Below are 57,671 nucleotides of genomic sequence, written 5' to 3' on the forward strand. Positions count from 1 at the left end.
CGTATTTGGCGATAGCCTTTCTGACGGTAAAAACATGGGTGAAAAGTTTTCTTTTCTGGGATCCTTAGTAAATGGCCTCTGGAAAAAAACATTAACATTAGATAAGTCCCCCAAAGAGCGTTTTACCAATGGTTATACTTGGGCAGATGTGCTACGAGCGACCCTCATTAGCAAGTTTATTAATGAGGACAAAATAAAGAAAGACACTGAACATCGCTTTGGAAAATATAACCTGAATAATGCAGATATCAGTGATGATATTCTTAATCAATCACCCTATCAGAGAAAGAGATACACTTCCGATGAGGTTCAGGCTGAATTAAATGAAGTGGAACGTAAAAAACATACAGAAGATAGGGAAGAAGCTCATCTATTCGCAGCAAAACGAGATAACACTCCAGAAATCACAGAAAAACCAAGGTTTGCACTTGATAATGCTGACTTAGCTGATGCCGCAATCACCCGTCGATACAAAAAAAATGGCCAACCTCCTCTGCAAGAAAAGCGAAGCTCAAAAGCGTCTCTTCGAGAGTCTTCTGATGATATTTCAGACAAATTAATATCGGACCCTCGTTATAGACAATATGTGCAAGAATATTATTCTCTCGATAATGGTCGAACTGCACAATATAATGGCCGAAATTTCTTTGCAAACTACAGCCAAGGCGGTGCAACGTCTTATAATTACAAATGGAGCTTTGATTTTCTTTCCTTTTTTTCCCCGCTTACAGCGATAAAACTTTTTTTCACCCGCTTACTTGTATCCAATTTATCGGAGCAGGTAAAACAATTCTTAGAAGATAATGAGAAACAGGAAATTACTGATGGGCAAAAAGAAAAAACCCTTATTACCGTATTTTCAGGGGCAAATGATTTAATTACGGCTAATTCGGATCTAACGGAAGAAGCAGCTGAACGTGCTGCTCAAAGTAATATTGAGAATATTGAGAAATTAATTAAACAAGGTTATACCAATTTTGTTTTATGTAATTTACCTGATTTATCATTAACTCCGCGTTTTCAGAAAAAAACACCTACTGAGCGTGAGCATGCGAGCAAAATATCGAAGCATTTTAATACGCAACTAAAAGAAAAGTATGAGGCGCTACAAAAAGAGCATCCTGAATGTTCCATAGATCTTTTTAATATTAATGAAGTCTTTGGTACTGTTTATGAGGATGTCCGTCAAAACGGTGAAAATTCAAAATACCATGAATATTTTGATCAAACGAAACTAACAGAGCCGTATATAGATTCACCAGAATATAAATTGAACCCCAATGGAACTTCTCCTGGGGCAAAGCACATGTTCTGGGATGATGTTCATCCCACTGCGACAATGCATGCTTTATTGATGTCCGAATATTACAAGAGTAAGGAAGGTTTGGGTAAATATAAACTCTCAGCACCTCGTGAACAAACCGCAGCCCAATTATGCAAACAATTTAACCAAAAATATCATGAAAAATTGGATCATGGCTGGTTTAGCTTCTTGAATTCCAATGCGAGACTTCGCATTGATTATAAAAACCCAGAAAAAGCGCTTATCACTATATTACGCTATGCCCTTGATGAGCAAAATGAAGACGCAGATTTCGTTCGAGAAGCCATGAGCGATTTAGGGTGGTGGGTAAATGATGAGCCCAACATGTGCATCCCAGCCCTATCGGATGCTATGTGGATTGTAGATCCTAAATATGCGCGTGAATTAGAAAAACAGTTAGATCCTCATCTGGCTAAACTTGATTCATCTGGAGTGATGCTCAGTGCAATGAAGACTCAAGAAGTGGAAGAGCAGTTAAACCCTCAGCTCGCTAAACGTGATTCTTCTGGAGTAAAACCCCGCGCATTACAGGCTCCTGAAGATGATAAAAAACCTCAACCGAGAAGACTACCCCCTGAACTGACTTTTACTCCAGACGTAAAAGAACGATTGAAAAAGCTGCAAGATCGATGGGATAAGGAGAAAGAGGTTGCTCAATCAAAACAAGAGTCTTTAACAATTCCCACTCTTTAAGAAATAACAACCTAACTGGAAGTGCTCACTAGGATACGTCATGCCAGATAGTGTACGTCATCCCGATTATACGTCTGTCCCGTAACGTAGTACGGGATCTCCAACAGCGGGTACAGATATAATACTTAAGCTCAGGAGATCCTTCGTCCTAAACTCCACTGGATAACGTGAGCAAAATGTAGCCCGGGTGGAGCTAAGCGAAACACGGGTTCCGGAAAATCTGCACCCGGCTACAAACTAAGAATATTTTAACCTGTTAACTTATCCTTATTCATATTGAGCTCGGTCGGTTGATTTTTTGAAAATAATTGTTGGGTAACATAACAAAAACCCTCACGACCGTCTTTAGAAAACCCTGCAACAGCATGTGATGATGGATCATTAGCCTTCAACGTATTGATCAATTTTAAACTCAATTTGGGTAAACCTATATTCAGCATACACAGATCATTATCTAAAGGTTTTATTGAAACAAATTGTGACATTTTTACTTTATTGCCAAGCGGATCAAGCCAACCTGCTACAGCGGCACTGGTTGCATCTTTTTCCTTAAGATTTGCAGAGTAAAATCCATTATCATCATTTAAACGACAGAACGTTGTACTGATCTCATGAGTGTCTTTTTGATCGTTGTTTAATACTAATTTTCCAAACCAGGCTTTATTCCCAGTAACAAACTGCTCTTTATCATCGATCCGTAAGTGTCCATTAAGCTGACTTGTCTGCAGCACTTGAAATCTTACTCCCGGACGCAACATCAAGGATTCATTCACATTATTCACTTGCTTTAACATATCTACTTTGAAATTAAAACCTTTTTTATCTCCTGCTTTAACCCCAAAGATCCAGCTGTCATTAATGGGATTGTAACTAATAAAGGAATAACCAACATGCCAATCAAGTGGCGTTGATTGTTCTATTTTTTCTTTATCTTCATAAAAAAATACCAGTTGATTTGTTTGTCCATCGATTAAAGCTGCTTTGGTATGAAACTCTGAACCCTGTCGCTGCATTTCAAAAAAATAGCCGTATTTATCCCCACTTTCATTTTTTACCATACCAGAAAAAGTCCAACTACCTGTTGTTGGATCGAGAGATTGTACAAGTTGCGGCACAGGTTCAATTTCAGTCGCAAATAATCCTGTACTTACATGGAACATGATTAAAAATAAAAAACAGCGAATCCAAGCAAACATAATCAGTAATAACCTTTTAACTGTTGATGTAACCACAATGCGTCCCAAAATGCATCATCCAATACAGCCTCTACGGGTAAATAATGCATGTTATCCGAGCTGAATGCTCGACACTTCACTGCATCTTTTTCCGTCATAATAATAAGTGCTTTCGAATAATTCAAATCATCTGGCTTAAACTGATAATGATCAGGATAAGAACAGGTATCGAATTCTATCCCTAATTGCAACAAAGTGGAATAAAAACGTTGGGGATTACCAATTGCAGCAATCGCTTCCCATTTTTCATTTAATTTCTGTGGTTCGATTTCTTCATCTGTACTCAATTTTTTAATTTTTCCAGGCCTTAATACCATTGGATATGCATTAGACCGCTTTTGAAATACTACCGTGGATTGTTTCGTCGATGAGGTATCCGAATCCTTATGCCACTTACCTTCATTCACCACAATAAAATCAACCTGTTCTAAGCGTGCAGCAGATTCTCTTAATGGGCCTGCTGGCAAACAAAGACCATTACCTAATCCTCGCGTACCATCAATAACAGCAATTTCAATAGCTCGTCCCATACGGTAATGTTGTAATCCATCATCACTAATAATGATTTGGCTTTGATGTTTTTCTAAAAGATAGCGAACAGCTTCTGTTCGTTTAGGTGCAATCACCACTGGGCATTGGGTTTTTTGTGCCAACAATAAAGGCTCATCACCAACTTTTAGAGCCGAATCATTAACATGCACTTCATAGGGAAAATGTTTCGTTGCTGCGCCATAACCACGACTAACGATCCCCACCCGCAATCCTTTCTGTTGTATTCTCTTGGTCAACTCAATAACTAAAGGAGTCTTACCCACTCCTCCAACCGATATATTACCAACAACAATCAGAGGAACGGGACAGCTTACTTGACTAAAACGCTCCAAAAAATAGCGCCTAGCTGAAACTACAGCGGAATACCCCCACGACAATGGACGTAACAGCCATTGGAGTGGGTGATTCTCTCCATACCATAATTTATCAAGGAAAGCATACATCAGGCTACAACATCCTCACGAATCACATCGATGTGCTGCATCCCTTGAAGTTGTGCATAATATCCTTGCAAATCAAGTAGCTCCTGATGATTACCTTGTTCTACAATACGTCCATGTTGCATTACTATAATTTTATCTGCATGTTTAATCGTCGATAATCGATGCGCAATGACGAGAGTAGTACGATTTTTCATCACTTCATCCAAAGCGATTTGAATGTAGCGCTCTGACTCACTATCCAAAGCAGATGTTGCTTCATCAAGAATCAAAATCGGTGCATCTTTTAAAATAGCACGCGCGATCGCTATCCTTTGTCGCTGACCACCAGAGAGTAAGACACCATTCTCGCCGATACGCGTATCATAACCTTCTGGAAAACGACTAATAAATTCGTCAGCGAAAGCCATTTTGGCAGCTTGAATAATTTCTTGACGGCTTACATCTGAACGACCATAAGCTATGTTATTTGCTAAAGTGTCATTAAATAATGTCACATTTTGACTCACTAAAGCCATTTGCTCACGCAAACTAGGCAAGCTTATTTGATTAATCGGTGTATTATCCAGAGTAATAACACCTTGAGTCACTTCGTAAAAACGAGGTAATAAACTGGCGATTGTTGTTTTACCGCTTCCAGAATGACCTACCAATGCAACCGTTTTACCTGCTTCAACAGTAAAACTTACATCATGTAATATTTGTTCTCCTTGTCTATAAGCATAAGATACATGCTTAAATTCAAGAGCCCCCTGTGCTCTTCGCGACAAAACTATACCTTGTTCTTGTTCAATAGGAAGATCCAGCATAGTGAATACACTTTCTGCACCTGCTAAACCTTTTTGTATTACAGCATTCAATGTGGTTAGAGTTTTCATCGGTTTAATTAACTGTATCATTGCAGCAATAATTGCTAAAAAAGAACCTGCGGAAATAATAACTACGGTAGAGAGTTGAATTGCAGCTGCAATGATTGCTGCGATACCTATCGCAATGACAATTTGCACCCCAGACACATTAAGTGCTTTACTTGCAGCGACTTTCATATCGTTTTGGCGTGAATGCTCTATGGCTTTACAAAATTTTCCAGACTCATAAGTAGCCCCTCCGAAGATACGCACTACTTTATAGCCCTCAATTGCTTCACTGGCAATTTCAGTAACCTCTCCCATGGTTTTTTGTACTTTATGACTTATTCGTCGCACACGTTTATTCGTGTAATTCACAATAATGCCTACAAAGGGAATAGTTAACAAAAACATGAGGGATAATTGCCAGCAAATGACCATCATGACAGTGAGAAAACCTATAATTAAACAAATATTTTGAACTATATCTGTTAAAGCATCTGCGCTAACCTGCGCTACTTGTTCCACGTCATAGAGAATTTTGGAAAGCATTTGTCCTGAAGTTGCTTCGTCATAGAAATCGGCAGGTAAATGAAGAATATGATTAAAAACTTTTTCTCTTAATACTTTAACTACTGAACGGGCAACCCAAGTCATACAGTAACTACCCAATGAACTAACAAGCCCTCTCAAAGTAATCCCTATTAAAACGATGTAAGGAATTTTCTTAATAAAATCCATATCGACATTAATAAAGCTTTTATCGAAAAAAGGCCGCATCATGTATGTAAAACCAGCGTCAATCAGGGAATACAAAATGTTGGCAAATATACCTAATGCCAGTATGGGCCAAAACGGTTTCACATAAGCTAGTAAACGTTTATATAAAATACTGGTTTTAACAGTAAGTTTCTTTTTCATAACTCAAGTAACTCAATCGAAACATGGGTTATTGTAACTGTTATTACAGGGAAGTGCTAATATTCCTTAAAATACAAAAATGTTACCTAAGTTAAGCGGTACCGAATCCCGATTATAAATGAGTTATTTCTATCCGAAATTCTACGAAGTTGGACTCGTGCTTCACAATTGAATGCAATGTAAATGTCATTCCAAGGTCATTTTGATACGTGTATAAGCACAATGGAAACCTATCTTTTGCACGTTACAATCAGAAACACTCCCCGGCTCGGTAGTAACCGTTGCCCAAGACACCCCTTGTTGTCTTGCACGATTCAATCGAGCGATAAGTAATTTCTTTTGTAAGCCTTTCTCTCGATAATCTGGCAAAGTGCTCGTCACCCCTAAATCACAAAAATCCCCATGAATAGCTATAGTAGCGCCAGCTACAATTACCTCTTTATCATAAACAGCATAAGCACTGACCCCTTTGGATTGAGCATAACGAGAAAATTGATCTGCAGCTTCAGGAGCATCAAAACCCAAAGCAACCTTTTGGGCCCATTCATTCAGTTCATGAGGTTCTATTTCTTTAATACTTAAAGGATCGGCAACACAGTCTAGAGGCTGATATATTTTTAAATCCAATATTGAGACATTGTTCAATTCACTGATGCAATAACCACGCTGGCTTAAAAATACAGTTAGTTCATTTCCCACAAAAGGACATAATTCAATATCTACACGAGTATGGTTTAATGCTTTATAAAAATGTTCTATACGCTCTATTTCAGCTCGAAAATGCATACGCTTTGTAGCAAATCCCCACCCTACTACTTGTGACAAATAAGAGTCTGTCCCTGAAAAACAAGCAGCACCCCCGTTAAGTTCCAATATTGTTCCTTCCGGGTACTGTTTGGTTACTTCTATATGGGTTTGCTTGATACAAGACTCCATTTGCCTTGCTAGATCTTTAGTAATAAATTTCATCTAAAAATTATCCTCAGCGCATCGTGGTAAAGACGAAGGAGTTCATATTTCACGTTATTACTGCTTCATTTTAAATCTTTCGCTAACTCATATACCAAACCAGGCCCTTGGTAAATCAGTCCTGTATACACCTGGATTAATGAAGCACCAGCATCCAATTTAGCCTGGGCACTGGCACAATTGTCGATGCCTCCTACTCCGATCAAACTAACATCATTACCCACATATTGTTTGAGCAAACGCAAACACTGAGTAGACAGCTCCCATAAAGGTTTACCACTTAGCCCCCCAGTTTCCTCTGCATCAGATAAATGGGTTACTCCTGTACGAGAACACGTAGTATTCGTGGCAATAATTCCTTCAATACCGTACTGTAAAATGACATCAGTCATCTGTTTTAATGTTTCTGAGTCCTCATCTGGGGATACTTTAACTACTAAAGGCACATGACGTTGAAATTTATCGGACAATTTAATTTGTTCAGCCTGAATTTGAGACAATAAATTGGCAAAATATTCTTTTTGCTGCAACTGCCGCAAATCGGGAGTATTCGGTGATGAAATATTGATAGTCACATAGGAGGCATACTCGTATACCTTACCCAAACAATGAATGTAGTCACTTGCAGCATCATCCAGCGAGGTATCTTTATTTTTGCCAATATTGATACCCAAGACTCCTTTATAACGTGCTTTTTTTACATGCCTCACCAGTGCATCAACACCCTGATTATTAAATCCCATACGATTAATAATCGCATGGGCCTCTGGCAAACGAAATAATCGTGGCTGAGGATTACCGATTTGTGGTCTTGGGGTTATCGTACCTACTTCAATAAAGGAAAAACCTAATTTAGCCAATGCGTCTAAATGCTCGCCGTTTTTATCCAATCCGGCCGCCAGACCAACCACATGTGGAAATTGTAGCCCCAGGACTTCAACAGGTTTATGCTTTATCTTTTTAAAACAAAACTTGGGTATATAATGTAAAGCAGACAAACTAAAAGTATGTGCACTTTCAGGATCCATACTAAAAAGTACAGGACGTAACATCGAATACATAAAAAAACCTTGTGGCCAGGGTGAAGCGAAGCGAAACCCGGGTTGGGTTAATTCTGAACTCCTGGGTTTCGCTTCGCTTCACCCAGGCTGCATTTCATCAAATATCACATTTTTGTGCCCAAACTCGCAGCATGGCGCTTTCAGACTTATGCAAATGATAATCAACTTCTCTAATTTCTACACCATAACCCTCTTTTTGCAGTTCCAATAATACAGGACCTAAAAACTCAGAAGTTTTTCCTTCCATATCGTTTAAGGGAAATATTCGTACTTCTTTAGCTACTCTCGCTAACTCACGAATTACATTTAAATGGAACTCAACAGTCTGATCTTCTAAATCTGCAAATAGGTAATTCGTACTTAATGCAAAATCAAAAGAGAAATCGGGGTATGGCAAATGATAATCTGCCGCACCATAATATCGTCCCTCAACCTTACCTTGCTCGTAATCAGCAAAAAATTTTTTCATTCCATTTCGTCGATGCTCGAGCAGCTGTTCTAAACTTCCGAAACGACTGAAGTCGAATTGGTCTTGGTGATTACGTACTTCATCTGCCATTTGTGCAAAAATCATAACCGCCTTGGAGGATAAGGTATCTTTATCCAAAACAAATAAGGGATCACAACTCACAGCTTGATGCGCTTCTTGAAATTGTTGAGCGTTTACTGCACTGGGACCACATCCATATTCCAATATCTTTGAATTCATATCCTCTTGAGACAAATCAAACATCTCACGATACTCATCAACAGTATGTCCCCAGAGTACTAATTTACGCATGAATGACTCTCCTAAATAGATAAAACTAAACGCTTAAACTTGGTTGTAACTACCTTAGAAAGCTCAGTAGTTTTTCCATTGGCCTAAGATTAGGCGATTTTTCAAATCAGGTAAAGGAGCATTTAAAAAACACTTCTTACTCTATAAACTGGATAATAAAATAAATAATTACTTAATCCCTACCCTTTAACTTAAATAAAGCCGTTCAATCATTTAAAAGCTCATTTCATCAAGGGTCAGTTGAATTGGTTTATCAAATCATATCTTTAACTTGTTTAATAGGAAAAAAGATCTGAGAAATTCTATTTGCATCTTCAACTTGATTGGGTATAGTCTAACACATTTATAAAAATCAACAGACTACTTACTCTGCATTAAGATACGCCAAATTTTTTGCGTTCGTTAAATCTTGTATAGTTAAGCAGTTACAACAACAGGAAGTCAGCTATGTACACAGGACCGAACTATCAACTCGGTGAAACTTATGACATGTTGCGCGACAGTGTCTACCAATTTGCTCGTGCTGAAATTGCTCCACTTGCTGCTCAAATTGACGAAAACAATACTTTTCCCAATCATTTATGGCGAAAATTAGGTGACATGGGATTATTAGGAATTACTGCCAGTGAAGAATATGGTGGTGCCAATATGGGATATCTTGCACATGTCATCGCAATGGAAGAAATTTCTAGGGCATCTGCCTCCATAGGCCTGAGTTACGGTGCCCACTCTAATTTATGCGTTAACCAAATCAATTTAAATGGTAATCATTCGCAAAAACAAAAATATCTGCCTAAACTTATTAGTGGAGAATATGTTGGTGCTCTGGCTATGAGTGAATCCAACTCAGGTTCCGATGTAGTCAGTATGCAATTACATGCTCGTCCAGCAGGCGATAGATATATTCTCAACGGCACCAAAATGTGGATCACCAATGGGCCTGACGCCGATGTTCTGGTTGTTTATGCCAAAACAGACAAGCAGGCTGCGAGCAAAGGAATCACTGCCTTTCTGATTGAAAAAGGAATGCCTGGATTTAAAACAGCTCAAAAACTCGACAAGCTAGGAATGCGCGGCTCAAATACCTGTGAATTGGTATTTGAACAATGTGAAGTCCCTGCGGAACAAGTTTTGGGTGAAGTGAATCAAGGTGTTAAAGTATTAATGAGTGGACTTGATTATGAGCGCACTATTTTGGCCGCAGGCCCAGTAGGGATCATGCAGGCCTGCATGGATGTTGTTTTACCTTATGTACATGAACGCAAACAATTTGAACAACCAATAGGTGAATTTCAATTCATCCAAGGAAAATTAGCAGATATGTACACCGACCTAGGCGCCTCAAGAGCATATTTATATGCAATTGCTCGTGCTTGTGATCAAGGTAATGTTAGTCGCAAAGATGCTGCAAGCGTGATTTTATATACGGCTGAAAAAGCAACGCAAATGGCATTACAAGCAATTCAAATCCTTGGTGGTAATGGATATATCAATGAGTATCCTACAGGACGTCTACTGCGTGATGCAAAATTGTATGAAATAGGGGCTGGTACTTCTGAAATCAGAAGAATGCTTATTGGACGAGAACTTTTTAAAGAAACAGCATAAGGAAGAATGAAAATGGAACAGAATGACATAGTAATCGTTGCAGCAAGAAGAACGCCTATGGGGGCCATGTTAGGCAATTTATCAGGTCTTTCAGCTCCAGAGTTGGGAGCAATTGCACATGTGGCAGCCCTATCTCAAGCAGGAATTAGCCCAGCTGAAATAGATGAAGTAATTAGTGGTTGTGTTTTACAAGCTGGAATTGGTCAAGCTCCCGCACGGCAAGCTGCAATTAAAGCTGGATTACCAAATTCCTCAGGAGCAACCACAATTAACAAAATGTGTGGCTCAGGAATGAAAGCAGTAATGCTCGCTCATGACTTAATCCGCGCAGGCACTGCAAATATTATTCTTGCAAGTGGTATGGAAAGTATGAGTAATGCGCCTTATCTCTTGAGTAAAGCACGTTCAGGATACAGATTAGGACATGGTGAATTAAAAGATCACATGTTCCTCGATGGATTAGAAGATGCCTATGATAGAGGAAAATTAATGGGTGTTTTTGCAGAAGCAACTGCCAGTCATTTTAATTTTAGCAGAGAGCAACAAGATGAATTTGCTACTCGCTCTATGAGTAAAGCGTTGCAGGCAATAGAAAGTGGTGCCTTTAAGGAAGAGATCGTTCCCGTAACTATTAATACTCGTAAGGGTGACATTACAGTATCTGTAGATGAAGGTCCTGATGCGACAAAAATGTCTAAGATACCTCAATTAAAACCTGCTTTTAAATCAGATGGAACCGTTACTGCAGCCAATTCAAGCTCCATTTCTGATGGTGCAGCAAGTCTAATTTTAATGAGTGCTGGACAAGCAGAAAAGCGCGGGATCAAACCCATTGCCCGCATCGTTGCGCATGCCAGCCATTCACAAGCACCTGAGTGGTTTACCACAGCTCCTGTAGATGCGATCCGCAAAGTGATGAATAAAGCGTCCTGGAAACAAAATGATGTAGATCTTTATGAAATAAATGAAGCATTTGCAGTGGTAACAATGGCAGCTATGACACAACTTGAATTAAACCCAGAACAAGTTAATATTCATGGCGGAGCTTGTGCCCTGGGCCACCCTATCGGTGCATCCGGCGCACGTATTTTAGTAACGCTAATCCACGCATTAAAGCATCAAGGAAAAAAACGTGGTGTCGCTTCATTATGTATTGGTGGTGGTGAAGCAACTGCAATGGCAATTGAATTAATTTAAAACGAAACATCCCCTATCTCTCTATGGGATGGGGGATCTTTAATAAAAAGGATGTTCATGCTACGACACAGTCTTATCTATCTGTTAATGAGTATTTTAGTAGTGCTATTCGCTAAATATGCTCACCTCATTATTGTCTATATTGATGTATTCTTTACTTATATTAATTTGAAATTAACCCCTATATTCAGCCAAACGGGCTGGGGACTGGTGATTCGCAAAATTCTCGTTCTTGTTCTATTGCCTCTAATAATTACCGCCATTCCTGCGCTTGCTTATAGGCTTATAAAAGGTGGGGATATGCCTCACTTTATTGCGATTACCTGGATTATTTGGACAATTATCGTTTTAAGCGATATTTTGGTACGATGAGGATAGGCATGGCAAAGTTAATCAGTCAAATCAATACAAGCAGTCAAGAATTCAAAGCAAATCAAGCGGCCATGCAAGCCTTAGTAGATGAGTTACACAATCGAATTCAACACATCGCTTTAGGCGGTGACGAAAAAGCACGAGCTCGCCATTTAAAACATGGTAAATTATTACCAAGAGAACGGTTACAACAACTACTTGATCCGGGAAGTCCTTTTCTTGAGCTTTCCCAGCTTGCAGCGTATCAAGTTTATGATGATGTGGTTCCCGCTGCAGGAATTATCACAGGAGTTGGCTGGGTTTCAGGCATTGAATGTGTCATTGTGGTCAATGATGCCACGGTAAAGGGCGGCACTTATTATCCATTAACAGTAAAAAAACACTTAAGAGCCCAAGAGATTGCTCTCGCAAATCATCTACCCTGCATTTACCTGGTTGATTCAGGAGGAGCTTACCTTCCCCATCAGGATGAAGTATTTCCTGATCGTGATCATTTTGGACGGATATTTTTCAATCAGGCACAAATGTCTGCGCAAAATATTCCCCAAATTGCAGTAGTAATGGGTTCTTGTACTGCGGGAGGTGCGTATGTCCCTGCTATGGCTGATGAATCGATTATGGTGAAAAATCAAGCTACGATTTTTCTGGGCGGACCACCTCTTGTCAAAGCAGCGACAGGCGAAGTTATCAGTGCTGAAGAGTTAGGTGGTGCAGAAGTCCATTGCAGGCACTCAGGCGTAGCAGATCACTATGCGGAACATGATGCTCATGCGCTTCATCTGGCACGCGTTGCTATTAGTCATTTAAACCGTAAAAAACCACAACAATTGAAGCGTATTGAAACGGTAGAACCACTTTATGACAGTAAGGAGCTTAACGGCATCATACCTACTGATCCTAGAAAACCTTTTGATATTCGTGAAATTATTGCTCGAATTATTGATGGTTCCGAGTTTGATGAATTTAAAGCGCTTTTTGGTACAACCTTAGTTTGCGGCTTCGCACATTTATATGGTTATCCTATAGGAATAATTGCGAATAACGGTATTTTATTTAGTGAAAGTGCATTGAAAGGAACTCACTTTATAGAGCTTTGTTGCCAACGTAACATTCCTTTACTCTTTCTACAAAACATTACTGGTTTTATGGTTGGCTCTAAATATGAAGCCTCGGGTATTGCAAAACATGGTGCCAAAATGGTGACTGCAGTGGCCAATGCCAATGTTCCAAAATTTACTGTAATCGTTGGCGGTAGCTTTGGAGCGGGCAATTATGCCATGTGTGGACGCGCTTATAATCCTAATTTTATGTGGTCTTGGCCTAACTCACGTATTTCAGTAATGGGTGGAGAACAAGCTGCTAATGTTTTAGCTCAAGTGAATCGCGACAAATTGGCAAAACTAGGGAGCGATTGGCCTCTAGCAGAGGAAGAGCGTTTTAAAGAAAAATTGCGTTCTCAATATGAGATGCAAGGAAATCCTTATTATGCCAGTGCCCGATTGTGGGATGATGGAGTCATTGCGCCACAAGATACACGCAAAGTATTAGGTTTAGGTTTATCAGCAGCATTAAATAATCCTATCGAGCCAACACGCTTTGGCGTATTTCGCATGTAAGGAGCATACTCGTGAGCGACTTGTTGTACGAAATTCATGAACGCTTATGTTTACTCACTCTAAATCGTGTGAGTAAACATAATGCTTTTGATAATCAACTTTTAAGTGAAATGCAACATCAACTTGATGCAGCAATTGTCAATTCTAACGTCCGAGTCATAGTCCTTAAAGCAAATGGAAAACATTTTTCTGCAGGCGCTGATTTAGGCTGGATGCAAAACATGGCACATTATAATGAAGAAGAAAATCTAAAAGACGCCATGGTACTTGGTAATCTAATGTACACTTTAAATCAAAGCCCTAAACCCACTTTAGCCATGGTCCATGGCTCAGCTTTTGGTGGTGGTGCGGGACTTGCTGCAGCATGTGACATTACTATTGCATCTCAATCAGCACGTTTTTGTTTTTCAGAAGTGAAATTGGGCCTTATACCCGCAGTGATTAGTCCTTATGTAGTTCAAGCCATTGGTGAGCGCAGCGCTAAAGCCTTGTTCATGAGCGCTGAAATTTTTGATGCAACTAAAGCCTTGTCCTTACAGTTAGTACAACATTGTGTTCCTGAGGAAAATTTGTTGGAATTCACGCTTAATTATGCAAAACAAATCAGCAATAATGCGCCTGAAGCAGTTAAAGCATCCAAACAGCTAGCAAGTTACGTATCAAATAAAAAAATAAATGAAGAACTTGTTTATTACACAGCTTCTTTAATTGCTCAAAAAAGAGTATCTACTGAGGGACAACAAGGGCTTAATGCTTTTTTAAAGAAAGAAACACCCAATTGGAGCTAGACATCTTGAGTCCTTGGTAGTTTAGTAGTGTAGCCTAGATGCAGCACCCAGGCTACAAAGCGTTCAAACTACGTTAGATAATGAATGAAAGCTTATGAAAGTTAAATTAATGAGGCACTAATGTTTAATAAAATTCTTATTGCCAACCGCGGTGAAATTGCGTGCAGAATCATCAAAACTGCACGTTCTATGGGCATCCACTCAGTGGCTATTTATTCCTCGGTTGATAAAGACAGTTTGCATGTACGCACTGCCGACAGTGCATATTTTGTGGGTGACGCGCCTGCTAAAGACAGCTATCTCAATATCGCAAATATTATTCATGTTGCCAAGGAATCTGGTGCACAAGCCATTCATCCTGGTTATGGATTTTTATCTGAAAATCCTGAGTTTGCTAAAGCATGTAAGGAAGCGGGTATTATTTTTATTGGCCCTTCTGTTGAGGCAATGGAAGCAATGGCATCCAAACAATTAGCCAAACAATTACTTGAACGAACTCAAGTCCCTTTAACCCCGGGCTATCATGGCAGCGAACAGGCTGAAGACAAATTGCTGGTTGAAGCAAAAAAAATAGGGTTTCCTGTCTTAATTAAAGCAGCAAATGGGGGTGGCGGTAAAGGAATGCGGGCTGTTCACCACGAATCAGAGTTCAGTGCTGCTTTAGCTGGAGCAAAACGAGAGTCCATGGCAAGTTTTGCCGATGACACCATGATTTTAGAAAAACTGGTACTTAATCCTCGACATGTTGAATTACAAATCATGGCCGACAATCATGGCAATGTAGTTCATATATTCGAGCGTGATTGCTCCATTCAACGTCGACACCAAAAAATTATTGAAGAAGCCCCTGCACCCAATTTGTCTGCATCATTACGTAAAAAACTTGCTGAGGCGGCTTGTGAAGTAGCGCGTTCTATTAAATACAGTGGCGCAGGTACGGTTGAATTTTTAGTAGATAGTTCAGAACAATTCTATTTTATGGAAATGAATACCCGCTTACAGGTAGAACATCCAGTAACTGAAATGATTACTGGGCTTGATTTGGTCGCCTGGCAATTAAAAATTGCTGCGAATGAACCCTTGCCTTTGTCACAAGATAAAATTCAAGCACAGGGTCATGCAATAGAATGCCGCATCTATGCCGAAGACCCTCATCACGATTTCATTCCCTCAATAGGACAAATCCACTTTTTACAAGAATCATCAGGCGATGGCATACGCATTGATACTGGAGTACAAATCTCCTCACAAATTACCATGTATTATGACCCAATGATCGCCAAGCTTATTGTGTGGGGAGCTGATCGTGATGAAGCATTATCCAGATTAGTACAGGCTCTATCTCAGTATTTTATTGGTGGAGTAAAAACGAACATTCCGTTTTTACAAGCTATTTGCCAACACCCCAAATTCAAACAGGCAGAACTTAGTACTGATTTTTTAACTAAAGAAGAAATAAAACTCCCAATACCCGACATAGAAACTGCCCTACTCATGGCTGTTAGCTTTGATTATTTGCACAATGTGAATTCGTTACAAGATCCCTTACTGCAAGAAGTCTTTTCTTGGCAATCTCAACTATCAAGTCATTGGATATGGCGCTATAAAGATAAGGGTGAGTTGATTGAAACTTTTATCACTCCAATCAATAAAAATCAGTTTAAAGTGCACTTCAAAACACAAGAGCATCTAATCCAGGCGCATTTAGTGGGCAATAAACTTCGTATTGAAACTGGAATTCAAAATATTCACGCTACAATTGAAAATAAAAAACAATCTCTAACCTTGTATACGAGTCAAGGGCAAATTACTATTGAACGGTTTAATTGGGAAACACTAGGGGCGCAAACTACTGCTCATAAAGGGCAGCTTACTGCACCCATGCCAGCTACTGTAGTCGCCATTTTAAAAAATATTGGTGAAAAAGTGAAAGCTGGTGAACGCTTGATTGTATTAGAAGCAATGAAAATGGAACATACTATTCATGCCCCCACTGATGGCATTTTACTGGATATATTCTATGCTGTAGGAGCTCAAGTGAATGAAGGAGAGGAATTACTGTCATTAAGTGAAGCAGATTCTTAAATTCGGTTTGATCATTAGTATCAAGCTGGCAGAAGCCAAAGTAACCCGGGTTCGCGTGTCATTACAGTTCCTCCGCCAGCACGTATGACCACCTTGGGAATATTAAAAGAGATAATTATGGACTATCCGCAAAATGTAACCATTATAGAAGTAGGCCCTCGAGATGGGTTGCAAAATGAATCTTCTTTTGTGTCGAGCAAACACAAAATTGAATTAATCAATTTGTTAAGTGAATCCGGCCTACAATATATCGAAGTGACCAGTTTTGTCTCTGCAAAGGCAATTCCACAGTTGGCGGACCACAATGAAGTATTCCGTGCTGTAAACAAAATTCCATCTCTGCACTATTCGGCGCTGGTTCCTAATGAACAGGGAATGCTCAAAGCACTAGAAGCAGGGGTTAAAGAAATTGCAGTATTTACCGCAGCAAGCGAACAATTTAATCAACGAAACATTAATTGTTCGATCGAAGAGAGTATTGCTCGTTTTAAACCCGTCCTCGCTTTAGCCAAGGAAAATCACATCAGAGTCCGAGGCTATATTTCCTGTGTTCTTGGTTGTCCTTATGAAGGAAGTGTAGCTCCCGAAAAAGTAGTTGAGGTAACTCAACGATTGTTAGACTTGGATGTGGATGAAATCTCATTCGGAGATACAATTGGTGTCGGAACGCCACATCAAACCCATCTCTTGCTCGAACAAGTGCTAAAACTAATACCACAGCACCAATTAGCAATGCATTTTCATGACACTTATGGGCAAGCTATAGCTAATATTTATACTTCTTTACAACATGGGGTCCACCGCTTTGATAGCTCCGTTGCTGGGCTAGGCGGTTGTCCTTATGCTCGCGGAGCAAGCGGCAATGTAGCCACGGAAGACGTTCTATACTTAATGCATGGTTTAGGAATTAACACTGGGGTGGATATATTTAAAATTGTTGCTGCTGGCGACATGATCTGTAAGATTTTAGGACGTAAAAATCAATCTAAGGTCGCAAATGCAATGTTAGCAAATCCCTGTACTTAATACATTATCCAAGTTACCACTCACTTCGCTCAGGCAAGCTAAATTATGTAAAGTTTGGTTGGTATGAGGTGAAAGAATTAACATACAATCGTTTCGATAATTAAGAGAGAATGAAACATGAATGAAGCCGTATGGAAGCCCAAGCACCCTAAAGACACTAGGATGTGGCAATTTATGGAATTCGCAGCCAAAAAAAACGCCCAGATTTTTGAAAATTATCACGATATGCATACCTGGTCCACGAAACACCCAGACTCATTTTGGCCAACACTTTGCGATTTTTTTCATGTTCAGTTTGATACGGCACCCTACCAGATCTTGAATCATAATAAGAATGATCAGATGTTGAATTCGCATTGGTTCGCTGGAGCTCAATTTAATTTTGCTGAAAAACTTTTATCACGTAATGAGAAACATCCAGCTTTAATTAGTCTTAATGAAGATAACTACAAACAAGAGATTAGCTTTGAGCAACTCAATACACTGGTTGCACAATGCGCAGCAGGTTTGAAAGCGGTTGGAGTTACAGTAGGTGATAGAGTAGCTGCTTTAATGCCCAATACTTCGCAGACAATTATTGCGATGCTTGCTACTACCTCATTAGGAGCAATCTGGTCTTCTTGCTCACCTGATTTTGGTGCACAAGCTGCAATTGATCGATTGGGTCAAATTGAGCCTAAGATATTATTTATTTGTGATGGACATCAATATCAAGGTAAAAAACACAGTGGGATGGAAAAAATCAAACAACTAAACGATGCCATTCCTTCACTCAAGCAAATCGTCATTTGCCCCAATATAAATGAACCTATAGATATTTCTGCGTTGCCCAAGGCACAATATTGGAATGATTTTCTTCGTCCAGCAAGTCGTTGTGAATTTGTTTCTTTACCTTTCGAACATCCAGTTTATATTATGTTCTCATCAGGAACGACGGGGAAACCTAAATGTATTATCCATGGAGCAGGCGGAACCTTATTGCAGCACATCAAAGAATTAGGGTTGCATACTGATTTGCGCCCTAACGACAACCTATGCTTTTATACTACTTGCGGCTGGATGATGTGGAACTGGACCGTATCTGCACTGGCCTTAGGGACAACGCTCACATTATATGAAGGCTCGCCAACCTACCCAGAAAATAATCGTTTATTTAAGCTCATTGCTGAAGAGCAAGTGACTGTTTTTGGTACCAGCGCCAAATTCATCTCTTCTGTAGAAAAAGCAGGAGTAAAACCCAAAGATGAATTTAACTTAAGCCATTTGCGCTGTATCCTCTCAACAGGATCACCGCTTCTACCCAAAAACTATGATTACGTTTATGAGCAAATTAAAAATGATGTACAGCTTTGTTCTATTTCAGGTGGCACAGATATCGTTTCTTGCTTTGCCTTAGGTAATCCAATACTCCCAATCTACAGAGGTGAATTACAATGTTTGGGGCTCGGTATGGCTGTTGAAGTTTATAATGAGCAAGGTCAGACTGTTCGAGAAGAGCGAGGGGAATTAGTTTGTACCGCACCCTTTCCATCCATGCCTGTGGGTTTTTGGAATGATCCTGACAGAACAGCTTACCAACGTGCTTACTTTGAGCGTTTTCCTGGAATATGGGCTCATGGTGATTTTGCAGAAATTACAGCTCATAATGGATTGATTATTTATGGACGATCCGATGCTGTTTTAAATCCTGGCGGAGTGCGTATTGGTACTGCTGAAATTTACCGACAAGTAGAAAAAATTGATGAAGTTATAGATAGCATTGTGATTGGTCAAGATTGGCAAGATGATGTACGTGTTGTTCTATTTGTTAAATTACGGGACAATGTGGAACTCACAGAAGAATTAATGAGTAAAATTCGTTTAACGATTCGTCAGAATGCTTCACCAAGGCACGTACCAGCAAAAATATTGCAAGTAGCAGATATCCCACGCACGATTAGCGGCAAAATTGTTGAAATAGCTGTGAGACAAGTTGTTCATGGTTTACCTGTGAATAATTTACAATCTCTGGCAAATCCGCAAGCCCTAGATTATTTTAAAAATCGCGAAGAACTACAAAAATAAAAGGTATTTTGGATGCGCTATAGCCTGGGTGCAACGCAGTGGAACCCAGGCTATTTGAATCACTTAAAATAATTCCCTAAGTCACATTAAAATCAGGAGCTCTACGTTGTTTATGCTCACAATTTGTGTATAATACCGCAATGGCGTCGATTTGAAGTTCAGCTTGCGGACGCTCAAAAAAGAGTTCTTTTTTGAAAATACGGCTAAAGCGGATATGTTTGCATCCCTCTAAGTCTTCCGCCCGCAGCATAATCTCAGGTTATAATAAATGATTGAATTAAGTGGATTATCCAAATCCTTTTCGGGTAAACCTGTCCTGCGAGACATTAATCTATTTATCCAAGAAGGTGAAATTTTCGGAATCATTGGTAAAAGTGGTGCAGGAAAATCAACCCTATTAAGATGTATTAATCTTCTAGAGCGACCAGATGAAGGTCATGTCATCCTCGATGGCCAAGATTTGACAAGTCTTTCGAGAAAGAGTTTAGCTTTAGCTCGCCACAAAATGGCCATGATTTTTCAACAATTCAATTTACTTAACTCCAAAAACGTTTATGACAATATTGCGCTTCCTATGCGCATTCAGGGCATAGACGAAGAATCCATTCGTAATAAAATTGAAGAACTACTACCAGTTGTCGAGTTAACCGATAAAAAAATGGCCTATCCCGCCCAGCTGAGTGGCGGTCAAAAGCAAAGGGTTGCTATTGCCCGTGCATTAAGTTGCTCACCCAAAATTCTGCTTTGTGACGAAGCGACCTCAGCATTGGATCCAGAAACAACAGACTCCATTTTAGCATTACTTAAAAAAATTAATGCGCTTTATGGCATCACTATAGTGCTCATTACCCATGAAATGGATGTAGTGAAACGTATTTGTAACCGTTTAGCAGTGATGGTGGATGGCGAACTGGCTGAAACTACTGCCCTAGCGAATGTATTTAATAACAAAGACAGCTTAGCACGAAGTATGCTTTACGCCCAGTTGAGTCCACAATTGCCAGAGTGTCTCACCAAAAGACTCGCAGACTATGTGACCGAGAAACCCTTACTGCGCCTATTTTTCCAAGGGGAAGAAGCAACAGTACCTTTTATTAGTCGAACAAGTCGTGAGTTAAATTTAGATATTAACATCTTACTCGCCAATATAGATCGTTATGATACAGTAACCTGTGGCGTTTTAGTTGTAGAATTAACTGCACATCAATTTTTACTGGAAGCATTCATCGAACGCTGTGAACAAGCCAAATTAACTGTGGAGGTTTTAGGTTATGTCCTTCCCAATGGCATATGATTTATTCATTGCAACAACTGAAACATTATATATGGTATCAATCAGTACCTTATTTGCTGTAGTACTCGGCTTACCTTTAGGAACCTGGCTCTACTCATCCAATCATATTAAGCCAATGCCTAAGGTGCATAAAGCATTATCAGGCCTGATTAATATGGCGCGATCTATACCATTTATTATTTTGTTGGTAGCGATCATTCCATTCACTCGCCTCATAGTAGGTACATCAATCGGAATCAATGCGGCAATAGTACCTCTTACTCTCGGTGCAACACCCTTTTTTGCAAGACTTGTAGATAATGTTTATCGAAGTTTACCCTCAGGTCTTATCGAAACAGGTTATGCAATGGGTGCAAACACCAGACAGATTATTTTGCATATATTGTTGCCAGAGGCCAAACCTGCATTAATACATGCCATTACTGTGACCGCCATTACTTTAGTTAATTATTCAGCAATGGCAGGAACCGTCGGCGCTGGAGGTTTAGGTACTTTAGCCATTAACTACGGTTATCAACGTTTTGATGCTGGAGTCATGCTCTCTACAGTAATCATTTTGATTATAATGGTCCAACTGACTCAAATGGTTGGAGATTATCTAGCGAAGCGTTTTTTACATAATTGATCTAAATCACTTTTTTGGAGTTTTTAAATGCGGATTTTAGCTTATTGCGTTTTATTATTAAGTCTTGTTGCATGCAACAAACCTTCACCCAATTCATTGGTAATAGGAACCATTGCCGGGCCCGAAACTGAACTGGTTGAAACAGCACAAGAAGTGGCAAAAAATAAGTATGGCTTAAATATAAAAATTGTAACGTTCAATGATTACAATTTACCTAATGAAGCATTACAAGACGGTAGCCTAGATGCTAACGTCTACCAACATCTGCCTTATCTTAATGCAGCAGTTAAAGCTCATGGCTATACCCTCGAAGCGATAGGTAGAACTTTTGTTTATCCAATGGGAATTTATTCTAAAAAATATAAAACATTAAGCCAATTGCCAGAGAAAGCGATCATCGCCCTACCAAATGATCCAAGCAATGAAATGCGAGCCTTACAATTATTGGAAAAAGCACAGCTAATTACATTGAAAACGACTCAGAATGCTGGCTTAAAAGATATCGCAACAAATCCACACAATCTGCAGTTCAAAGAGATGGATGCAGCACAATTACCTAGAGTTTTACCTGATGTAGACGCAGCGGTTATTAATACCACTTTTGCCTTACCTGCGGGTTTGAATCCCTCTCATGATGCTTTATTTAGTGAGGACAAGGATTCACCTTATGCCAATATAATTGTTATTCGCAATGACTCGCCCAAAAAAGCACAATTGGAGCTTTTTGTTAAAGCATTAAACTCCGAGGAAGTTAAAGAAAAAGCTAAAACTTTATTTGGAGATTCAGCGATTCCTGCTTGGTAGAATTGCTTGGTTCCATGCAGCGAAGTCCGAAAGTCTAGAAAAAATAACTCAGACCCTCGGATTTCGCGGCGCTAGACGCAGCGATGAATCTGTCGGTTTTAGCTTAAGTTTAGCATTCAAAAACCTTGACAGACCTTAATTCTATCTTAATGAAAAAGTGTTATACTTTATAAGAACTAAAGCTCTTGAGGTACACTATGCCTTCACACAGACAAGCATTTTTTAACTTGCTCAACTCTCAACATAGGAAAGTTCAGTTCACACCTGAAAAACTTGAAGAAATTTTTCAAAAGTATCGAGATGACATCCACTTAACTCAAGATCTTTCTTTTGGCTCACACGCGTTCGAGGGGCATGCCAATAAGCGAGTCAAAGATCACAAAGGTTTTAAGCTACAAATCGGCCCAGAAGAAGGAGATACGCTTGAGAAGGCACTCAAAGGAAGTGACCCCGCGGAGAAAAATGAAGTTAGAGAGGGGCTGGATAAGGCCTTTGCTCCTGAAAAGTTTTATGCACCTGCTCAAGAAAAGTATCAAGAATCAATTGAAGCATTTAAAAAACGGGTCAGTCAAGTTCCAGGATATTCTATTGAAGTGCTTCGAGGAGAACTTGAACGAATCACCAAGGATGCCAAAGACGCAATAAAGGCCCAACAGAAAATGGAACTTCAAAAACTCAAAGATACTTTTGATGAAACGAAGAATCGTGGGTTTATGGATAAATTCACAACCGCTTTAGGTAAAGACGCTGACGAAGCAGAAAAATTAAAAACTGATTTAATAACAGAATTAGAACAATCTCATGCGCAACAACTTACTGAATTTGATAATGTTACTAAAGAAAACCTAACAACACTCGATAAAGCGTCTGCCCTTGAACAAAAACAGGTACTCTTTTCTGGACAACTGGAGAGCTGGGCCAACCAACTGAGCCCAAAGCAAAGAGATCAGATGTTGCAAGAAATGGAGATGGCAAGGGAAGAAAATCGCAAACGCCGAAATTTAACTGCGCCAGAACAGATTACAACGGCTGAAATCGATGTTGATAAAAAAACAATTTCTACCATAAATCCAGAGGACTTAAATTTCATCATTTCCTTATCAGGAGCTAAGATAAAGCACAATAAGGGGAAAGATAATGAACCAGGTACTTGGAGTGTACAAATGTCACCCCGAATACTTTCTCCTTTTTACTATTTAAGTCGCCAAGAAAATCCTAAGGTAGATATGTTAACTATGGCTCAGGCAGTACGAGCATCAGGATTTGACTCAATTACCCTAAAAATTAACTTTGATGATCCGAAAACTCAAAAACAAAGAGCCAGACAAGCCTATGAAGCAGCGCTTGAAAGTGGTTTTGCTCCAGGCCCATTACCTGGAGAAGAATCAAAAGGTGACAAAGCATTAAAAGGTATTGTACTTAAAGATGGATCGGGAAATGAAATTGATCCAAAAACGCTCTACACACCCAGTGAATTACAAATACTTCATGAACATGCGCAAGCACGACGTGAAAAACTTTCGAAGTTACTCGATAGTGCTCCTAAAACTCCTGTGCCCGAAGAAACTGCAAAAAATTTTCGCTCTGAAATAAGCAAGGGTAGAAACGAAATAAGGTTAGCAAAAGGGAAAGAAGCAATTAAAGAAGATGAAGAATTAGCACACGAACAGAACGTACAAAGTATTCTGAATACTCCTTAAAAATCAACCTGGTCTTTCAGATGGCCAAAAATGAAAGTCCAGGTATACATCTTTCCAATGTTCGCAAATGATGCTCAAAAAATTCCACTGTCCCTTCACTACAATTTCTGTTATTTTAGTAAGTTCACTACGGGTTAAGCTAAGGAGATGGCTATGAATACTCGTGAATTTGATGAAGAGGTAAACGATACAGAGGAATTTAGTGTCGATACGATCCTGGCTCCTGAAGCAAGTCCTTCAACAAAATTAGAACGAAGAAGACGAATAGAGGATTTGTTTGAAGAAAAACGCCTCCGAGAAGAACTTGCGGAATTCGGTTAGATTTTCTTAGCCCTTGTAACCTGCTTAGTCGAATGGCGAACCAGAGAGTCAGGGCTATTCTCCCGGGTTTCGCTGCGCTTCCCTCAGGGTACAATTAATCATTTATTTTAGAAAAATAGATATCAAACCGAACAGTTTTTCCCTCAACTGTAGCATTTGCAGGTAATAATGGTTTTATTTTTTGTGGCCATTTTACAACCACCTTCTGTTTCGTACGCGTTATTGCCAATTGAATTAACTCCAGTGCATCCTTATCTGCGCCGATTATTTGCTGTAATGCTTGCATTTCCTTTTTTACCAATGCGGATTTACTACGTTCTGGATGCATGGGATCAATATAAATAACGTCGGGGTAAGCGTCAGTTGTTAATGAACTTAAATAGGAATAAGCATTTCCAGACTGAAGCATCAAACGCAGTTGCTGTCTATCCGACTCCGTTTGGCGTAATAAAGCATCCGATAATAAGGATGCCATAACAGGATGACGTTCAAGCATTAATACTTCCGCACCAAAACTGGCTAAAATAGCAGCATCACGCCCCCACCCAGCAGTTGCATCAATAATTTTAAGTCCAGGAGATGGCTTGCAGGCACGGACTAACCCTTGCTTTTTTCCCTCTGATTTCCTTTTGCTCCAAAATTCAGCACTGAATTCAGCAAAAATAGGAGAAAATCCCGGCATTTTTAATGAAAGTTTATCTTCAGTGACAAAAAGGCAAGAACTGGCGTTTTTGTCTAAAACAAAATTCAATTCGTCTGCAAGCGCCGTTGCTTTGTCGTATAAGTTTTCATGCTCATAACCTACTACTGAAATATTCATCATATTTGCTAACCGTAAGAATTATTTCAATTGCATCTTGATACAACCTATCAACCATTCATCTCCCTCGCTACAAATGGAACCTAATGAAGTTACGTTTCAATGTGTACCTACGCGCAGGGTTTCAATTTAGAGATGGATTCCCGCCTACGCGGGAATGACACAATTCTAGACTAAGGACAATGGTCCAAAATCACATTCAAGATAACGGATTACCCCATCTGCAACAAGGAGATATCAGCAACTCCTTGCAATAAATCCTGCAAACGTGCTAAAAGTGCCAAACGATTAGCTTTTATTGCCTGATCCTCAACCATTACCATAACTTTATCAAAGAAAAGATCTACTGGTTCTTTAAGACTAGCCAGTAACTTCAACAAGGGGCCATAATCGGCAGAACGATATAAAGGCTCTACTGCTCGTGCAACCTGATTAATGTGTATAAATAAAAACTTCTCTGGCTCTTCTGTAAAAAGTTGTTCATTCACCGCCAATAAAGTTTTTCTTCCTGCTTGCGAAAGCAAGTTGTTCACACGTTTACACGCAGCAGAAAGAGAAGCTGCTTCAGGCAGTTTTACAAATAATTGCAAAGCACTTAATCGTTTGTCCAGATCATACAGCCAATCATCCTGACGCGCTCTAACAGCATGCACTAAATCAACACTTAATCCCTGACCTTGATAATGAGATTGTAAACGCTCGAGAATGAACGATTTCAATTCATCCGATAAATTAGGTTCAACAGATATTTGAGTTCCGTAATGAATTATGGCTTGCTCAATCAGTGTGGTTAAGTTGAGTTGTGCTGATGTTGCAATGAGTAATCGGACAACAGCTAAAGCATGACGGCGTAATTTGAATGGATCTTTTACTCCAGAAGGTTTTTGCCCTATGGCAAAAATACCAACTAAAGTATCGATTCTATCTGCTAGTGATAAAGTCAAACCCAAATCAGACTCAGGTAAGCTGTCCGCAGCGAAACGAGGCATATATTGTTCATTTAAAGCCTGAGCAACACCTTGATCTTCACCATCGTTTAGTGCGTAATAATATCCCATTAGTCCCTGCAATTCAGGAAACTCGCCGACCATTCCGGTCAGCAAATCACATTTGCTCAACTGTGCTGCTCGTTGTGCCTGATGTAAACTTAAATGTAAAGCAGGGCTTAAATAAGCCATGAGTGCTTCAATTCGTAATGCTTTATCCTTTAAACTGCCTAATTTTGCTTGGAACACAACGTGCTCGGTACCCGCTATATGCTGACTTAAAGGTAATTTTTTATCTTGCCTAAAAAAGAATGCTGCGTCGCTTAAACGCGCTCGCATCACTTTTTCATTTCCTAAAATAACTTGTTTGGGATTGGTACTAGCAATATTGGACACTGTAATAAAATGAGGTAATAACTTTCCTTGTTTATCCTTTAAAGCAAAACATTTTTGATGTGATTGCATTGATGCAATTAATGATTCAGCAGGCACTTCAAGAAATTCTTTTTCAAAATTAGCCATCAGTGCCTGAGGCCACTCAACAATTGAAGTAACTTCATCCAGCAAATCCTCAGGCATAATCGCTGTAGCCTGAATGGATGCAGCCAACTCCTCCACTTGCTTTTTAATTATTTGCTTTCTAGTAGCAAAATCAGCAAGAACAAAGGCTTCCTTCATTTGTAATTCATAGCTTTTTGCGGAGTTAATTACAACAGGTTGGGGATGATGAAAACGATGTCCCCTACTGTCGCGACCACTTTTAATTCCTAAAACACTATGTTCTATTACCTTATCCCCATAAAGCATTACTGCCCAATGCACAGGCCGAGCAAATTCCTCATCTCCTGCTCCCCAACGCATAGGTTTAGCGATGGGCAAAGCAGCCAGAGATTGATTTATTAAGACAGGCAACAAATCTTCGGTTTTATTACCCTGGCTAAGTGTTTCGAAAACAATCCAATCCCCTTTTTCTGTTTCAATCTGAGAAAGTTGTTCTACTTCAACACCACATGATTTGGCAAAACCCAGTAAGGCCTGGGTAGGTTTTCCTTCTTTGTCATACGCAGCGGCCACTGCAGGACCACGTCGGGTCACGCTTTGGCTTTTTTGTTCGTCTTGCAAATCAAAGATCACAATCGAGATACGTCGTGGTGTAGCAAAACGCTTTACTTGCCCATAACCCAATTGTGCCTTATTCAATGCAGCCAATAACTGATTAGCAAATTCATCAGCGAGAGGCCATACCGAACCAGAAGGTAACTCTTCGCAACCTAATTCAAAAATAAAATCATTGACCATCACACACCTTTTGGTTAAGCATAGGAAAGCCTAAAGCTTCGCGTGCTTGATAATAAGCTTGCGCTACGGCTCTTGATAAATGTCTTACGCGTAAGATATAACGCTGCCTTTCAGTAACGGATATTGCTTTGCGTGCATCGAGTAAGTTAAATGAGTGCGATGCTTTAATTACCATTTCATAAGCAGGAAGTGGTAATTGTAACTCAATCAACTTTTGTGCCTCACTTTCATAATAATCAAACTGTTTAAATAACTCTTCTACATTCGCATGTTCAAAATTATACGCCGACATCTCCACTTCATTTTGATGGAACACGTTACCATAAGTTATGATGCCATTCGCTGTATTACTCCAAGGTAGATCGAATAAGTTATCCACCCCCAATATATACATAGCCAAACGTTCCAACCCGTAAGTCAGCTCACCCGTTACCGGTTTACACGCTAAACCACCTGCTTGTTGGAAATAAGTAAATTGGGATACTTCCATGCCATTTTGCCAAACCTCCCAACCGAGACCCCACGCACCTAAAGTAGGCGATTCCCAATTGTCTTCAACAAAACGAATATCATCCGCCAAAGGATCCACTCCTAGGGCACGTAACGAATCCAAATATTTATCTTGTATATCTAAAGGAGAAGGCTTGAGTACCACCTGAAATTGATAATAATGCTGCACTCGATTTGGGTTATCTCCATAACGACCATCAGTAGGTCTTCGAGAAGGCTGTACATACGCAGCTGACCAAGGCTCAGGGCCTATTGCACGTAAGAACGTTGCTGGATGAAAAGTACCTGCGCCAACCTCCATATCAAAAGGTTGCAATATAACACAGCCTTGAGCAGCCCAATATTGCTGCAAAGTAAGAATAATATCCTGAAATGTAGATGGTTTTGTCATGAAAATCTCAATGTAGCCTAGGTGAAGCGAAGCAGACCCTGGAAATTTGTACCCTGCAAAACCCGGACTCCGCTTCGCTTCACCCGGGTTACTTTTGTACTTAACTGCGATGGCTTATGAATTACCTGCTGCTTTTTTGATTAACTCTTGCAACGACTCTTCACTTGCAGCGCCAGGAATAAATGAAGGTTCAGAACCCGCTTTAAACTGACCATTTGGAGTAGAAGCAACTATAAATGCAGGAGTTCCCATTAGGTGTAACTTTTCTGCTAATTCACGGTTTGCATCCAAAGCAGCTGTGACTTCTTTGCTTTGCATATCAGTCTTTAACTTCTTCATATCCAAACCTAAAGACTTAGCAGTAGCCATAACGATTTGGTCGTTTAAACGCTTATCAATGGAAATCAATGCATTGTGCATTTCTTTATATTTACCTTGCATGCCAGCAGCTAAAGCAGCTCTAGATGCCAATTCAGAGCTCTTGCCAAAAATTGGGAACTCTTTATAAATAACTCGCAAATCACTGTCTTTCTTAACCAAACTATTAATAATTGGTGACATTTTTTTGCAATGAATGCATTGGTAATCAAAAAACTCTACAATAGTCACATTCCCCTTTGGATTACCTACAACTGAAATTTTACCTTGGAACAATTGGTCTGTATTTTCTTTAATTGCAGATTGAGCTTGTTGTTGCATACTTTGCTGCTGTTTCTGTTGCAATGCTTGAGAAGCCTCTAAAAGTACTTCTGGATTAGTAACTAAATAGTCATGTATTACTTTTTCAATTTCTTTTTTTTGGGTATCAGACATAGGAGTTGTATTATTGGTATCTGCTGCCATAATTGCAGGTGATACTAAAGATGCGGCCAGCGCTCCTACTGTTAATAAATTTGTAAATTTCACACAGTTCCCCTTATTTAATAGTTTACATAATACCAACAACTTTCCAACCGGCACCCTAGCATCCGCTTGAAGAAAATTCAATAGGGCCTGTTTACAATTCTACTATCTCAAGGCCAAAGGACCTAATTTTATACGCGTTTCGGTGCTCTAAAATCAATGCCATTTGAGTGCAGCCAAGAGGACCCTAGGAATATTAGTATTACTCACATCTCAACAGCTAAATTAGCATAAGCTAAAACAAGCCATTTCACACCATGTTCATTAAACTTTACCTGAACACGAGTATGCGCCCCACTACCCTCAACTGCTAATACTATGCCTTGACCAAATTTTGCATGGGTTACACTTTGTCCTAAAGACAACCCTGAGGTTTCTGGCACCACGGAAGGTTTATTTCGCGTAATAACTGGTGCTTGAAATTTCGCCTTGACACGAATCTCATCAAGTAATTCCTGGGGTAACTCCCTTAAAAATCGTGAAGGCCGATGATACTCTTCTCGACCATATTGTCGTCGTATTTCAGCATACGACAAAACCAGTTTGCGCATAGCACGCGTCATCCCCACATAACATAACCGACGCTCTTCCTCCAAACGTCCAGGCTCCTCCAAAGACTGTTTTCCAGGAAACACACCTTCTTCCATTCCTACTAAAAATACCATGGGAAACTCAAGGCCTTTAGCAGCGTGTAAAGTCATCAAATGAACATAACGCTCGTGCTCTTCTGCCTGCATTTCTCCGGCCTCTAAAGAGGCATGTGCTAGGAATGCATTCACTAGAGGAATTTCTTCTTCGTCTTCTTGTTCATAACGAAATTGTTTTGCCGCATTGATTAATTCTTGTAAGTTATCAAGACGAGACTCCGATTTATCGCCTTTGATTTTGCTGAAATGAGCATATAATCCACTCTGCTGAATAACTATAGATAACTGCTCGTCTAACTCCATTGCTGCGGTATTTTGCTGCAATTGTTCGATTAGTTCGATGAATTTCGCCAGAGAAGAACCTGCCCGTTGAGCCATTTCACCTGATTGCAATAAGGTTTTGGCCGCGTGCCATAAAGAACTTTGCTCCGATTTGGCATAATGACGCAGATCATCAAGCGTTTTTTCACCAATACCTCGAGTTGGAAAATTAACGATACGCTCAAAAGCATTATCATCATCAGGATTCACTAATAAACGCAAATAAGCTAAAGCATCTTTTACTTCTGCGCGATCAAAGAAGCGTAATCCACCATAAATACGATAAGCAATTCCAGCACGTAATAATGCTTCCTCTAAAACCCTTGATTGAGCATTCGAACGATATAAAATAGCAATTTCATCAGCACTTACGCCTTGATTTATTTCCATCATAATTCGTTCACAAACAAAGCGTGCTTCTTCCAGCTCATTAAAAGCACTGTAGACTATAATTTTTTCTCCAGTTGCACCATCCGTCCACAAGTCTTTCCCCATTCGTGAGTTATTATGGGTAATTAAAGCATTGGCAGCATCAAGTATTGTAGCTGTGGAACGATAATTTTGTTCCAAACGAATAATCTGTGTGTTTTTAAAGTCTTGAGAAAACTGCTGAATATTTTCTACTTTAGCGCCACGCCAACCATAAATTGATTGATCATCATCGCCAACCGCCAAGACAGCAGCATGTTCCCCAGCAAGAAGACGTACCCATGCATATTGAATTGTATTGGTATCTTGGAACTCATCCACCAATATCGCTTGAAAACGTTGACGGTAGTGATTAAGAATTTCTGGGTTATCGCGTAACAATTCATGAGTCCGCAATAACAATTCCGCAAAATCAATTACTCCTGCAGTCTGGCAGGCTTGTTCATATGCATTATAAATATTGAGTAATGTTTTACCAGGCCCATAAGGCAAAGTATGGACGTGCTGGGGTCGTAGCCCTTCATCTTTGCGTCCATTAATGAAAGTCTGAGCCTGTTTCACTGGCCATTGTTCTGAGTCAAGATTTAATGAAGCAATCACTCGTTTGATCAAGCGTGCTTGATCTTCAGAGTCTAAAATATGGAATAGTTCAGGCAAATGTGCTTCTTGATAATGACGACGAAGCAAGCGATGACACAACCCATGAAAAGTTCCTACCCATAATCCCAATACAGGGGTACTCAACATATTATTTAAGCGCGTTCTCATTTCGCCAGCTGCTTTATTGGTAAACGTTACGGCTAAAATTCCATGTGGTGAAATATGCTTCTCCTCAATAAGCCATGCAATACGACTAACCAAAACCTTTGTCTTCCCACTCCCTGCCCCAGCAAGGACCAGCGTATTACCCAGCGGAGAAGTAACTGCTTCGCGTTGTCGCTCATTCAGTCCTTTAAGAATTGCAGCAAGAGTCATAAATAAATTCCAGGAAAAAATCGATGGTGTATTCTATTAATAGATCCCACTATCCCGCAAGGAAAAGAAAATAGAAGCTATACTAATTATAATTATAATCTTGTTTTTTTACGCCAACATGAATACGTATTGCTTTCAAACGCTTCCCGGCGCAAAATAGCGCAATATGGCAAAACAAAACTTCCCAAAGGACTAAAATGCACTCACTCTATCCGTCAATTAAACCTTATGCGCAACATGAATTAAAAGTCAGTGCACTACATACGCTTTATATTGAAGAAACAGGCAATCCTGATGGATTGCCCGTTATTGTATTACATCCAGGCCCCGGTGCTTCTTCTGGAGATGGTTATCATAGACGGTTTTTTGATCCACAACATTATCGAATCGTACTGTTTGATCAACGTGGCTGTGGGCGTTCTACTCCTCATCTGGAAGTTCGTGAAAATACGACCAATTTGTTATTAGATGACATCGATGCCATTAGAGACTTCTTAGGGTTATCCGAATTTGTATTGTCTGGAGGTGGCTGGGGCTCTTTACTTGCCTTACTCTATGCCCAAAAATTTCCACAACAAATTAAGGCACTACAACTGCATCAAGTTTTTTTGGGAAGACAGCATGATTTTGATTGGTTTTATAAGCGCGGTGCCAACCTAGTTTATCCTGATTACTGGCAAGAGTTTATTAGTACTGTCCCTGAAAACATGCTGGACAAAATCCCTCAATATTATGCCAATTGTTTACAAGGTCCTAATGAACTGGCACGAATGAGTGCGGCAAAGTCATGGGCATTATGGGAGGCTCGTTGTAGTAGCTTACATCCTCATTTATATGTCATTGATCAATTTAGCGATCCTCATTTTGCCCTCGCTCTTGCGACATTAGAATCCCATTACATCAACAATCATTTTTTCATTGAAGAAAATCAGGTAATGGACAATGTTCATAAAATTAGACATATCCCAACATACATTGTACACGGCCGCTTTGATTTAATTTCTCCTCTGGCAGGAGCCTTTGAACTGCATCAAGCAATCCCGGCATCCAATTTAAGAATAGTTCGCGATGCAGGGCATTCGGATAGAGAGTCAGGCATTATTGACGCCCTAATTTATGCGAGTAAAGAAATTTCCAAACAAGGGCTTGATGCATGCTGATAGTCATTCAAAGAGTAACACACGCTCGTGTAGATATTGATGGTGAAACCGTTGGAAGAATAGATCAAGGACTTCTGATACTCTGTGGTTTTGAACCTGATGATACAGAACACAATATCAATAAAATGTTAGATAAATGCCTTAATTATCGTATTTTTGATGACAATCAAGGCAAAATGAATTTGAGCCTTAAAGATGTTCAAGGTGGTTTATTATTAGTTCCACAATTTACATTAATGGCCGAAACCCAAAAAGGATTGCGCCCCAGTTTTTCCAATGCAGCACCACCAGAGCTTGGACGATTGCTTTTTGATAATCTCTTGACGCGCGCTGCGCAGTTATTTCCCCATACACAGAGCGGATGTTTTGGTGCCAACATGCAAGTGCACTTATGTAATGATGGACCTGTGACTTTTTTGTTAAAGTTCTAGAATCTATTGACCACTTATCTCAAGTCTTCTACGTCCCGCGCTTTATGCGCGGGATCTAAACCACCTTGTTCAATAAATTATTTATCGTTCTAATCAAGATCGAAACTAGTCCATCTATATTGTGGTCTTACTTTATATTCGCTTCCACTGTGCTAACCCAGGCCACAAAAATATATCTTAATCAAAACGTCAACGACTGCACGAGTCACTATGATTGTTTGCAAGTACATCAAACTCGTGTAACATCGTTTACTAAGTCAAATAATTAAAAAAATCATGCGATTAATTTCAATAGTCATTAGTTTTACCGGTGCTCTCGCTTTAACTGGATGTGCTTGCAAGGGAACTAACCCCGCCGATCCTTTTGAACCTTTTAACCGCAAAGTATATAAGTTTAATTCTGCCTTAGACAATGCAATTTTGAGGCCCACCGCAAAGGCATATCGGGCCGTTTTACCGGCTCCTGTTCGAAAAAGTATAAATAACTTTTACAACAACTTGGATCTTATTCCATCCGTAGGAAATGATCTTCTGCAGGCTGAGGGAAAATGGGCAATTCGAGACTCTTGGCGCTTCATTATAAACTCTTCTTTAGGTGTGGGTGGTTTATTTGACGTAGCTAAAACCTTTGGCTTACCCCCTCATTCAAATGATTTGGGTCTTACTTTAGCGAAATGGGGCGATAAAAACTCCCCATTCCTAATGCTACCCCTATTGGGTCCAAGTACTCTTCGAGACGGAGCAGGATGGTTATTCCAATTTGCGCTATACAGCCCCTATGTTTACATTAATGAAGATGCAGTAGTCTACAGTTTATTAGCGCTCCGTACTGTGGATTTACGCTCACAACTGCTCGATACTGATCAAATAATGGATGAAGCTTTGGATAAATATGCCTTTATGAGAGATGCGTATTTACAATATCGTAACCATTTAATTACAGGTACTCATCCAGATACAGGTTCTCTGTATGTTGATGATAAAAAAGCAGATCAGGAAGCAGCAGCAGAAACTGGTAGTGATTATGTAGATGAATAATGTAGTTCTGTAATACTTTGTAGCCTGGGTGAAGAATGGCGAAACCCAGGTTTCTGTATTTGAATAAATTTCTTAGCCCCGAATTTTGCTAGGCTTCATCCTGGTTACTTTTATAGAGTTTAATTATTAGGCAAGACATATCTTCTCAAGGCTTCGTAAAAAATCACCAGCGATATCAAGTTTTGTTTCTGCTTCTATTTCTCGTAAACAGGTTGGGCTTGTAACATTAATTTCTGTTAAATAATCACCAATCACATCAATACCAACAAAATACAAACCCTTGGCTTTAAGCGTAGGCCCCACTTGTTCACATATCCACCTGTCTCTAGTTGTAATAGGTACTACCTCTCCTCGTGCACCTGCAGCTAAGTTACCGCGCAAATCTCCTTGTGCAGGAATACGTGCCAATGCATAAGGAACAGGTTCGCCATTGATTAATAAAATGCGTTTATCGCCAGAGTGCTTTATTTCAGGAATATATCGTTGAGCAATAATCGTTTGTGTTTGATTTTTAGTTAGGACTTCTAAAATAACTGCTAAATTATTTCCTTGCTCCTCAACATGGAATACAGAATTACCTCCCATTCCTTCCAATGGTTTAAAAATAACTTGTTTGTGCTCCTCCCAAAATGATTTCAACCGTTTCATATTTCGTGAAACAAGTGTGGTTGGACAGCACTGAGGAAAATTTAAAGTAAAAAACTTCTCATTTGCATCACGTAAGCTTTGGGGGTTGTTGGCTACAAGAACTCCTTCGCGTTCAGCCAGTTCCAGATAATAGGTCGTATAAATATATTCTGTATTAAAAGGAGGATCTTTGCGCATCAAAATGATATCAAATTCACCTAAAGGCGTTTCATATGAATCATTAATCGTTACCCAATCTTTGCTACTCACATCCCCGATACTTAAATCATAAACGTATGCAAAAGCCCGTCCTTCCTTACAAAATAAATCTTCTTGAGTAAAAACAACACAAGACCAACCCATTTCTTGAGCTTTCTTGATCATAGCTAGAGAGGTGTCTTTATAAGGCTTTAATTGATTTAGAGGATCCAACAACACAGCAAGTTTCATCATTCACCTCCAATCGCTGCAATTTCCCTTGCTGCAGCAAGTGCTGCTAAGCGGGCAATAACCCCATACACATAAAAGCGATTCGATTCATCCACCTCAGTTAAATCATCGCAAGGCATATTACACGCTTGGGCAAAAGCTAAAGGTTCAAAATGCATTCCCGGTGCATTCAGATTTTCATCAATACCACGTTCTTGATGAACTCGGTAAAATCCACCCACCACAAATTGGCCAATCATATAGACTACAGGTTCAGCAACAGAACCGTTTGGCATGGTTTCAAAAGTATATACACCCTCTTGAATAATAACTCTATCCACTTTGCGACCACCTTTACTGGTCGACATTCGAGTACGTTGTTTTCTATTTAATTTACGTACCTCTTCTGCCTCATGCACCATCATAACACTCATGCCATAAGTACCATTATCTGCTTTAATTACAACAAATGGTTTCTCTTTTATTCCGTAAGTTGCATATTTATCATTCATTAAAGTGAGAATTTTATCTACTTCGATGGCTAACCTGTCTACCCCTTCCTGAGCCATGAAATCCAGTCCTTCTAGAGCACTAAAATAAGGATTGATTAACCAGGAATCCATCCCTACCAATTCGGAAAACTCCATCGCGACCTCGTCATAAAAATTAAAATGACTAGATTTCAACCGCGAAGACCAACCTAATTGTGCTGTAGGTCTTATCTTTTGTTTTATTCCTTGTAAAATTTCAGGGATCCCCTGAGACAAATCATTATTCAACATAAGAAAACATGGATTAAAGTTAGCCAGGCCAACACGATCGCCCTCGCGCTGTATAGGCTCTAAGAGTAGCGATTCACCCCCATCAAGAATCATTTCAGTGGGTTCTTTAATCTCTGGGTCCAAACTACCAATACGAACTACAAAGCCCGCTTTGATAAAAATTGTTCTTAATACATTAAGACTTTTTAAATAAAACATATTGCGTGTATGACTTTCTGGAACCAATAAGATGCGTGTGCAATCTGGGATATAATCAACTAAAACAGACTGTGTTGCCTGAATACACAGGGGTAAGAATTCGGGATTCAAATTGTTAAACCCCGCTGGAAATAGATTAGTATCTACCGGCGCCAGTTTGAATCCTGCATGGCGTAGGTCAACCGATGAAGTTAAAGGAGGAGGAGTTTCTTTCCATTGATGTCTAAACCACGCTTCAATTGCTGCTATCTGATTTAAAACAATTTTTTCAACATGAAACAATGGTCCAGAATGAGCGGTGGTTAAATGAGGGACGGGGATTTCATGTGCATTCATGCTTTCTCTCTTTCTATTTTTTTCGATGATGTTACCGGGGTTATCACAGAAATAAAAGATCTTATTGATTTTCTGTTATTATATTGCAAGTTCGATTTTTATGCCTGACATAATCCGTTAATTTCATGATATTACTAAAAAATGATTTTGTTTGGTTTAAAAGTCCAACTAACATTGATTCACAACTAAAGGAACCTTATTCATGATCAATGAGCTAATACAACAATTTTCCACTCAAATACAAACCTTTTTATATATTATGATGATCATTAATGGTATTTTACATTTAATTTTTGCTGGTGCTGTAGCCCACGATGCGGGCAATATGAATCAAACCGGACAAAAACCAGTCTTGGTTTCTGCTGCTACCTGGGCATTTGCTACATTAATAGGCGGTGTGTTCACAGCAACGATTTATTGGTTACTCCACCACTCCACCTTTACAAGACCGACAATAAGAGAGATTCGTTATGACCAACCCTAATATTAAAACAATTGATGTACATCAACTAAAAACAAGGATGGATCATGATCCCAATCTTTGTTTAATTGATGTTAGGGAATTGGCAGAATGGCAAGAATTCCATATTGCCAGAGCGATCCATATCCCTAAAGATCGCATTACATCCTCTTTTGCAGTTCAATTCCCCAATAAAAATCAACCCATCTATTTACACTGCAAAGGTGGAGTCCGATCTTTATTTGCTGCTCAATCCTTAATGGATTTAGGATATCAAGAAGTTTATTCAGTTGATGGTGGTATTATCGATTGGGCTATGTCAGGTTACCCCATAGAACAACAGAAGGAACTATCAGAGCCGCTGTAATTTCTAAATCCTATTCACAACATGATGCAGCAAAGGAGTTCCTACGATTTTTGACCGGGTCCTACTTCGCTGCACTGATTACTGTTTATAAACAATGCCTATTAAAGGCTGTTATTGGTAAAAAGAGTATAGACAATCGGCTCCATAGTATCTTGGTTGTTAGGAGACTCTGGTGCAGGAGGAATCGCTTTGTCTGAAAAGAGTCTTGCACGATTTTTTATATCAGATTCTTTTAGCAACTGTTGTTCCCTAGTCAGATCAATCTCTTTTGTTCTGAAATTCGCTACTTTTTTAAGTAAATCTTGCAGCACATCTTCTACCTTATAATCCCTGATTTTTGTTTTTGAAAAAGCCTGTTGACTCGGGCTTAGATAACCTTTTCTGGGATCAGAGTCTACATATACATGTGAATGCATAAAATTACTCAAAGCATCATACATATCAAGCAAATCTTTAGAATCCGGAAAATTGTCCAAAGTAAGATTGAGTGAAGTAGTTAATGCATTAAATAAAGTACTGTTTTCGGGAGATAAAAAATATGGAGTTACAGTTCCTTGATAACTTTTAAAAATTTGATCACGAATATAGTATGCCGCGGCATTAAGTACAATTTTTTTGTCTTCATCGTCATTGTCGGATTGTTCAAGACAGTTTAGGATTGCATTTAAATATTTACACTGAATCGCTCGTTCAGGATGACTAATGGAAAGAATCTTTAATGACTTTGGAATGTTTTTTTCATCCAACTTATGGCTTTTTAATTCAGTTGCAATACTCTCCGTAATGTATTTTGCTAATTTATCATATTTGACATACTGAAAACCCATTTCTGTTCTCCTTAAACTCCATGAATCGGGATTAGTAAAATTTACTCCAAGGCGAAGTTTAAACTAATTCAGAAAGCCAGTCATGCATTTTCCTTTTACTCCTTAATTAATTTTTAATCTTTAAAAGTCAATAACATAGAGCAAACGATTTCGAGCATATACTCATGAAAAAAACTCTTTTCACCGCCTTATCCTCTAAGGCAAACAGGAGCTTAAAAAAGTGAAATGTACCTTTTTGATTGCTTTTTTCCGCCCTGTTGATTAATTTACCTCTTTTAGTCCGCATCAGGAGAAGTTATGAAAAAATACCTCTGCGCCATTTTTCTTTTTCTAAATTGTCTCAACACCTATGCACAAATCAATCAACCCAAATTGGTTGTTCAACTGGTAATCGATCAATTACGTGGTGATTTAATTGTTCAACATCAGCAACAATTTGGTAATGGAGGATTTAATTATTTGCTAAGTCATGCCATAGATTATCATAATACGCATCACCCACATGCTAATACTACTACTTGTGCAGGACATGCTACTGTTTCAACAGGAAGTTTTCCATCCTTACACGGCATTGTTAATAATGAATGGTATGACCGAAAATCACAGCAGATGATCTATTGCATGGAGGATTTAAAAACTAATATACTGAGCACACCTCATACGCGTATTGTTATTCCAGGGCGCTCTCCGAAAAACTTGTATGCCTCAACGTCAAGCGATGAAGTCATACTCTCCCATAAAGGACGTGCCTTTGGTGTCTCTTTAAAAGATCGTTCAGCGATAGCCCTCGCTGGTCATGCGGGCAAGGCGTTTTGGTTTGATACAACTAATGGTGGTTTTATTACCAGTACTTACTACTATTCCCAATACCCTCACTGGGTTAAAAATTGGAATAAAAATTATCTTCCTAAAGATTACGATTGGCATCTGAGTCGTGCTAAAACTGAATATCAAAATGCTAATTCTCCTATTTTCCATCATGAGGATGAACTTTTTGGTCAAACCTTTCCACATCATATAACTCAATCCCCAAGTCCTGAATACTTTAAATCTCTGTCCCGATCCCCTAAGGCAGACCAATTAACCGCAGATTTTGCAGAGCAACTTTTAACTGAAGAACGATTAGGACAATCATCTGGAAAAACGGATTATTTAGGAATTAGCTTCTCTGCTGTCGATGCAATCGGTCACCAATTTGGCCCCAATAGCCTTGAATCAGAAGATAATTTATTAGAATTAGATAAAACTTTGGCGCATCTTTTTGCTGTTATTGACAAACAAGTAGGCCTCAACAATACACTCATAGTGCTTACTGCAGATCATGGTGTAAATGATGGTCCAACTTATCTAAAAGCACATCATATGCATGAAATTCATCCCATTGATATACCAAAAATGGAGCACTACATTCATAACGTATTAAAAAAACAATATGCGCTTCCAGAAGAAACACTCATGTCGATTACCCCGCCTTATATCTATCTTAATCATAAGGTAATAAATCAGCATAAAATTAAACTAAATGAAGTGAAACGTTATCTTGCACGCGCTTTAACGCTGCAACCTGGAGTTTTCAAAGCCTATGCATTACCAATTACAGATATTGAAAACGATTGGCTTAGCGCTAAAGTTAATAAAATGTATTTCCCAGATCGGTCCGGAGATCTTTACCTCATTCAACCTCCAAATCAATCCTATGGTACTAAAGGTAACGATCGTGTTGCTCATGGTAGTCCTTGGCAATATGACAGTTATGTTCCATTACTGTTTGTTCATCCTGATTTTAAAGCGCAACGCATATTTCGTCCGACTTACACCACGGACATTGCAGCTACTTTATCCGCAATACTTATGATAAAAAATCCATCTGGAACTGTCGGAAATCCCTTGCTGGAAGTGGTGTCTGCTTTTAATTAAACAGATAGCCCTGGGTTCTGCAGCGCACCCAGGGTTATCTTTTATCAGCTAAACTTATATTATAGAATTTGTGTGTTTTATCGCTCTAAAAAAAAGCATTATAACAAGCAAACCCTAATTAAAGATTGAATTTAACACAAAAAACCTTTAGTATTTGCACGAAATTTCTAACGATATCATCATGAACAAACAAGCGATAATTATTGGGATTTCAGGCCCTTCTGCATCAGGTAAAAGTCTTTTAGCGAATACAATCGTTAATGAGCTTGGCTCGGAACAAGTAGTAGTTATTTCTGAAGACGCCTACTATAAAGATAATGGTCATTTGCCTTTCCCTGAAAGAGAAAAAATAAACTATGATCACCCTGATTCTTTTGATCATGCGTTGCTTTGCGAACATTTACGACAATTAAGAGATGGTCGACCAGTTGAAATTCCAATCTATTCCCACTCCAAGCACATGCGCTTGCCTGAAACCAGAACGGTGGGACAACATGCCATTATTATCCTTGAAGGTATTTTACTCTTTAGCGATAAAGAATTACGCGAAATAATGGATATTCGAATTTTTATGTCCACTCCGCTCGATGTGTGTTTAACCCGACGCTTAAAAAGAGATGTGGTTGAACGGCATAGAACCTTTGAATCGGTAGTACATCAATATGAAACAACAGTACGTCCCATGTACTTGCAGTTTATAGAACCATCTAGTCGCTATGCAGACATTATTATTCCTCGCGGAGGAGAAAACAGGATTGCTATTGAAATGATTCAGGCTAAGATGCGTGAATTATTAGCTTTGCATACTAATTAATGTGAGTTCGATATGAAAAAATAAGTTTATTTTTCATATCGAACTTAATTATTTAAAACTAGAACCCTTATAAATGCTAGCATTTTACGGGATAACATTCGTTTAGCGATAAAAGACATAAAATGGCCTTTTATATCGAACTCATGTTAATTAATTGAGGAGAGAATGGTGGGATTTTTAGCGGGTAAAAAAGCACTTATTATTGGTCTAGCGAGCAATAGATCTATAGCTTATGGTATTGCTAAAGCATTTCATGAGCAGGGAGCTGAATTAGCTTTTACTTATCAAAATGATCGTTTACAAGATCGTGTCGAAAAAATGGCGGCTGAATTCAATTCATCTCTTACCTTTCCTTGTGATGTTGCTCATGATGAGGAAATCCAAGCTCTTTTTTCAAATCTTCGCAAACATTGGGACCACTTAGATATCCTTATTCATTCAGTAGCTTATGCTCCAGCCGATCAAATTAGTGGAGATTTTGTAGAGTCTTGTACACGTGAAGGCTTTAGAATTGCTCATGATATCAGTGCCTATAGTCTGATAGGACTCGCTCAAGCTGCTTTACCTATGATGGAAGGTACGGAAGGCTCTCTGTTGACCTTAAGTTACTATGGCGCTGAAAAAGCGGTACCTAACTATAATGTTATGGGTGTTGCTAAGGCAAGTCTTGAAGCTTCCGTCCGTTATTTAGCCTCAAGTTTAGGTTCTAAAGGGATCCGAATTAATGCTATATCAGCAGGACCAATCAAAACACTTGCTGCGGCTGGAATTAAAGATTTCCGTAAAATTCAAAATGCCTATGCTAATATTACCCCGCTCCATAGAAACGTTACGATTGAAGAAGTTGGGAATACTGCTGCATTTTTGTGCTCTAATTTAGCCTCAGGGATTACTGGCGAAGTAGTTCACGTTGATGCAGGTTATCATGCAGTATCTAGCATGAGTGATCTCAGCTAAGTTTTTTGACCCTCTCCTATAATCAGGAGAGGTTTCTACGAAATAAGTTTTATTCTTAAAAAACTCCAACTTTGGCTCGAACAACGAGTCAAAGTTTAAACTTACCCAATTGTCTGCACTTACATCCGCTCCACAACAGTTGCAGTATTTATGATGCATTCACAACCACGTCATCCGGAGGAGTTTAAGATGAGGGATTCTCCTGATTTTACTCATACTCATCACGTTATTGGATGCCCTCTCCTCTGCTATTGTAACTGGGTGAACGCGAATTAAAGGAACCCCGGATACCGCTTCACTTCATCCAGGTTACAACTAATTAACATCATTGTACGTTGATAACTATGAGTAACTTATAATTTTTAACTAGTTCATATTTATAAGCTATTCTTTATACACGTACCCTAAAAAAATTCATCATGCATCATCAAATCGTCAGACCGATTCTATTTATTTGGACTTTCACTATGATGAGCTCTATAGCCGTAGGAGCTTCTTTTTCTTTAGACAATATGGTTAAGGTCACTCCGGAAAATGATACCCAGTGCGTACAGTACTACCTGTATAACGGCGTACTTTATTGTAATTCGTCAACTGATTCTGATCCCATAGATCCTCAAATAAAGAACTATGAAAGATTAAAGATTGCATTCGATGAACGTCCATGGCAAATGGCTTGGGGTAATAAAAATTCAATTGGCACAACAATCGAATACGTTCCTGCAGGAGACGATATTAATCATTGGCATGAATTAGTTACAAGCCAGTATTTTCCTGTATCGGAGAAAAATATATCATTAAAACAATTCGCCAATACTCTCATAGACAATCTAAAAGCTTTAGGTTATCAACCCATCATCAAATTCCATGAAGATACAGAAAACCGGGTGATATTTGAAACAAGAATAGAAGCACCTGAAAATCAAATTCAAGATGAGTTGGAAATGTTGATTAAAGACAGTACCGGCATATATCTTTTGCACTATGTCATTAAGAAAGGAGATATGGGAGAAGAAAATAGACAAAAATGGCTAAACAATTTAAAAAATAGTGTGAAATTAGAGGCGACAGGTCTTAAGAACAATGTGCATGATTAGCGAGGTTTGGGAGCATTCTCAAGCTCTTCGGTTTCTGTAGGCGTATCAACTGGATCTAAAGGATTTCGCTGATTCATCAGTTGTGCAGGGAGATGTGTAGCACCCACTCGAGTATTAGTTAGAACATCCATTTCACGTCGCGTGTCGTTTGGATCAAAATTAATTTTCTCAATCTCATCTAATTCTTTTTTAGTATCGATTGGATCATAATTCATTTTATCGTTATTCAATTCTTTATCGTGCTTCATTTTAAGCTCATGCCATTTAGAATTTTTCATAATATGCTCAAATAAACTATTTAAATATATTATAGCATGATGCCAATCCCAAGGGATTTAGAAGGGAGAAATTGATTACTCAATTTCCCCTGTATTTTTATATACTGCATCTAAGGCCTTTAATGACTCCAGTAATGGTTTCATTTTATCCAAGGGCCAACTGTTAGGACCATCACTCAATGCTTTATCTGGATTTGGGTGCGTTTCCATAAATAATCCAGAAATACCTGCAGCTACTGCAGCGCGAGCCAGAACAGGAACAAACTCACGTTGTCCTCCAGAAACCCCATTATTTCCGCCAGGCAATTGCACCGAATGTGTTGCATCATAAACAACAGGACAACCCGTTTCACGCATAATGGCTAAAGAACGCATGTCAGAAACCAAATTATTATATCCGAAACTTACACCACGCTCACATGCCATAATCTGCTCATTACCACATGCCTTTGCTTTATCAATCACATGCTTCATTTCCCAGGGAGCTAAAAATTGTCCTTTTTTGATATTAACAGGCTTATTCATCGACGCTACTTTCTGGATAAAATTAGTCTGTCTGCATAAAAACGCTGGGGTTTGTAATACATCCACCACGCTCGATACTTCTAACAAAGGAGTATCCTCATGGACATCAGTTAAAACAGGAACACCCACCTGAGTTTTTACTTTTTCTAAAATGGATAATCCCTTTTCAAAACCAGGGCCTCTGTAGCTGGATATAGAAGAACGGTTTGCTTTATCAAACGAAGATTTATAGATAAAAGGAATCTGCAATTGCTTGCATATTTCCTTTAAATAACCTGCAGTTTCCAAAGCCAGTTCTTCACTTTCAATGACGCACGGTCCAGCAATTAAAAATAAAGGCTTATCTAAACCTACTTCAAATCCACATAATTTCATTCTTAATTTTTTCCTTGATGTTTTTTACGAGCAGCAAGTACGAATTGTTTAAACAGTGGATGACTTGCTCTTGGAGTCGATGTAAATTCTGGATGAAATTGGCATGCCAAAAACCAGGGATGATCGGATAATTCTATCATTTCTACTAAAGAATTATCTGCAGAACGTCCGGAGATAATCAACCCATGTTCAACCAGGCTTTCTACATATTTATTATTTACTTCATAACGATGGCGATGACGTTCTATTATTTGTGGCTTTTCATAGACTTTACGTGCCAATGTACCCTCTGCTAATTGACACATTTGTGCCCCTAAACGCATGGTACCACCTAAATTACCATCTTCATCACGAAGTTGTTTTGAACCATCCGCATCCATCCACTCATTAATTAATCCCAGCACAGGATACGGTGTACTTTTATTAAATTCAGTAGAATTTGCTTCTTTTAAACCAACAACATTTCTGGCAAATTCAATAACTGCTGTTTGCATTCCCAAACAAATTCCTAAGAAAGGAACTTTATGCTCACGAGCATATTGGATTGCTTTAATTTTACCTTCAACACCACGCTCTCCAAAACCGCCTGGAACAAGAATGGCATCAATACCTTCTAAAAGCGACGCCCCATGAGTTTCAATTAACTCAGCATCCAAATAAACAATTTCGACTTTCGTTTGGGTATGAAGTCCCGCATGCAATAAAGCCTCATTAATGGATTTATAGGCATCATTCAATTCAATATATTTACCGACCATAGCAATTTTTACAGTCGCGGTTTGAACCGCTCTCATTGCCACAACACGATCCCACTCACTTAAGTCAGCAGGCTTTACATCAAGACCCAATTTTTTCACAACAATGTCATCGAGTCCGTGCTCATGCAAAACTCTTGGAATTTGATAAATACTTGGCGCATCTTCAAGAGGAATAACGCCTTCTTTCTCCACATTAGTAAATAATGCAATTTTTGCTCTATCAGACATAGGTAACGCTTTTTCTGAGCGACAAATCAAGATATCCGGCTGAATACCTATGGAGCGCAATTCCTTTACTGAGTGCTGAGTTGGTTTTGTTTTGGTCTCACCTGAAGTAGCAATATAAGGCACTAAAGTCAGATGGATGAATAAAGTTCTTTGTGAGCCTAATTCTATTCGCATTTGACGAATGGCCTCAAGAAAAGGTAAGGATTCGATGTCACCTACAGTTCCACCAATTTCAACCATTGCCACATCAAAACCATCAGCACCTAATTTAATGCATCGTTTGATCTCATTAGTAATATGGGGAATTACCTGAACCGTTCCACCTAAATAATCCCCTTTTCTTTCTTTTTTAATGACATTTTCATAAATTTTCCCTGAGGTAAAATTATTACGTTTTGTCATCGTTGTATTTACGAAACGCTCATAATGTCCCAAATCCAGATCTGTTTCTGCACCATCATTGGTCACAAACACTTCGCCGTGCTGGAAGGGACTCATGGTTCCAGGATCAACATTAATATAGGGATCAAGCTTAATAAGGGTTACTTTAAGACCACGCGCCTCGAGCACGGCAGCGAGCGACGCAGCTGCAATACCCTTTCCTAAGGAAGATACCACTCCACCTGTAATAAAAATAAAATTTGTCATAATTGACCTTGTATCCTGCTAATTAAGTACTGTTCAGTAGAGAAATAGAAAATTAGGTCTATTGAAGTCTGGACACACGTAACGGAAACCCAGGCTACAATATCAGCAAATCAACCTAATTTATGGCCAATAAATGTCCCATTTTCTCTTTCTTAGTTTTTAAATATCTGTGACTTTCCTTAGTAGGTTCTATTTCTAAAGGCACTCTCTCCATAACCTTTACACCATAACGATCAACCGCAGCAATTTTGGATGGATTATTGGTTAATAATCTTATTGCATCAATACCAAAATATTTAAGTATTTGATAGGCAATCGCATAATTTCTGCTGTCCGCAGGAAGTCCTAGTTGATGATTCGCATCAACGGTATCCCAACCTTGCTCCTGCAAGGCATAAGCTTTTAATTTATTTGCTAAACCAATTCCACGCCCTTCCTGGCGTAAATAGATTAAAACACCACCTTCAGCCGCAATTAGAGACAATGATTGTTCCAATTGTTTGCCACAATCGCACTTACAAGAGCCCAAAATATCACCTGTAATACACTCTGAATGAATACGCACTAGCGGCACACGATTAGCAAATATTGGTGGCTTTACCAAAGCAAAATGCTCTGCACCATCAAGTTCATTTGCAAAAACAGTCATATTAAAATCGCCTTTATCTTGCAAAGGAATACGTGTTGTGGCTGCCGCTTCGACTAATATTTCATGACGAATTCGATATTCTATCAAATCTTTAACCGTTACCAGAGGAATATTATGTTTTTCAGAAAATGCAACCAATTCATCCCGTCGACTCATGGTGCCATCTTCGTTAATAATTTCACAAATTACAGCGGCAGGAGTTAAACCAGCAAGCTTTGCCAAGTCAACACTACCCTCTGTTTGCCCAGGCCGTTCCAAAACGCCTTTTTTCTTGGCACGCAAAGGAAAAACATGTCCTGGAGAAATAACATCCGCAGGGCCACTCTCAGAAGCTATCGCGACTTTAATCGTCTGAGCTCTATCTTTAGCGGAAATACCTGTTGATACACCTTCTGCTGCCTCTATGGATACCGTAAATGCGGTCCCATAAGGAGATTTATTATTTTGTGCCATCATCGGTAATTGCAATTTATCAATTAGTTCATCAGCCATAGACAAGCAGATCAAACCACAACCATGACGAGACATAAAATTAATTGCTTCTGGCGTTGCATACTCCGCAGCCACAACCAGATCTCCTTCATTTTCCCTATCTTCATCATCCATTAAAATAACCATTTTACCGGCTTTGAGTGTTTCCACTGCGTGTTCTATTGTAGCTAATGAATACTTCATAACGCGACCTCATTTGATCCAGTGTTCATTTAATCTTCCAGCCAATCCAGACATGCTATCATATTGTCGCCCATAGCATGCCAAGAAATAGTATGCGCTCGGTCAAATATCCCATTCTGCTGGTATGCTGAAATTGCATCGGGTTCCAAAATACTTGGGACAATATATAAATATGTTCGATGAACCAATCCTTGTTGGTGCAGTGCACTAAAAAGGGCTCCACCCGCTTCTACCCAAACATCATGATACCCCAGTTCACCAAGATGGCTTATCACAACTTCTAAATCCATTACGCCATTTTTCATGGGCATTAAATGGAAAGTACTGTTAGGGTAGTAAACTTTTCGCTCATTGCAATGATATACATGACAATGAGCGGCGGTTGAAAAAATTATAGATTGTTGATTCAGACTCAACTGCCTATCGATAATTGCAACAGGCTTTGCCTGTTCTTCCTGGCCTAAACGCACGTTCATTTTGGGGTTATCCCTATGCACTGTTTTGGCAGTAGTGAGAATTACATCAGCAGCAGCGCGCATTTTATGCGTAAATTCCCCACATAAAGCATTAGATAAAATAACACGCTCACCTACTGAGCGGCCAATTTTACCATTTAGCGTTTGCGCCATTTTCACGGTTACCCTTGGCTTTTTGGTCAGAGTCCAATAGGAATAACTTTTATAAAATTCGGTAATTTCATCTACAGGATAATGCGTCACCTTAATTCCATGAGCTCGTAGTTTTTCTGAAGAATTATTCTTAGCTACCACTGGATTAGGATCCAAATAAGCAAAAACAACTTCCTCCACCCCATGATTAATAATCGCATCAACACAAGGTGGCGTTCTTCCCCAATGATTACATGGCTCAAGAGAAATATATAGACAAACCCCTGGCATTTTAGGAGGAATCTGTGTTAACAATAATTGTTCTGCATGCGGAGTCCCTGCCCCTCCATGACTTGCTTGTGCTATAATAGTTCCATTTTGCACAGCAACCGCGCCAACACAGGGATTAGGGGCGCAGTGGCCTTGTCCAATACGGGCCTGTTCAAGTGCTGCGAGCAAAAACTTTTTGTGCATTGTTTAAGTACCTTTCTATGATGCATGGTAACTGCTCAACACTAAAATAGGCGTGATCCTAAGGACAAACCGCAGGATGACGAGAAGGGATGAGTAGTTACGATGCGTGAATGATAACAAATTATTCAATTTTTGAGTAGCCTAATGATTAAATTGAAAATTAAGAAAAACATCTTTTGGATACTGTTAGCGAGTCTTATTGCTCAAACTTCTGTTGCCGAGGGTTTGTCTCCGTACTCAACCAGTGAGCTGGAGCAGTTGGAAAAAGAATTCGTACAGCAAATCAATCAATCAGAAAGCGTGGAGCGAAATCCATTAGCAAGCCAATATATTAATCGTATTGGAAAAAACCTGGCACATGCGGGTCATATTAAAACACCTGATTTCTTTATAGTAAAATCAAATGAAATCAATGCTTTTGCAGGACCCGGCGGGCATATAGGTATTAATTCGCAACTTATTTTAACCACCAGTACTGAAAGCGAGCTTGCTGGAGTAATGGCCCATGAAATCGCACACGTACGCTTGCATCATCTCTACAGGATGATCGAACATCAAAAACAAATGCGTGTTCCAATGCTTGCATCCATCCTGGCATCTGCTGCTTTGGGAGTAATTAATCCTACTGTAGGAATGGCTGGAATGATGGGCGCTTTAACAGGATTCTCACAAGACAATATCAATTTTACCCGCTCCAAAGAAAAAGAGGCGGATAGGATAGGGATTGATATGTTGACTAAAGCAGGATATAACCCTCAAGGTATGGCTGCCTTTTTTAAAAAAATGCAGGAAAACTCACGTTATTACTACACAGCAAACGTACCAGCCATTCTACGTACCCACCCGCTGGATGGAGATAGGATCGCCGAAGCAGAAAACCGTATCGCGCAATTTTCGCACAAACAGCATGTAGATTCTCCTGAATATCCTTTAGTTAAAGAATTAATCCGCACTTCAGTCATTCGAGAGCCTAAAACGTTATTTGATTATTATGAGCATCAATGCAACAAAAAAACTCCTGCTCATGCCTGCCAATATGGTCATGCTCTTACTTTAATCAATAATAATAGTTATGCCAAAGCAGCTACTATTTTGACCCCTTTATTGGCAGAAAATAATAATCTCTATTTTCAAATTGCTATGGCGCAAGCTGAAACAGGAATGTCTCAACATAAAGCAGCCCTCTCGCGATTAGAAGAAATACAAAAAAACTATCCTGACAATTACGCCGCTCTTATGGCGTACGCTCAAGGTTTGTTGGCTGCGAATCAAAATGAGAAAGCAACCAGTATCTTACTTAAAGGAAGTAGAAAATATAAACACGATCTTCCTTTGTGTCGTGAGTTAGCCCGAGCGCAAGCGCAGTCGCATCAAAAAGATTATGCTTATTTTACCCAAGCCCAATGTTTACTTCTTGAAGGACAAAAAAGAGCTGCAGTAGCTCAACTCAAAGTAGCCCGTGGCCTTGCAAAAAAAGATCCTTATTTATCAGCAAGGATCTCTGCCAAAATTGATGAAATTATGAATTAAATTTATTCACCTTACTCTTAGTCTCGGCCTGTCTCAAATGTAGCGGCAGGTCTAATTAACTTTTGCTCAAAAATCATGTAGAGTGCTGTTATAAGTAAAATTTCTCGTCCCAAAAATTAATTTCGCTTCTAAATCTGCTCAATAAATAATTCACAATCAAATAGATATCCACGCACCATCATGGTTAATTATTTAACTGTTTGAATAATTATTCACCGGTACTATACTAAAAAGTATGTCGTTAAAACTCCAGGTTTTATACGACACACAGCGAGGTTCTTATGAGTTTCTCTAGAATCAATAAATTACAAAATATAGTTAATTTACTTCAAAGTAATGCAACTTTATATCCTGATAATTTAATGTATAGCTTTGTTGGTGAAAACGAAACCAACGCCTTAACTAATAAGCAACTGTTACAAAAAGTGACAACAATTGCATCGCATTTGTCAGTTAGGGTTCCATTGGACTCAAGAGCACTCCTGTTATTACCCCCAGGCTTGGATTATATTGCAAGTTTTCTTGGATGTTTAATGTCAGGGATTATTGCTGTTCCTGCCTATCCTCCTCACAATAATCGCCATGCGAATCGAGTTAAATCCATTATAAGCAATGCAAACGCTGAAACATTAATTACCACCAAAACAATTGCGGATCATTATCCCTTCGATAATGTACAAATCATTGATATAGATGAGATCCAAAATCTGAAAAGCCCTATGGTCCAATTTGCAGAAATAGCAGAGGGAAACTTGGCTTTCTTACAGTATACATCAGGTTCTACAGGCTCTCCGAAAGGAGTAATGGTGAGTCATGGAAATATAATTGCAAATCTCAATTTAATTCATAACCTTTGTGATGGACAAATAAAAACCGTTTGTTCCTGGCTTCCTCCATTTCATGATATGGGATTAATCGGCGGTATTTTATATCCCTTGGCGTACAACGTACCTTGTATCTTAATGGCCCCCGCCACATTTTTAAAAACCCCATTTCTCTGGTTGAAAACCATTAGTGAATATAAAGCCAATATTTCTCCTGCCCCCAATTTTGCTTACGATTTATGTGTGAACAGGATTACTGAGGAAGAAAAGAAACAATTGGACTTAAGTAATTGGAATATTGCACTGAATGGTGCAGAACCTGTAAATGCTGAAAGTTTAGAACGTTTTAGTGAAGCTTTTAAAGAGTGTGGTTTCCATGCACAAAGTTTTTATCCCGCATACGGCATGGCAGAAACTACTTTAATGATTTCAGGTAAAAAACCTGGACAGCAGACCAAAGTATTGCATGTTGACAAAATTGTATTGCAGGAAATGTCTGAAATTAAATTAGTTGAATCACAACAAGATGGAACTCCTATTGTTAGTTGTGGACGCCCACCATTAGATCATGAAATAAAAATCATTAACCCACAATCTGGTATGGAATTAGAACCCTATCAAGTAGGTGAAATTATCGTTTCAGGCCCATGTGTTACACAAGGATATTGGCAAAGGCCTGAACTGACTCAACACACTTTTGGTTTAAAATTATCTTCATCTGATAAAAGCTTTTTACGCACTGGTGATTTGGGATTTATCGATCTAGAGGGTGAACTATTCGTCACTGGACGTTTAAAAGATCTTATTATTATACGGGGACACAATATTTATCCTCAAGATATTGAATCGTTGGTCTCGGTCTGTCATGACGGCTTGGTGGTCCATGGTTGTGCCGCCTTTATGCTCGAGATAGACCATGCGCCTGAATTGGTCATAGTACAAGAAATTCATCGCCATACAAAAGATTTTGATTCTGTATTTAAGACTATTCTGGAATGTTGCAGTTCCGAATTACCTGTATTACCTGCGCGCATTATACTGATTCAACAGGCTACTCTCCCTAAAACTTCGAGTGGAAAAGTACAACGTGCTGCGTGTCGCCAAGAACTAACAACAGACAATTTAAAAATAATTGCACAATGGAATAAAGTAAGCAGTAAGAGTTCTCCTTCGACTAAATTAAATACGCGAGGTTTACAACTCTGGATGCAGAAATGGCTTGCTAACCAACTGCATCTTGATGCAGAGCAAATCGATCCACTGCTTAATTTTGCTTATTACGGGGTTGATTCCAGCCTTGGGGTACAATTTTGTGGGGCACTCGAAAAAGAAATCCATACTGAAGTAAATCCCAGCTTGCTATGGTCTTATTCAACCATTACCCAATTGGCTAATTATCTGGAGAATACTAGTACCAATGAACATTGTTTGAAAAAATCAGAGCCGCTTCAGAGTGAATCTCCGGACCCAATTGCCATAATTGGCATGAGCTGTCGTTTTCCTGGAGGAGCCAATACTCCGGAACAGTTTTGGAAAATATTATCCAGTGGTAAAGACGGTCTTCAACCTATCCCCAAACATCGCTGGGATAATCAACTTTACTATGACCCTCAGCCTTTTACCGCAGGTAAAATAGTAAGCTCCAAAGGCGGATTTATCGACAACATTGATTGTTTTGATCCCGCATTATTTTCTATTAGTCGACGTGAAGCGGAAGCCATGGATCCGCAACATCGTTTGTTACTCGAGTTGACTTGGGAAGCATTGGAACATGCAGGGATCCCCCCCTTATCACTGGAGCAGAGCAATACCGGTATATTCGTCGGTATCTCATCTAAGGATTACAGCCAATTAGTACGGGATTCACAACAGCACTTTACCGATGCTTATTTTGGAATAGGTAATGCGAGTAGTGCTGCCGCTGGACGTCTTGCTTATTTTCTAGGGACACATGGTGAAACATTAGCTGTCGATACAGCATGTTCTTCTTCTTTGGTTGCGGTATTCGAAGCATGTCGTAATTTAAATGATAAAACAGAAGACTTAGCAATCGTTGGTGGAGTAAATTGCATCCTCGACCCATCCCTCAGCATTAGCTTTTCACAGGCAGGGATGCTTTCTCCAAGTAATAAATGCCAAGTTTTCGACGCCAAAGCAGATGGCTATGTTCGTAGCGAAGGATGCGGAGTAGTGATTCTGAAACGTTTATCTGATGCCCAACGTGATAAAAATCGTATTTTAGCAGTGATTCAAAGTGCGACGGTGAATAATGATGGTCATAGTAATGGGATTACTGCACCTAACCCTCAAGCGCAGAGTGATTTAATTCGTCATGCGTTAAAGTTATCCGATTTGTCCGCAGATCAAATCAGCTATATTGAAGCCCATGGTACTGGAACACGTCTTGGGGATCCTATCGAGTTTAACTCTTTAAAAGAGGTTTTTGCGACCGGTACTCGCGAAAGCCCTTTAGTTATTGGCTCAGTAAAAAGTAATATTGGTCATTTAGAAGCAGCAGCAGGGATGGCTGGTCTGATAAAAACTATATTAATGGTTCAACATAAAGAGATTCCGGCAAACCTGCATTTTGAAACAGTAAATCCATTGATTGATTTAGAAGCGATTCCCGCTCAAGTCCCCAACTCCCTACAATCATGGAACACCGAGACATTCCAACCTGTTCGTTATGCAGGCATTAGTTCTTTTGGTTTCACCGGTACTAATGCTCATTTAATTCTTAGTGAACCTCCATCTGCAGAGCCCAATAACGAACTCCCTATGAAATGGCAAAGACCTATACATTTATTTACCTTGTCTGCCCATTCACCCGAAGCTCTTTCTGAACAACGAGCCAAACTTTTGGAGTTTATTCATCAGGAAAAACAGATAGATATAGCCAGATTGTGTCATAGCCTGGCTCTTGGACGTAGCCCATTGGCTTATCGTTTGGCATTTCCGGTGAGCTCACAACAAGATTTAAATGAGAAATTGCAGTCCAATGAGAGCTCCATACCCTCCATACGCCCAGGGATCAACAACAAAATTGTTTTTTTGTTTACAGGTCAAGGAGCTCAATACATTCAAATGGGGCTAGAGCTTTATCGAAGCCATCCGTTATTTAAGGCTGAGGTGGATCGATGCGATCGTATATTGGCTGAATATTTGCCAGAATCCTTAATTAGCATCATGTTTGATGAAGAAAAGGCATCGATTCTGGATCAAACAAAATATACTCAGCCTGCGCTATTTGTAGTTCAATATGCCATGGCCAAACTATGGATCAGCTGGGGCATTCAGCCTGATGCATTGATAGGTCATAGTCTCGGTGAATGTATTGCTGCCACTCTTGCAGGTGTAATGAGTCTGGAGGATGGTTTAAAATTAATTGCTCATCGAGGGCGACTCATGCAGGAGCAACAAGCTGGAAGTATGTTGGCAGTATATGTCAGCAGTTTACAAGCAGATGCGTTGCTCGCTAATTTTAAGCGCTCCTCCCCAAATGTTATTTTAAATTTAGCTGCGATTAACAGTACGAATCAGGTCGTTTTTTCTGGCGAGTTGGATGCAATTTTGGATTTTGACGCGTATTGCCAATCCTTAAAATTCAGCACCACTAAATTACGCGTCTCGCATGCCTTTCATTCCGAACTGATGCGCCCCATGTTAGCAGAGTTTGCCCGAATTGCAGCTTCAATTGAGTATCAAGAACCTCAAATTACTCTTATCTCTAATGTATATGGTAAACCCATCCATTCCATTACATCGTATTATTGGGTAGAACATATTTGCGCTACTGTACAATTTAGTTTAGGCATAGAAAATTTAATTAAATCCGAGTATCAGGTGTTTATTGAAATAGGACCTCAGCCTGTATTGCTCAATTTTGTCAAAGAATTGCATCCCGATCCTAAGCAAGCACTATTATTAGCATCTTCGCATAAGAACCAAGCTAACTGGCAAACGATTACCGAGTCTTTATCTGCGTTGTATTTGCAAGGTAATATTATAGATTGGCGCTCTTATGATCAGCCTTTTCATATTCAAGCTTACGAACAAACTTTACCAACATACGCATTTCAGCATCAGTCTTATTGGTTATCTGGTGATTCAGAATTTAAAGTTCGCGAGATTCAGGATGATTTTATTCGTCAATCATTATACAAAATGGCATGGGAAAAAATCGCATTGCCGAGCTCATCCCCACAAGAATTAAAAGAAAAGGGTAAATGGTTATTATTTATAAACCAAGATCGCGAAAGTGAACTATTGGTAAAATATATAAGCCAATTTTTGTCTGACCATATAGTCATTACTCCATCCTTAACCTACCAGTCCACACCAAAATCGGCCAGCATTAATCCTCTCAAGATGAAACATTTCCAGAAGTTACTTAACGAACATACTGAATTTCGAGGAGTGATTTATTTATGGGGAATAGCCCCACTCGACATATTAAAGAACTCTTCTTTATCTAATAGGGAAGCAAATGATTTAAAAATACAAAGTACTGCTTCTTGTGCCGGACTATTGCATTTAGTTAAGACCTTAAAAATAAAAAGAAAAGAGGTGGTCTTTTGGACTGTTACCCGAGACAGTACTCCAGTTCAACAAAAGATAATTCCTTTTTTTGCCCCTCTATTGGGTATGGGTAAAACCTTACAGCTTGAATATCCTGAATTAAATTATCATCATTTAGATGTAAATGGAGATGTCACACCCGAACAAATGGTGGCCAAATTACAGCAATTAGTTATTAAAAAACAAGATGAATTTTTGCTTGCACTTTATCAGGATGAGTTTTTGGTACCACGTCTGCACCAGTTACCTTTTGATACAAAAATTGAAAATAAAGAGATTTTATGTGAAGACGGGGCGTATCTTATTACTGGAGGACTCGGTGGTTTAGGACTTGCTTTAAGTAAATGGCTCGTTAGCCAGCAAGTAAAAACAATTATCCTTCTCGGACGACGCCCCTATTCCAAAGATATTGAGAATACAATAAATGAGTTAAACGCTGGCGATGTAATGATTGAATACGTCCAGGCAGATGTCAGTGATGATCCAAACTTGCGTCACGCATTATCGGATATACACATATCATTATCTGCTATAAAAGGTATTTTTCATTTGGCTGGAATAGTACAAGATGGTTTGTGGGAAAATTTAACCTGGCCTGATTTTGAGGCTGTTTTCCAGGCAAAAGTTGAAGGCGCATGGAATTTGCACCGATTGAGTATAGAGCTGATGCCCGATTTGGAACATTTTGTTTTCTTTTCTTCAATCAGCTCGGTGTTGGGAACTCTTGGGCAAGCAAATTATGCTGCTGCAAATGCGTTTATGGATAATCTTGCCCATTATCGAAAAAATATGGGATTACCCGCTTTAAGCATTAATTTTGGTCCTTGGCAACAAGTAGGTATGACCCACAATTTGAAACAATCCTGGTCTATTTATGGAATTAACACGATTAATGAAAAGATTGGTATTGATGCTTTAAACCACATGCTGAAATTAGCTCCTACGCAGCTATGCTTAATGCCTAATAATATTGCCTCTCAATTGTCTCATCTTCCTGTTTATTACAAAAAACTTTTGGCTGACATAATGCCAATACCCTCTCTCATAGACAGCAAGTTGGCTGAACAAAATAAAGGAGAAGATATAAGGGAGTCGTTTGTCCTCATAATTCGCAAAATTTTACGATTGAGTGAATCCGATGAATTACCAATGCATGCCAGTTTGATGTCGCTAGGTATGGATTCCGTATTGGCGGTAGAATTATTACATCAATTAAACAACGAATATTCTATTAAAAATCTTAGTATCCAAACCCTCTTATTCGAAAATCGCTCCATCAGCGATCTCATTTATTTAGTGAAAGAACAGGTAGAACTTCCCCATTCAGAAGAGAGCCCCCATAACAATTTGCCTCAAAATATCAATTTATCGAGTCCACATCTATTACAACTTTCAGTACAACAAATACGGATTTGGCGGCATATTCAAGCCCAACCTTCTAGCCCAGCCTATTTAGTCACTAATTTTATCCATCTTGAAGGAGAGATAAACGTCGAACACTTAGAGAAAAGTATTCAACAAGTTATTGCAAGACATCCGATGCTGCGTTGCACCTTTCACGCTTCCTTGAATATTCCTTTTCAATTTTGTCATGATTCAGTTGATTTCAAATTACAATTTTTGGATTTGAGTCACTTAGAGCACAAGGAACAGACAAGACAACTTAAAACGCTTATATATGAGATAAACCATCAGCAATTTGATTTAAGCCAAGCACCACTTTTGGCGAGTTATTTAATTAAACGTGGAGAACAACATTATGTTTGGGCGTTACATGTGAGCCACCTACTGACAGATGGCGGTAGCAGTTTAATTTTAGTGCAGGATATTCTTCATTTTTATAGTTTAAATCAAGAAGAAAATAACGAGGAACTTGCACCTGCTGTACCTTACCAAGATTTTATTGATTGGCAATTGTCTCAGATCGTAGACGGTTCATTTGAGAACTATGCTGTATTTTGGCAAAATTTATTGCAAAATTATACCCCCCCAATTCTACCTACGGATAAACCCAATCCCCAACTGGCTTTAACTTACGGCGCGAAGGAACCTATCTTAATTCCTATTGAAACAGTAAATGCTCTGCAGGAGTTGGTCAAAAAGAATGAGATTACCCTAGCCAATATGTTACTGGCAATTTATGGCATATTACTGGCCCATCTTGCTCAGGCACATGAGGCCTATGTCACCTTACTGTGCTCTGGAAGGGAATCAGAACAATATCATACAACAATTGGAAATATTGCTAATGAGCTCCCTCTAATTCTTAATTATGAATCAGATAAGAGTTTTATTACTGTAGCAAAACAGGTACAAAACGAGGTAGTTAAATCACTGCCCTATCAATATTTACAACCCGAACAAATGGTTGAGCTCGATTTGCCCGTTCCTGATGTTTCCTTTGACTTTCAAAATATTGAATTAAATCCCCCAAATTTAAATTTTAAATTAAAACCATTAGGTTCAGGACAATCCC

Annotated in this window: 44 protein-coding genes (2 of these 44 cut by a window edge); 25 read left to right on the forward strand and 19 right to left on the reverse strand. The window is 39.2% G+C overall.

The window, feature by feature from the left end:
• Positions 1–2,017: the 3' portion of an SGNH/GDSL hydrolase family protein gene (locus tag ACWTEW_RS18720; RefSeq protein ID WP_454783165.1), read on the forward strand. It extends 68 nt beyond the left edge of the window; only the last 2,017 of its 2,085 coding nucleotides appear in the window; its start codon lies beyond the left edge, outside the window; it ends in the stop codon at positions 2,015–2,017.
• Positions 2,018–2,265: 248 nt separating this feature from the next.
• Here the strand turns inward: ACWTEW_RS18720 and ACWTEW_RS18725 are convergent, their stop codons facing one another.
• The 6 genes from ACWTEW_RS18725 to ACWTEW_RS18750 form a co-directional block, all read right to left on the reverse strand.
• Positions 2,266–3,213 carry a hypothetical protein gene (locus tag ACWTEW_RS18725; RefSeq protein ID WP_454783166.1) on the reverse strand — a complete coding sequence of 316 codons (948 nt, stop codon included), beginning with the start codon at positions 3,211–3,213 and terminating at the stop codon, positions 2,266–2,268.
• Between the two features lie 2 nt (positions 3,214–3,215).
• The gene (gene lpxK / locus ACWTEW_RS18730; RefSeq protein ID WP_454783167.1) at positions 3,216–4,247 is read right to left on the reverse strand and encodes a tetraacyldisaccharide 4'-kinase; all 1,032 of its coding nucleotides are present in this window, start codon (positions 4,245–4,247) and stop codon (positions 3,216–3,218) included.
• Positions 4,247–6,013, reverse strand: coding sequence for a lipid A export permease/ATP-binding protein MsbA (gene msbA / locus ACWTEW_RS18735; RefSeq protein WP_454783168.1), 1,767 nt, complete (start codon positions 6,011–6,013; stop codon positions 4,247–4,249). Before msbA ends, lpxK begins: the two co-directional genes overlap by 1 nt.
• A gap of 186 nt (positions 6,014–6,199) precedes the next feature.
• The gene (locus ACWTEW_RS18740) at positions 6,200–6,982 is read right to left on the reverse strand and encodes a GNAT family N-acetyltransferase (protein WP_454783169.1); all 783 of its coding nucleotides are present in this window, start codon (positions 6,980–6,982) and stop codon (positions 6,200–6,202) included.
• A gap of 65 nt (positions 6,983–7,047) precedes the next feature.
• Positions 7,048–8,043 carry a quinone-dependent dihydroorotate dehydrogenase gene (locus tag ACWTEW_RS18745; RefSeq protein ID WP_454783170.1) on the reverse strand — a complete coding sequence of 332 codons (996 nt, stop codon included), beginning with the start codon at positions 8,041–8,043 and terminating at the stop codon, positions 7,048–7,050.
• A 97-nt stretch (positions 8,044–8,140) separates the two neighbouring features.
• Positions 8,141–8,824: a hypothetical protein gene (locus ACWTEW_RS18750; RefSeq protein ID WP_454783171.1), complete on the reverse strand. Its 684-nt coding sequence runs from the start codon at positions 8,822–8,824 to the stop codon at positions 8,141–8,143.
• Positions 8,825–9,271: 447 nt separating this feature from the next.
• On the opposite strand from ACWTEW_RS18750, the gene ACWTEW_RS18755 reads away from it, so the two are divergent.
• The 13 genes from ACWTEW_RS18755 (at position 9,272) to ACWTEW_RS18815 (ending at position 24,324) form a co-directional block, all read left to right on the forward strand.
• Entirely contained in the window at positions 9,272–10,432 is a 1,161-nt protein-coding gene (locus ACWTEW_RS18755) for an isovaleryl-CoA dehydrogenase (protein ID WP_454783172.1), read from the forward strand.
• Between the two features lie 12 nt (positions 10,433–10,444).
• The gene (locus ACWTEW_RS18760; RefSeq protein WP_454783173.1) at positions 10,445–11,629 is read left to right on the forward strand and encodes an acetyl-CoA C-acyltransferase; all 1,185 of its coding nucleotides are present in this window, start codon (positions 10,445–10,447) and stop codon (positions 11,627–11,629) included.
• Positions 11,630–11,686: 57 nt separating this feature from the next.
• Positions 11,687–12,001, forward strand: coding sequence for a hypothetical protein (locus ACWTEW_RS18765; RefSeq protein WP_454783174.1), 315 nt, complete (start codon positions 11,687–11,689; stop codon positions 11,999–12,001).
• 8 nt (positions 12,002–12,009) lie between these two features.
• The gene (locus tag ACWTEW_RS18770; RefSeq protein WP_454783175.1) at positions 12,010–13,617 is read left to right on the forward strand and encodes a carboxyl transferase domain-containing protein; all 1,608 of its coding nucleotides are present in this window, start codon (positions 12,010–12,012) and stop codon (positions 13,615–13,617) included.
• Positions 13,618–13,628: 11 nt separating this feature from the next.
• Complete coding sequence (locus tag ACWTEW_RS18775) at positions 13,629–14,405, forward strand: enoyl-CoA hydratase-related protein (RefSeq protein WP_454783176.1); 777 nt, start codon at positions 13,629–13,631, stop codon at positions 14,403–14,405.
• A 120-nt stretch (positions 14,406–14,525) separates the two neighbouring features.
• Positions 14,526–16,490, forward strand: a complete 1,965-nt coding sequence (locus ACWTEW_RS18780; protein ID WP_454783177.1) for an acetyl/propionyl/methylcrotonyl-CoA carboxylase subunit alpha — start codon at positions 14,526–14,528, stop codon at positions 16,488–16,490.
• Between the two features lie 117 nt (positions 16,491–16,607).
• Positions 16,608–17,516 (forward strand): hydroxymethylglutaryl-CoA lyase, encoded by a 909-nt coding sequence (locus ACWTEW_RS18785; RefSeq protein WP_454783178.1) that lies wholly within the window; start codon positions 16,608–16,610, stop codon positions 17,514–17,516.
• Positions 17,517–17,633: 117 nt separating this feature from the next.
• A complete protein-coding gene (locus tag ACWTEW_RS18790) occupies positions 17,634–19,580 on the forward strand; it encodes an acetoacetate--CoA ligase (RefSeq protein WP_454783179.1) in 1,947 nt (648 codons plus the stop codon).
• A gap of 268 nt (positions 19,581–19,848) precedes the next feature.
• Entirely contained in the window at positions 19,849–20,874 is a 1,026-nt protein-coding gene (locus ACWTEW_RS18795) for a methionine ABC transporter ATP-binding protein (RefSeq protein WP_454783180.1), read from the forward strand.
• Positions 20,852–21,499 carry a methionine ABC transporter permease gene (locus ACWTEW_RS18800; protein ID WP_454783181.1) on the forward strand — a complete coding sequence of 216 codons (648 nt, stop codon included), beginning with the start codon at positions 20,852–20,854 and terminating at the stop codon, positions 21,497–21,499. Before ACWTEW_RS18795 ends, ACWTEW_RS18800 begins: the two co-directional genes overlap by 23 nt.
• Positions 21,500–21,526: 27 nt before the next feature.
• Positions 21,527–22,303, forward strand: a complete 777-nt coding sequence (locus tag ACWTEW_RS18805) for a MetQ/NlpA family ABC transporter substrate-binding protein (RefSeq protein WP_454783182.1) — start codon at positions 21,527–21,529, stop codon at positions 22,301–22,303.
• A gap of 197 nt (positions 22,304–22,500) precedes the next feature.
• The gene (locus ACWTEW_RS18810; protein WP_454783183.1) at positions 22,501–24,003 is read left to right on the forward strand and encodes a hypothetical protein; all 1,503 of its coding nucleotides are present in this window, start codon (positions 22,501–22,503) and stop codon (positions 24,001–24,003) included.
• A 153-nt stretch (positions 24,004–24,156) separates the two neighbouring features.
• Positions 24,157–24,324, forward strand: coding sequence for a PA3496 family putative envelope integrity protein (locus tag ACWTEW_RS18815; protein ID WP_454783184.1), 168 nt, complete (start codon positions 24,157–24,159; stop codon positions 24,322–24,324).
• Between the two features lie 94 nt (positions 24,325–24,418).
• Here ACWTEW_RS18815 and ACWTEW_RS18820 read toward each other — a convergent pair whose 3' ends face one another.
• The 5 genes from ACWTEW_RS18820 to uvrD all read right to left on the reverse strand — a co-directional run bounded on the left by ACWTEW_RS18820 (position 24,419) and on the right by uvrD (position 31,605).
• The gene (locus tag ACWTEW_RS18820) at positions 24,419–25,147 is read right to left on the reverse strand and encodes a class I SAM-dependent methyltransferase (protein WP_454783185.1); all 729 of its coding nucleotides are present in this window, start codon (positions 25,145–25,147) and stop codon (positions 24,419–24,421) included.
• A 209-nt stretch (positions 25,148–25,356) separates the two neighbouring features.
• Positions 25,357–27,429, reverse strand: a complete 2,073-nt coding sequence (gene glyS / locus ACWTEW_RS18825) for a glycine--tRNA ligase subunit beta (protein WP_454783186.1) — start codon at positions 27,427–27,429, stop codon at positions 25,357–25,359.
• Entirely contained in the window at positions 27,419–28,330 is a 912-nt protein-coding gene (gene glyQ, locus ACWTEW_RS18830; RefSeq protein ID WP_454783187.1) for a glycine--tRNA ligase subunit alpha, read from the reverse strand. The genes glyS and glyQ overlap by 11 nt, the downstream gene beginning before the upstream one ends.
• A 114-nt stretch (positions 28,331–28,444) precedes the next feature.
• Positions 28,445–29,236, reverse strand: coding sequence for a DsbA family protein (locus tag ACWTEW_RS18835; protein ID WP_454783188.1), 792 nt, complete (start codon positions 29,234–29,236; stop codon positions 28,445–28,447).
• Between the two features lie 203 nt (positions 29,237–29,439).
• A complete protein-coding gene (uvrD, locus tag ACWTEW_RS18840) occupies positions 29,440–31,605 on the reverse strand; it encodes a DNA helicase II (protein WP_454783189.1) in 2,166 nt (721 codons plus the stop codon).
• A 197-nt stretch (positions 31,606–31,802) separates the two neighbouring features.
• Between uvrD and pip the strand changes: the two genes are divergently transcribed.
• The 3 genes from pip (at position 31,803) to ACWTEW_RS18855 (ending at position 34,234) form a co-directional block, all read left to right on the forward strand.
• Positions 31,803–32,765: a prolyl aminopeptidase gene (pip, locus tag ACWTEW_RS18845; protein ID WP_454783190.1), complete on the forward strand. Its 963-nt coding sequence runs from the start codon at positions 31,803–31,805 to the stop codon at positions 32,763–32,765.
• Positions 32,759–33,196: a D-aminoacyl-tRNA deacylase gene (gene dtd, locus ACWTEW_RS18850; protein ID WP_454783191.1), complete on the forward strand. Its 438-nt coding sequence runs from the start codon at positions 32,759–32,761 to the stop codon at positions 33,194–33,196. Before pip ends, dtd begins: the two co-directional genes overlap by 7 nt.
• 276 nt (positions 33,197–33,472) lie before the next feature.
• Entirely contained in the window at positions 33,473–34,234 is a 762-nt protein-coding gene (locus ACWTEW_RS18855; protein ID WP_454783192.1) for an MlaA family lipoprotein, read from the forward strand.
• A gap of 126 nt (positions 34,235–34,360) precedes the next feature.
• Here ACWTEW_RS18855 and gshB read toward each other — a convergent pair whose 3' ends face one another.
• A complete protein-coding gene (gene gshB / locus ACWTEW_RS18860) occupies positions 34,361–35,311 on the reverse strand; it encodes a glutathione synthase (RefSeq protein WP_454783284.1) in 951 nt (316 codons plus the stop codon).
• On the reverse strand, positions 35,311–36,606 hold the full coding sequence (gshA, locus tag ACWTEW_RS18865; RefSeq protein ID WP_454783193.1) for a glutamate--cysteine ligase: 1,296 nt from the start codon (positions 36,604–36,606) through the stop codon (positions 35,311–35,313). Before gshA ends, gshB begins: the two co-directional genes overlap by 1 nt.
• 202 nt (positions 36,607–36,808) lie before the next feature.
• Here gshA and ACWTEW_RS18870 point away from each other — a divergent pair, with 202 nt between their 5' ends.
• The gene (locus ACWTEW_RS18870) at positions 36,809–37,090 is read left to right on the forward strand and encodes a hypothetical protein (protein ID WP_454783194.1); all 282 of its coding nucleotides are present in this window, start codon (positions 36,809–36,811) and stop codon (positions 37,088–37,090) included.
• Complete coding sequence (locus ACWTEW_RS18875) at positions 37,077–37,433, forward strand: rhodanese-like domain-containing protein (protein ID WP_454783195.1); 357 nt, start codon at positions 37,077–37,079, stop codon at positions 37,431–37,433. The genes ACWTEW_RS18870 and ACWTEW_RS18875 overlap by 14 nt, the downstream gene beginning before the upstream one ends.
• A gap of 101 nt (positions 37,434–37,534) precedes the next feature.
• On the opposite strand, the gene ACWTEW_RS18880 is transcribed toward ACWTEW_RS18875, so the two are convergent.
• Positions 37,535–38,260 carry a hypothetical protein gene (locus ACWTEW_RS18880; RefSeq protein ID WP_454783196.1) on the reverse strand — a complete coding sequence of 242 codons (726 nt, stop codon included), beginning with the start codon at positions 38,258–38,260 and terminating at the stop codon, positions 37,535–37,537.
• 297 nt (positions 38,261–38,557) lie between these two features.
• On the opposite strand from ACWTEW_RS18880, the gene ACWTEW_RS18885 reads away from it, so the two are divergent.
• The 4 genes from ACWTEW_RS18885 to ACWTEW_RS18900 all read left to right on the forward strand — a co-directional run bounded on the left by ACWTEW_RS18885 (position 38,558) and on the right by ACWTEW_RS18900 (position 43,045).
• The gene (locus ACWTEW_RS18885) at positions 38,558–40,177 is read left to right on the forward strand and encodes an alkaline phosphatase family protein (RefSeq protein WP_454783197.1); all 1,620 of its coding nucleotides are present in this window, start codon (positions 38,558–38,560) and stop codon (positions 40,175–40,177) included.
• Between the two features lie 181 nt (positions 40,178–40,358).
• On the forward strand, positions 40,359–40,991 hold the full coding sequence (udk, locus tag ACWTEW_RS18890) for a uridine kinase (protein WP_454783198.1): 633 nt from the start codon (positions 40,359–40,361) through the stop codon (positions 40,989–40,991).
• Between the two features lie 165 nt (positions 40,992–41,156).
• Complete coding sequence (locus ACWTEW_RS18895) at positions 41,157–41,948, forward strand: enoyl-ACP reductase FabI (protein WP_454783199.1); 792 nt, start codon at positions 41,157–41,159, stop codon at positions 41,946–41,948.
• A gap of 467 nt (positions 41,949–42,415) precedes the next feature.
• Positions 42,416–43,045 (forward strand): hypothetical protein, encoded by a 630-nt coding sequence (locus ACWTEW_RS18900; protein ID WP_454783200.1) that lies wholly within the window; start codon positions 42,416–42,418, stop codon positions 43,043–43,045.
• Here the strand turns inward: ACWTEW_RS18900 and ACWTEW_RS18905 are convergent.
• The 5 genes from ACWTEW_RS18905 to ribD form a co-directional block, all read right to left on the reverse strand.
• Complete coding sequence (locus ACWTEW_RS18905) at positions 43,042–43,323, reverse strand: hypothetical protein (RefSeq protein WP_454783201.1); 282 nt, start codon at positions 43,321–43,323, stop codon at positions 43,042–43,044. The two genes, ACWTEW_RS18900 and ACWTEW_RS18905, sit on opposite strands and share 4 nt — an antisense overlap.
• Before the next feature lie 75 nt (positions 43,324–43,398).
• Positions 43,399–44,223 carry a 3-deoxy-8-phosphooctulonate synthase gene (gene kdsA / locus ACWTEW_RS18910; RefSeq protein ID WP_454783202.1) on the reverse strand — a complete coding sequence of 275 codons (825 nt, stop codon included), beginning with the start codon at positions 44,221–44,223 and terminating at the stop codon, positions 43,399–43,401.
• A 2-nt stretch (positions 44,224–44,225) separates the two neighbouring features.
• On the reverse strand, positions 44,226–45,857 hold the full coding sequence (locus ACWTEW_RS18915) for a CTP synthase (RefSeq protein WP_454783203.1): 1,632 nt from the start codon (positions 45,855–45,857) through the stop codon (positions 44,226–44,228).
• 115 nt (positions 45,858–45,972) lie between these two features.
• Entirely contained in the window at positions 45,973–47,181 is a 1,209-nt protein-coding gene (ribB, locus tag ACWTEW_RS18920) for a 3,4-dihydroxy-2-butanone-4-phosphate synthase (RefSeq protein ID WP_454783204.1), read from the reverse strand.
• A gap of 29 nt (positions 47,182–47,210) precedes the next feature.
• A complete protein-coding gene (gene ribD / locus ACWTEW_RS18925) occupies positions 47,211–48,263 on the reverse strand; it encodes a bifunctional diaminohydroxyphosphoribosylaminopyrimidine deaminase/5-amino-6-(5-phosphoribosylamino)uracil reductase RibD (RefSeq protein ID WP_454783205.1) in 1,053 nt (350 codons plus the stop codon).
• Positions 48,264–48,407: 144 nt separating this feature from the next.
• Between ribD and ACWTEW_RS18930 the strand changes: the two genes are divergently transcribed.
• Entirely contained in the window at positions 48,408–49,793 is a 1,386-nt protein-coding gene (locus ACWTEW_RS18930; protein WP_454783206.1) for a M48 family metalloprotease, read from the forward strand.
• Between the two features lie 281 nt (positions 49,794–50,074).
• Positions 50,075–57,671: the 5' portion of an SDR family NAD(P)-dependent oxidoreductase gene (locus ACWTEW_RS18935; RefSeq protein ID WP_454783207.1), read on the forward strand. It continues 206 nt past the right edge of the window; the window shows 7,597 of its 7,803 coding nt (coding positions 1–7,597); its start codon is at positions 50,075–50,077; its stop codon lies off the right edge, out of view.

The organism is Legionella stuttgartensis, from assembly GCF_977063405.2.

Bases quoted from the DNA above. Each gene is read 5' to 3' on its own strand.
- udk (WP_454783198.1), top strand. From the start codon at position 40,359: ATGAACAAACAAGCGATAATTATTGGGATTTCAGGCCCTTCTGCATCA.
- ACWTEW_RS18770 (WP_454783175.1), top strand. From the start codon at position 12,010: ATGGCAAAGTTAATCAGTCAAATCAATACAAGCAGTCAAGAATTCAAA.
- kdsA (WP_454783202.1), bottom strand. From the start codon at position 44,223: ATGAAATTATGTGGATTTGAAGTAGGTTTAGATAAGCCTTTATTTTTA.
- ACWTEW_RS18900 (WP_454783200.1), top strand. From the start codon at position 42,416: ATGATGAGCTCTATAGCCGTAGGAGCTTCTTTTTCTTTAGACAATATG.
- ACWTEW_RS18795 (WP_454783180.1), top strand. From the start codon at position 19,849: ATGATTGAATTAAGTGGATTATCCAAATCCTTTTCGGGTAAACCTGTC.
- ACWTEW_RS18875 (WP_454783195.1), top strand. From the start codon at position 37,077: ATGACCAACCCTAATATTAAAACAATTGATGTACATCAACTAAAAACA.
- glyS (WP_454783186.1), bottom strand. From the start codon at position 27,429: ATGGTCAATGATTTTATTTTTGAATTAGGTTGCGAAGAGTTACCTTCT.
- dtd (WP_454783191.1), top strand. From the start codon at position 32,759: ATGCTGATAGTCATTCAAAGAGTAACACACGCTCGTGTAGATATTGAT.
- ACWTEW_RS18915 (WP_454783203.1), bottom strand. From the start codon at position 45,857: ATGACAAATTTTATTTTTATTACAGGTGGAGTGGTATCTTCCTTAGGA.
- ACWTEW_RS18765 (WP_454783174.1), top strand. From the start codon at position 11,687: ATGCTACGACACAGTCTTATCTATCTGTTAATGAGTATTTTAGTAGTG.
- ACWTEW_RS18905 (WP_454783201.1), bottom strand. From the start codon at position 43,323: ATGAAAAATTCTAAATGGCATGAGCTTAAAATGAAGCACGATAAAGAA.
- ACWTEW_RS18930 (WP_454783206.1), top strand. From the start codon at position 48,408: ATGATTAAATTGAAAATTAAGAAAAACATCTTTTGGATACTGTTAGCG.
- lpxK (WP_454783167.1), bottom strand. From the start codon at position 4,247: ATGTATGCTTTCCTTGATAAATTATGGTATGGAGAGAATCACCCACTC.
- ACWTEW_RS18750 (WP_454783171.1), bottom strand. From the start codon at position 8,824: ATGCGTAAATTAGTACTCTGGGGACATACTGTTGATGAGTATCGTGAG.
- ACWTEW_RS18885 (WP_454783197.1), top strand. From the start codon at position 38,558: ATGAAAAAATACCTCTGCGCCATTTTTCTTTTTCTAAATTGTCTCAAC.
- msbA (WP_454783168.1), bottom strand. From the start codon at position 6,013: ATGAAAAAGAAACTTACTGTTAAAACCAGTATTTTATATAAACGTTTA.
- ACWTEW_RS18785 (WP_454783178.1), top strand. From the start codon at position 16,608: ATGGACTATCCGCAAAATGTAACCATTATAGAAGTAGGCCCTCGAGAT.
- ribB (WP_454783204.1), bottom strand. From the start codon at position 47,181: ATGAAGTATTCATTAGCTACAATAGAACACGCAGTGGAAACACTCAAA.
- glyQ (WP_454783187.1), bottom strand. From the start codon at position 28,330: ATGACAAAACCATCTACATTTCAGGATATTATTCTTACTTTGCAGCAA.
- ACWTEW_RS18810 (WP_454783183.1), top strand. From the start codon at position 22,501: ATGCCTTCACACAGACAAGCATTTTTTAACTTGCTCAACTCTCAACAT.
- ACWTEW_RS18870 (WP_454783194.1), top strand. From the start codon at position 36,809: ATGATCAATGAGCTAATACAACAATTTTCCACTCAAATACAAACCTTT.
- uvrD (WP_454783189.1), bottom strand. From the start codon at position 31,605: ATGACTCTTGCTGCAATTCTTAAAGGACTGAATGAGCGACAACGCGAA.
- ACWTEW_RS18815 (WP_454783184.1), top strand. From the start codon at position 24,157: ATGAATACTCGTGAATTTGATGAAGAGGTAAACGATACAGAGGAATTT.
- ACWTEW_RS18790 (WP_454783179.1), top strand. From the start codon at position 17,634: ATGAATGAAGCCGTATGGAAGCCCAAGCACCCTAAAGACACTAGGATG.
- ACWTEW_RS18740 (WP_454783169.1), bottom strand. From the start codon at position 6,982: ATGAAATTTATTACTAAAGATCTAGCAAGGCAAATGGAGTCTTGTATC.
- ACWTEW_RS18755 (WP_454783172.1), top strand. From the start codon at position 9,272: ATGTACACAGGACCGAACTATCAACTCGGTGAAACTTATGACATGTTG.
- ACWTEW_RS18820 (WP_454783185.1), bottom strand. From the start codon at position 25,147: ATGATGAATATTTCAGTAGTAGGTTATGAGCATGAAAACTTATACGAC.
- ACWTEW_RS18880 (WP_454783196.1), bottom strand. From the start codon at position 38,260: ATGGGTTTTCAGTATGTCAAATATGATAAATTAGCAAAATACATTACG.
- ACWTEW_RS18725 (WP_454783166.1), bottom strand. From the start codon at position 3,213: ATGTTTGCTTGGATTCGCTGTTTTTTATTTTTAATCATGTTCCATGTA.
- ribD (WP_454783205.1), bottom strand. From the start codon at position 48,263: ATGCACAAAAAGTTTTTGCTCGCAGCACTTGAACAGGCCCGTATTGGA.
- gshB (WP_454783284.1), bottom strand. From the start codon at position 35,311: ATGAAACTTGCTGTGTTGTTGGATCCTCTAAATCAATTAAAGCCTTAT.
- pip (WP_454783190.1), top strand. From the start codon at position 31,803: ATGCACTCACTCTATCCGTCAATTAAACCTTATGCGCAACATGAATTA.
- ACWTEW_RS18745 (WP_454783170.1), bottom strand. From the start codon at position 8,043: ATGTATTCGATGTTACGTCCTGTACTTTTTAGTATGGATCCTGAAAGT.
- gshA (WP_454783193.1), bottom strand. From the start codon at position 36,606: ATGAATGCACATGAAATCCCCGTCCCTCATTTAACCACCGCTCATTCT.
- ACWTEW_RS18800 (WP_454783181.1), top strand. From the start codon at position 20,852: ATGTCCTTCCCAATGGCATATGATTTATTCATTGCAACAACTGAAACA.
- ACWTEW_RS18780 (WP_454783177.1), top strand. From the start codon at position 14,526: ATGTTTAATAAAATTCTTATTGCCAACCGCGGTGAAATTGCGTGCAGA.
- ACWTEW_RS18760 (WP_454783173.1), top strand. From the start codon at position 10,445: ATGGAACAGAATGACATAGTAATCGTTGCAGCAAGAAGAACGCCTATG.
- ACWTEW_RS18895 (WP_454783199.1), top strand. From the start codon at position 41,157: ATGGTGGGATTTTTAGCGGGTAAAAAAGCACTTATTATTGGTCTAGCG.
- ACWTEW_RS18805 (WP_454783182.1), top strand. From the start codon at position 21,527: ATGCGGATTTTAGCTTATTGCGTTTTATTATTAAGTCTTGTTGCATGC.
- ACWTEW_RS18855 (WP_454783192.1), top strand. From the start codon at position 33,473: ATGCGATTAATTTCAATAGTCATTAGTTTTACCGGTGCTCTCGCTTTA.